Below are 55843 nucleotides of genomic sequence, written 5' to 3' on the forward strand. Positions count from 1 at the left end.
CGAGCGGTCGCGCTCAGCAGGCGGTACGTGAATTGGGGATGAGCTTGTGCACAGGACTGACAAGGCCCGGACCGGCGGGCGCCAAGCAGATGAACATTTGATGGAAGATTCCGAAGCCGTGAACCTCGCTGCCGATTGGGCGGATATCAGTCAGGGCCTGCGCAAGGATCTGGGCCATCAGTTGCACAGCCAGTGGATCAAGCCGATCCAGCTCGGCGCGCTGAGCCGTGATTGCGGGACGCTTGACCTCTATCTCCCGACGGAATTCTCGGCGAACTGGGTGCGTGATCGCTTCCATGATCGGCTGCAACTGGCCTGGAGCATCGCGCGCAGCGAAGTGCGCAAGGTCAACATCATGGTGCACCCGGGTCGCCGCCAGTTGCCCGACCTGCGGCTCGACGATGGCCGTCGCCCGGCCAATGACGGCGCGAGCGCAATTGCCATGGCGGCCGGCAGTCTGGGTGATGCGACCTTCACATCCTCGGTCGGGCTCGATCCGTCGCTGACCTTTGCCGCCTTCGTGACGGGTGAAGCCAATATCCTTGCCTGCAATGCGGCGCAGCGCATGGCGGCGCTGGAACAGCCGCAGTTTTCGCCGCTCTACCTCAAGGCCGCGACGGGTCAGGGCAAGACCCACCTGCTGCACGCCATCGGTCACGGCTATCTGCAGGCCCACCCGCGCGCCCGCATCTTCTACTGTTCGGCCGAACGCTTCATGGTCGAATTCGTGCAGGCGCTGAAAACCAGCCAGACGATCGAATTCAAGGCGCGCCTGCGCTCCTTTGACCTGCTGCTGGTGGACGACATCCAGTTCATCATCGGCAAGGCGAGCGCGCAGGAAGAACTGCTCTACACGATCGATGCGCTGCTGGCCGAGGGCAAGCGGCTGGTCTTCGCCGCCGACCGCGCGCCCCAGGCGCTCGACGGGGTGGAACCGCGCCTCCTCTCGCGCCTTTCGATGGGCCTTGTCGCCGACATCCAGCCTGCCGACATCGAGCTGCGCAAGAAGATCCTGGTGTCCAAGCTCGTGCGCTTTTCCGCGATCACTGTGCCGGAGGATGTCGTCGATTTTCTTGCCCGCACCATCACCCGCAACGTGCGCGAGCTGGTCGGCGGTCTCAACAAGCTGATCGCCTATGCCCAGCTGACCGGGCAGGACGTTTCGCTGCAACTGGCCGAGGAACAGCTCACCGATATTCTGAGCGCCAACCGCCGCCGGATCACCATCGACGAGATCCAGCGCACGGTCTGCCAGTTCTACCGTATCGACCGTGCGGAGATGAGCTCCAAGCGCCGCGCCCGCGCGGTGGTGCGCCCGCGTCAGGTGGCGATGTATCTCTCCAAGGTGCTCACCCCGCGTTCCTACCCCGAAATCGGGCGCAAGTTCGGCGGACGTGACCACTCCACGGTGATCCACGCGGTGCGCCTGATCGAGGACCTGCGTCAGCGCGACGCCGACATGGACGGCGACGTGCGCAGCCTGTTGCGTCAGCTCGAAAGCTGACCCTCAGGACGGTTAATTCGCACATAGTTTCCGCAGCGCTTTCACAAGCCTGTCGACAGGCCTATCCACAGGCGTGTCGACAGGCGCTCAACAGGCTGTAAACAGCCTTTCCATGCCTTCTGCGCCACTTTCTCCCGCCCGGCTTGACCGCTTTGCGCGCCACATCGTCCTGCCCGAAGTGGGCGGCGCGGGGCAGGTAAAGCTTGCTGCATCGAAGGTCGCGATCATCGGCCTCGGCGGGATCGGCTCGCCCGCGCTGCAATATCTTGCGGCAAGCGGCGTCGGGCGGCTGGCGCTGGTCGATGATGATGTGGTCGATGTCAGCAACCTTCAGCGCCAGACAATCTTCACCCAGCGTGACGTCGGTTACGGCAAGGCAGTGTCGGCCCGGCGCTGGCTGGCGAATTTCGATGACAGCTTGCACGTCGACGTGTCCGACGCGCGCATCACACCCGATAACGCGGCAAGCCTGATTTCAGGCGCCGACGTGGTGCTCGACGGCACCGACAATTTCGCCACCCGGCTTGCCGTGTCCGATGCCTGCGTCGCGGCGGGCATCCCGCTGCTGTCGGCTGCCGTGGGCCGGTTTCAGGGGCAAGTCGCGGCCTTTGCCGGGCACCTGCCCGATCAGGCCTGCTACCGCTGCTTTGTCGGCGATGCCTTCGACGCCGAGGACTGCGACACCTGCGCCGATGACGGGATGCTGGGCGCGATGGCGGGATGGGTCGGCAGTTTTGCCGCGATGCAGGCGATCAAGGTGCTGCTGGCGGGGGTCAGCGGGCTCGGCGATCCCGGCTGGGGCCGGCTCCACATTCTCGATGGCCTCGCCCCGGGAATGCGCACGATCCGGATTGCGAAGGATGCAGCCTGCAAGCGGTGTGGGACCAACTGATGGCGACGCCTGATGTTGATCGTCTCGGAGATGTCTTGCGAGACTATGCCGCGCTCTATCTCGGTCGCCGCTGTCTCACGCTGGAACCGCGTGTCGAACTGCGCGGGTTCTGGGAGTTCAACACCAATATCCAGAACGCGGATGAACCTGGCTGCTACTTCCTTTTTGATGCCAACGATAAGCTGCTCTATGCTGGCAAGGCCTCGATGCGCAGCAGCATAGGTGCGCGGGTTGATGCCCATTTCTCATGGGACGGAGAGGAACTTCGCCCGGTAAATTCAGCGTGGCGTTCGGCTCCCGTCTACCTGCGCACTGTTGTGGTTTCAAACCCGTGGGAGGCAGCTTCACTAGAAGAGTACATCATCCATCATCTGAACCCGCCATTCAACGTGGCCGGTCGGTCGAAGTGGTAACACCAAACAGAAAAGGCCGCTCCAACAAACTGGCTCACGCAGGGTTTAGCTAGATCAGTCCACTTCGAACCACTGCTTACGCTTGCGAGCAGCGTTGATCCTGTCGAGTTCCGAGGGGCGATCAGCTTCGGGATCGGGGCGGCAGGTGGTTGTGCTCCCCTCGGTCTCGCAGATCCGGCCCAGACTGTCGCGCCCTTCTTTGGGCGTGTCGAGGATCAGAAACAGCAACGCCGCGCCGCTTGGCAAAGCGGTGAGCAGCAGCGTCAGGCCGATCCAGAAGCGCAGGCCCCCGCCCACCCCCTGCCTGACCTTTTCAGGGAAAGGAGAGCCGGAGACAACAGCCTCACGCATGCCGCGCGCTCCGCCCATCATCACTCCGCCGCCGATCGTGGCCATCACGAAGGGGATCGCGAGCAACGCGATGAAGCTGTAGAACAGCATATGGCCGTCGAACCGGCAGCCGTTGACCAGGCAATCGCTCCAATAGAGCGCCAGATAGCCATAGGGCAGTGCCAGCAAGGCCAGCAGGATCATCATCCAGCGAGACATGGTCCAAGCCTATCGCAGCATGGTTAACGTCCCGTTTGCAGCACCTCGTTCACCCAACCCGGCACCACAATGCTCGCCGGACCGTGGCGCGATTCGTGGAAGAAGCGGCTGCCTTCGCTAGGTTCGAGGTTAAGTTCGAGCGTGCGCGCGCCGCTGCTGCGCGCTTCCTGCACAAAGCCTCCCGCCGGGTAGACCGCGCCGCTGGTGCCGATGCTCACGAACAGGTCGCAGGACTCCAGCGCCTGATAGATCCGGCCCATCTGATACGGCATCTCGCCGAACCACACCACGTCGGGGCGCAAGGTGGGCGCGCGGCAGACTGGGCACGGCGGGCGGTCGATCATGGTGCCAAGCCACGGCGATCGGGTCTCGCAGGAGGTGCAGAGCGCGCTTTTCAGCTCCCCATGCATATGCAGTACGCGGGTCGATCCGCCGCGTTCGTGCAGATCATCGACATTCTGGGTGACCAGCAGCAACTCGCCTGAAAATTCGCGTTCGAGCCGCGCCAACGCCTCATGCGCCGGGTTGGGCGCGACGTTGGTGAGCGCGGCGCGGCGCATGTCGTAAAAGTTCAGCACAAGGTCCGGGTTCCGGGCAAAGCCCTCGGGCGTGGCGACATCCTCAACCCGGTGCTGCTCCCACAGCCCTCCAGCGCTGCGAAAGGTGTCGATCCCGCTTTCGGCGGAAATCCCGGCTCCGGTAAGGATGACGATGCGTTCAATCTCTGCCATGAGACAATGAAGCATGAGGTTTAGAGGCAAGGCAATGGCACAGCTCAAATTCGGGGGCAGGTGTCGCAAGGCAATGGCACAGCTCAAATTCGGGGTGATCGGGCACAAGGGCCGCATGGGGCAGGCGCTGGAAACAGCGATCGAGGAGGCCGGACACGCCATGTGCGTCGGCGTCGATGCGGGGGGCAATATCGGGCCGCTGGCAGTGCAATGCGATGTGCTGGTGGATTTCTCCGCGCCCGATGCGCTGGCGGCGAATCTTGGTGCGGCCAAGGTCGCTGGCAAGCCGATCCTTGTCGGCACCACCGGCCTTGAAGAGCCGCATTTTGTGATGCTCGCCGAAGCCGCACGGGCCGTGCCGGTGCTGCAATCGGGCAATTTCTCGCTGGGCGTGACGCTGATGGCGCATCTGGTGCGCGAGGCGGCCGCAAGGCTTGGGCCGGACTGGGATATCGAGGTGCTGGAGATGCACCACCGCATGAAGGTCGACGCACCATCCGGCACGGCCAAACTGCTTGGCGAAGCGGCAGCGGCAGGGCGCGGCATCACACTGTCCGACAACATGGAAAGCGGCCGCCACGGCATGACCGGCGCGCGCCGTGCGGGCAATATCGGCTTTGCCACCCTGCGCGGCGGCACCGTGGCGGGCGAGCATAGCGTGATCTTCGCTGGCAGCGAGGAGCGCCTGACCCTGTCGCACTCGGCAGAGAACCGCATGATCTTTGCGCGCGGAGCGGTGCGGGCGGCGGGCTGGCTGACCGGGCAGAGCGCCGGGCGCTATACCATGAACGACATGCTCGGGCTGTAGGCGCGATGGAGGACGATTTCGACGCCCTCGCCTATTACCGCGAAACGGTCAGCGTGATGATCGCGGGCGGGTTCTTCAACGAGGACGATCTGGAAACCTACATCGCCGACATGGCTTTCGACCCCGAGGGCGCGCCCCATGCCAATGCCGTGCGCGATCATGCGCGGGCGGCGATGGAGACGAAGCGCAAGGCGGAGGCGGGCTGGCCTGCCGTCACCGACTGGGACCGCCTCGCCCGCGCCTTCGATGCGCTGGAGGCGGGCGGCATCCTGGCGCTCCACAATGCCGGCATGAGCACCAGCGATGCGCATGGCGACGCGTGGGATCTGATCAATCGCGATCCCAAGGGCGCATGGCGCGGCTTTGCCTTCTACCACGGGCAGGACGTGGAGCGGGCCGTGGCGGGAGACTCGCTGTTCATCGGCTTTGATGCGGTTGTCGAGGGGGCAGAAGCCAAGCGCGCAATCGGCGCCGCGATCGTCGCTGCCCTGACGGCAGAAGGCTTTGCCCCCAACTGGAACGGCGATCCCGAAACGCGGCTCGATGTGCCGGGGATCACGTGGCAGAAACGCACCGATTGGGTGCGCCCCTCAGGCCCTCCCGCCGCCGTCGGGAACGGCTTGTGGCGCAGGCTGCTGGGCTGAGACATGACCAAGGATCAGATCTTCGAATTCTTCCGCCGGTTGGCCGAGGACAATCCCTCGCCCCAGACCGAGCTGGAATATGGCAATGCCTATCAGCTGCTGGTCGCGGTGGCGCTGTCGGCGCAGGCGACCGATGTGGGCGTCAACAAGGCCACCCGCGCGCTGTTTCGCAAGGTGGAAACCCCGCAGCAGATGCTCGACCTCGGCGAAGAGGGGCTGAAGGATCACATCAAGACCATCGGCCTGTTCAATTCCAAGGCCAAGAATGTGATCGCGCTGTCGCAGATCCTCGTCGATGAACACGGCGGCGAAGTGCCGGACACGCGCGAGGCGCTGGTGAAGCTCCCCGGAGTTGGCCGCAAGACAGCAAACGTGGTGCTCAATTGCTGGTTCGGGCAGGAAACCTTCGCGGTCGACACCCACATCTTCCGGCTCGGCAACCGCACCGGCATGGCCAAGGGCAAGACCCCGGAGGCGGTCGAGGCCAAGCTCGAAAAGCGCGTGCCCCAGCCCTTCCGCCGCGATTCGCACCACTGGATGATCCTGCACGGCCGCTATGTGTGCAAGGCGCGCAGCCCCGAATGCTGGCGCTGCAAGGTCTCCGACCTGTGCAGCTTCCGCAAGAAAGTCACGGAGCCGCCAAAGGGGCGCATAGCCGAGGTTGCGGCAGGGGCGGATTAAGGCGAGGTTCAACCCCGTCGGCGATGATGCCTGCGCCTCAGACGGAGAAACCTGCCATGATCCTGCGCCTCCTCGCCCTTGCCGCCCTGCCTCTGATCGCGGCCGGTTGCGCCCCGGCTGACCCGGCAAAGCAGGCCGCCCGCAACGCCCGTGCGCTCGCCGCCGGGCCTGAGGCGAAGGTCAGCGGCGCGGCGCAGCGCTGCATCCCGCGCTCACAGATCCGCCAGACCATCGTGCGCAGCGAAAGAGTGATCGATTTCGAAATGCAGAGCGGCGCGGTGTTCCGGAATACCTTGCCCTCGACCTGCCCCGGCCTCGCCTTTGAACGGGCGATCACCTACGAAACCTCGATCGATCAGCTCTGCACGCCGCAGATTATCTATGTGCTGACCAATATCGGCGGCGTCCCGCAACGCGGCGCAGGCTGTTCCCTAGGAGAATTCGTGCCGGTCGAGTATGTCCGTCAGACCAAGGGCTGACGCAGACTAGATATCGTCGGCGCTGGCCAGTTCTGCCGTATCGAGCTCGCCCGTCAGGCTCGCCACTGTCACCGCCACAGCGGCATCGCCGGTGATGTTGGTGGTGGTGCGCATCATGTCCATGATCCGGTCGACCCCGGCCACAAAGGCAATGGTTTCCAGCGGCACGTTCACCGCGCTGAACACCAGCGCCATCATGATCAGCCCTGCACCCGGAATCCCTGCCGCGCCCACCGCGCCCAGCGTGCCGAGCAGCGCGATCATGCCGTAATCGCCCCATGACAGATCGACCCCGAAGATCTGCGCCCCGAACAGTGTCGCAAGGCCAAGATACATCGCGGTGCCGTTCATGTTGACAGTCGCGCCAAGGCTGATGACGAAGCTGGCGACCGAACGCGACACACCAAGGTTACGCTCGGCACAGCGCAGGGTGACGGGCAGCGTCGCGTTGGAACTGGCGGTGGAATAGCTCACCGCGATCGCATCGATCATGCCGCGGAAGAAACCGATCACCGGCACGCGGGCGACCAGCTTCAGCATCCCGCCATAAATCAGCGCGATGATCAGGAAACACCCGAGATAGTTGAGGAACACCAGCTTGCCGAGCGCCGCCAGCGCATCAAAGCCCAGCGTCCCTGCCACCCATGCCATCAGCGCAAAGACGCCGAACGGGGTCAGCTCCATCACGATCATCGTGACCTTCTGCATCACCACCGACCCGCTTTCGAAGATCTTCAGCGCAGGCTCACCTTCCTCCTTCGCCATCAGGATGCCGATCCCGATCAGGAGCGAGAACACGATCAGCGGCAGCACATTGACATCCGCCATCACCTTGACCGGGCTTTGCGGGATCATCCCCAGCAGCATCTCGCGCCAGCTGGTCTCTGTCGGCGCGGGCGGAGTACCCATCGTCAGCGCCGACGTATCGACGCCGAGGCCGGGCGCAACCAGCGTGCCGAGCGTCAGCCCCAGCCACACCGCCATCTGCCCCGTCACCACGAACAGCAGCATTGCCCGCCAGCCGACCGAACCGAGCTTGCGCAGATCGCCGATGCTGGCAACGCCGGCAACGAGGCTGAAGAAGATCAGCGGCACCACCAGCATCTTGATGAAGGCGACAAAGACATCACCGATGATCTTGATGCTTTCCGCCCCCGGCCCCCAAAGCCGCCCGACAATGATGCCGAGAACCAGTGCGGCGATGACACGCTGCCAAAGGGGGATGCGCAGCCAGACGCTCAAGTTACTGTCCTTCTTCCAGCGCCAGCGCCGCGCGCGCGATGCGGGCATAGATACGGGCAAGCGCGGCGAGATCGGGGATCGCCACCGCCTCGTCGCGCTTGTGCATCGTCGCGTTGCACAGGCCGAATTCGATGACCGGGCAAACAGCGCGCAGGAACCGCGCATCGGACGTGCCGCCAGTAGTGGAAAGCTCGGGCGTCACGCCGGTCTCAGCCTCGACCGCGGCGCTGACCAGCTTCGAAAACGCCCCCGGTTCGGTAAGGAAAGGTTCGCCCGAGACGATCGGCCGCGCCTTGCCGCCGTGCTTTTCGGCAATTGCCATAACCCGGTCTGACAGGCTCTTGCCGGTGTGCAGATCGTTGAACCGGATCGAGATGCGCGCCGCACCGCTTGCGGGAATGACGTTGTGCGCGCGGTTGCCCACATTGATGTCAGTGATTTCGAGATTGCTCGGCTGGAACCACTTTGTCCCTGTATCGAGCGTCAAGGAATCCAATTCGGATAAAATCCTGACAAGCTTGGGCAGCGGGTTATCCGCCAGATGCGGATAGGCGACATGGCCCTGCGTACCTTCGACATCGATGAAGATATTGACCGAGCCCCTGCGGCCGATCTTCACCATGTCGCCAAGGCGGTGAACGCTGGTAGGCTCGCCGACAAGGCAAAGGTCGGGCTCATGCCCTTGTGCCGCCATATAATCGATCAGCGCGCGGGTGCCGTGAAGCGCCGGGCCTTCTTCATCGCCGGTGATGATGAAGCTGATCGTGCCGGCATCGGCAGGCACGTCGGCAACGGCGGCGACCATCGCGGCAATGGCGCCCTTCATGTCCACCGCCCCGCGCCCGTGGAGCAGCTCACCGCGCTCCTGCGGTTCGAACGGATCGGACGTCCAGCCTTCTCCCGGCGGGACGACATCGAGGTGGCCCGCAAAGGCAAAGTGGCGAGAACCCGGCGGCCCGACCCGCACGGCAAACAGGTTTTCGACCGGAGCCTCGTCACTCCCTTCCGGCCCTTCCCCACGCATGAAGCGGTGGACGGCAAAGCCGAGCGGCGCGAGCATCGCCTCAAGTTCGGCGAACACCACTCCGGTCGCAGGCGTAACCGAAGGCGCTGCGATCAGGCGCTTGGCAAGGTCGAGAGGGTCGAGCATGGTCATGGCCTAGCAGGAGTTATCGCCAATGCCCAAGCGCGATTGTGACGTCATCCCCCGGCACTGGCCATGATCGATCCAGGAATCGACTGGGCCGGATTTTCGCTGGCGGTGCTGCTGGTCGAACTGACGCCGGGGCCAAACATGGCATGGATCGTCACGCTTACCCTGTCCGAGGGGCGGCGCGCGGGGCTTGGCGCGATTTCGGGCATTGCGCTGGGGCTTGCCGCCAATGCTGCGCTGAGCGTGGTTGCCGCCAGCCTCATCCTCGCACAAGGCCCGGCGCTGACGCAGGCGGTGTCGGTGCTGGCTGCTGCGATGATGGCATGGCTGGCGTGGGAAGCGTGGCGCGACACGGGGGTGAGCTCAACCGCCACCACGCCGCGCATGGGCAACCACCGTCACGCGCTGGCGGGGTTCATCATCAACCTCATCAACCCCAAGGCGGCGCTGTTCTTCATTACCGTGATGCCGCAATTCGTCCACAGCGGGCAGCCGAGCCTATCCCAGGGCCTGACGCTGGCGAGCCTCAACGTCACCATCGCCACCGCCGTCCACCTTGCGCTTGTGCTGGGGGCAGGCCGGGTGCGCGGCGTGCTGATGGCAGAGGCGCGGGCGCGGATCGTGCGGCGACTGCTCGCGCTGGCAATGCTGGGCGTGGCGGCGTGGTTCCTCGCCAAGGCCTTCGGTTAACGCCGCCGTTCCTCCACCGCGAGCGGCCCCGGCGCAAAGGCGCTTTCGAGCAGGTCAGCGATCCTGAGCCCAGCCTGCACCACCCTGCGCCGCGCGATCGGCACCCCGCGCTCGATATCCTCCTGGCTGAGCGCCGTTTCATCCGGCAGCGGCGCGGCGCAGACATCATCGGTGTCGAAGGCGGTCGGATAGACAAAGCTGCGCGCGATTTCCCAGCTTTCGCGCCCCCAGTCGTCCGGCGTTCCGCCCGCGAGTTCGGCACGCTCGGCGGCACTGTAACGCCGCGCGACCGGATCGGCCGGATCGCTGATGGCACGTTCAGCCAAGGGATTGTCCCAGATCGAATGGAGGTTCAGCCCCGGCTTGATCCCATAGGCGGCACGCCGGTCATTGCCGCCGCGATCCTCGTTGTCGCCCGAATGCAGCGGCATATGCACATCACCTGCAAAATGCACCATGAAGGCGAGCGCCTCCAGCCGTACGGCTGCGGGCAGGCGCTCATCGGCGAGCACGCGGTGCGCGCGGGTGATCTGAGCGGTCACGCAATTGCCACCCGAACAATTGGCGCGCGGGTTGAAGGGCTGGCAGACCGGAGCGGTGCGATAATGCCAGGCGGCAGTATAACCCCAGCGCCAGCCTTCACCGCGGATGCAATCGGCCCAGACTGCGGCATCCTGCAGCGTCTTGAGCGGGCAATCGGGCGTGCCGAGCTGCTTTTCATACTTCAGCAGCGCGCGGATCTTCGCCCGCACCTCAGGCGAAAGATTGGCCTCGGCAATGCTGGCGGTCTGGCGGTGGGCGTAGAAGCCCCACGCGCTTGCCGGGGTAGGCATCAGCACCAGCAGCGCCGCCAGCGCAGCGATCATGCGCCGCATCATCGCACCATCTCGAATTGTTCGATCACCCATTCCTCGTCCTCTGCTGAAGCGCTCCATTCGCGCATCCAGTCATGCTGGAGGATCGCATCCATATAGGTCTGCGCGAAACCCGGAACGCCGATCCCGTAAGTGACGAAGCGCGTCACCACCGGAGCATAGAAGATATCGGCCGCGCCAAAGGTTCCAAACAGATATGGCCCCGCGCTGCCGTGTCGCGCGCGGGCCTCGGCCCACAGGCCAAGGATGCGCACGATATCGTGCCGTGTCGCGTCGCTGATGCCGGGCAGTTCCACCCGGCGGCGGATGTTCATCGGCAATTCGCGGCGCAGGCTCTGATAGCCGGAGTGCATTTCCGCAACCATCGCCCGGGCCATACCCCGCGCCGGCTCCTCCTTGGGCCAGAAGCGCGCCCTTCCGACCTTGTCGGCCAGATATTCGAGGATCGCGAGGCTGTCCCACACCACGGTTTCGCCATCCCACAGGATCGGAACCTTGCCACTGGAGGGTTGCACTTCGCCCATGTCATGCTTCAGCCGGTCCCATTCCTCGCCCATGATCGGCACAGTCAGTTCCTCGAAATGGAGGCCCGACTGCTTGACCGCGAGCCAGCCGCGCAAGCTCCAGCTGGAATAGTTCTTGTTGCCGATGATGAGTTTCATGAGTCTGCGCTCCACCTGCGAGACGGTTTGTGGGCGCTCCCTAGGAATTCAGGCTTCCCCTGTCGAGGCTGAACGGGCTATCGCCGCGTCATCAAGGAGCCTTCGCCATGAACCTGCCCCCCTTTCACCTCGCCTTTCCTGTCGACGATCTGGCCGAAGCGCGCCGCTTTTATGGCGAGGTGATGGGCTGCGGCGAGGGGCGGTCGTCCGATGAATGGATCGATTTCGATTTCCACGGCCACCAGATCGTCGCCCACCTCGCGCCGGGGCGGGCGGGTGACCGGGCAAGCAACCATGTCGATGGCCACGGGGTGCCGGTGCCGCATTTCGGGCTGGTGCTGGCGATGGAACAGTGGGAGGCGTTGGCTGACAGGTTGCGCAACGGCGGTTGCCAGTTCGTGATCGAACCGACCATCCGCTTCAAGGGTCAACCGGGGGAGCAGGCCACGATGTTCCTGCGCGATCCATCGGGCAATGCTCTGGAATTCAAGGCCTTTGCTGACATCGGCAACCTGTTCGCCACCTGACATCATCTGCCCCATCAAACGGATACGCTGCGCAGAGCCGCGATCCGCAATCCAAAATGATGGCTAACCAAATGCTAACCATATGCCCGTATTTCCCCGGGTCATGGTCGCACATGCAAACATAAAACAGTTCCTGGTCATGGTGTTCGGATCGGCTGCATTGGCCGGTCTCGTCGCTCATGCCCCCGCCAACGCCGAGGGCGTGAGCGCCGGAACCCTGATCCGCAACACTGCCGTCGCCAGCTATGACGAAGGCGGGGTCGCGCGCAGCGTCAATTCGAACACCGTCACCGTTCGCGTGGACGAACTGCTCGACGTGACGCTGACCTCGCTCGATCCCGGCCCGGTCGCAGGGCGTCCCGGCGAAGCGGTACTGACCTTCGAACTCACCAATCAGGGCAACGGGCCGGAGGCATTCCGGCTGTTCGCCAATACTGCCGTTGCGGGCAATGATTTCGATTCGTCATTTCGCGCCATTGCAATCGATAGCAACGGCAACGGGATCTATGACGAGGGGATCGACGAGATCCTCGCCGAGCCGCAGACCACTGCCGATCTCGCGCCCGATCAACGCGTGACGCTGTTCGTGCTGGTCACCGTTCCGGACACCGCCACTGACAAGCAGACCAGCGCCGTAACGCTGACCGCCGAGGCGGTTACCGGCAGCGGCACGCCGGGCACACTCTTTGCCGGTGCCGGGGTCGATGGCGGTGATGCGATCGTCGGCACCACCGGCGCGCTGGCGATTGCGCGTGGCACGATCGTCAACGGCATCGCGAGCGTCGAACTGGTCAAGTCGGTGGTGCTGCGCGACCCGTTCGGCGGCACCAGCGCCGTGCCCGGCACGATCGCCACCTTCACCATCGAAGCGCGTGTAAGCGGCAGCGGATCGGTCGCCAACCTGCGTGTCACCGATGCCATTCCCGAAGGCACCACCTACGCTCCCGGCACTCTCGCGCTCGACGCGGTCACGCTGACCGATGCCGAGGACGGCGATGCCGGTTCGGCGTCTGGCACGGCGGGCGTCATCGTCAGCCTTGGGGACGTGGCCGCCGAAACAATCCGTCGCGTCACCTTCGATGTCGTTGTCAATTAACGCAATTTCACAAGATCAGAACAGGGGTCCAACCATGAAGTCGATCAACACTCTGATGCTCGCACTTGCTGCTGCCATCACCTTTACTGCGCCCGTCGCTGCCCAGGGCAATGCCAGCCCGATTGCGCTCAATGGCGACGTGAAGGCCGAAAAGATCGTCACCGACGCCGATGGCGCGGAACGCATCGAACTGGTCGAGCCGACCTCGATCGTGCCGGGCGACCGCCTGGTGTTCGGTACCGACTATGCCAATAACGGCGCGGATGCGGTGACCAACTTTGTCGTCACCAATCCCCTGCCCGCTGCCGTTCGCCTTGCGCCCGATGCCGATCCGGCGCTCGATGTGTCGGTCGACGGAGGCAAGACCTGGGGCGCGCTGGCCGCGCTGACCTTCACCAATTCCGACGGGACCACACGTCCCGCCGCCCATGCGGACGTGACTCATGTCCGCTGGGTGCTGGCGAGCATAGCCCCCGGCGCATCGGGGCGGCTCACCTATCCAGCCATCATCCGCTGACCAGCGGGAGATAACCGCCACGTCCTGCGGGCGGATTTGATCACGCGGGACACACGCACAGGACCAGACCAATGAAGACCACCAAGCAGTTGCTCGGTGCGGTGAGCGCGTGCGCGCTCATCGCGATGACGAGCGCCCCTGCCCTGGCCCAAGGGACCACCGCAGGCACCACCATCAGCAACACCGTGAACGTCACCTACAACGTCAACGGCATCACTCAGAACGCCGAGACCGCGACCGACGAATTCACCGTTGACCAGCGCGTCAACGTGACCGTTACCAATGTCGGCGCGGCCACCAGTGTCACGCCGGGTTCGACCGAACAGGCGATCGCGTTTGACGTCACGAACCTGTCAAACAGCAGCGTCGATCTTGAACTGACGACCGCTCTAAATGCAGGGACAGCTGCAAACATCAGCAATATCCGCATCTTCCTCGACACCAATGGCGACCGGGTGCTGGATGCGGCAGAACTGGCCGCAGGGCCGATCACCTTCCTTGATGAAGTCGGCTCGTCTGCAACCGGCGTCACCACCGCCGTGATCGTCATCGCCGACTTTGGCCTCAATGCAATCAACGACGATCAGTTCGACATTGCACTGACTGCCAATGCCCATGCCGCTGGCGGCGCGGGCTCGCTGGGTGCCGAGCTGGTCGAATCCGCCACCAACACCAGCGGTATCGACACCGTGCTGTTTGATGGTCAGGGTGCCACCGACAGCGTGCGCGACGGTGCCTTCTCGGCCATCGGCACCTACACCGTGGCCGGTGCGGTCGTGGATGTCGCCAAGTCGAGCCGCGTGGTGAGCGACCCGGTCAACGGGACGAACAACCCCAAGGCAATTCCGGGCGCGACGATCGAATATTGCATCACCGTGGCCAACGCTGCCAGTGCTTCAACCGCGACCGATGTCAACGTGACCGACGATCTGCCCTTCGAGGTGATCTATGACAGCGCATTCGGCATCTTCGTCGATGGCGATGCCAACTGTGCCAACGGCACGGCGGGCGGCAACTTTGTCGCGGGCGCGGGCGCTGGCGGCGCTGACCGGGTGACGGGCGACCTCAGCGACGTTGCTGGCGGCGAGACCCGCTCGCTCTATTTCCGGGTCGTGATCGACTAACCCGATCCGGATCCAGGTCTTGCGTGTTTCCCCCTCCTTGCGGCGCGTCGCGGCAGCACTCCTTGCGGTGCTGCTGCCTCTCGGCGTGCCGCAGGAGGGGGCATCCGCACAGACGAACAATGACGGCGCGGCGGTGCGCAGCATCACCAACATCGCCGAAGCCACATGGGATGCTGACGGCTCGCGCCGCCGGATTTCGAGCAATCCGGTGCGGTTCGACGTCAGCACCCTCCCTGCAGCCCCGCCAGTGATCCAGGTATTCCGCCGTTCGCCCGGCACCGGCGCGGAGCTGGTCTATATCGAACCGCGCTGCAGCACTGTGCCCAATCAGGCGCAGCTGCGCAGCGACCTTGTCACCGCCAGCCTAGCGCCGGCGGGTGGCCCGATTTCCACCACCGCTACGGCCCGCGTCGTCCCGACCAGCCAGCTGCGCGGGGGCGAGCCGATGTTCTTCGAAATCACCGCCGCCGGTGCCAACCGTGATCCAGGCGCAGTTGACAGCATGACCGTAGTGCTGACCACGCTCGAAGGCGACCACGAGACGATCACCGTTTTCGAAACCGCGGCCAATAGCGGCGTATTTGCCGGATCGATCGACACAATGCGCATCCCCCCGCCGTTGGTGCAGGAAGATTGCCGCATCAGCGTGGGCAGCGAAACGCGCATCACCATCGCCGCCATGCGCCCCGACGAAAGCGGTATACTCGTCCAGACCGAAGTCGCCGTGCTGGTCGATCCTTTCGGCGTCGTGTTCGACAGCGAAACCGGCGAGCCGGTCGATGGTGCGCGCGTGGCACTCGTCAATGCCGACACCGGCGCCCCTGCAACCGTCTTTGCCGAGGATGGCGTCACCGCATGGCCTTCCAGCATGATTTCCGGTCAGGCCGTGACCGACGGTAGCGGACGCAGCGTCATGATGGGGCCGGGCGAGTTCTGGTTCCCGCTCACCACACAGGGTCGCTTCCGGCTCGTCGTGACACCGCCCGATCCCTACACCGCGCCATCTGCCGCCCCGCGCGACGTGCTCGCCCGCATCACTCGGCCCGATGGCCGACCCTATGTCATTCGCGACGGATCTTTCGGCGATATCTTCGTGCTCGACGATCCCGCGCCTTTCGAAGTCGATATCCCGGTCGACCGGCCGAGCCTTGATCTCGGCCTCGCCAAGACCGCTTCGCGCACCACCGCCGCTCCCGGCGACGTGGTGTTCTATGCCGTTACTGTCCGCAATCCCGATCCGGCACGGGTCAAGCGCGCCGTGACGCTGACCGACACGCCTTCGCGCTGGCTGCGGCTGCGGCGCGACACGATCCGCATCAACGGCGCACCTGCTCCGCAGGCTGTCACGATCTCGCCCGATGGCCGGGTGCTGACCATCGCACTGGGCGATCTTGCCGCCGGCGCCTCGGCCCGCGTGACCTATGCCATGACCGTACGCCCCGATGCGCCTCCGGGCCGGGTGCTCAACGATGCGCAGGTGACCGATTCGCTCGGTCGCCTGTCACGCGCCAGCGCCGCAGTGGATCTGCGGCGCGATGGCATCGCCGACCGCATGACCATCATCGGGCGCATCACGGCCGGCGACTGCACCCTGCCCGAACGCGAACGCAGCGGGATCGCGGGCGTGCGGATCATGCTGGAAGACGGCAGCTTCGCCGTCACCGATGCCGACGGGCGTTATCACTTCGAAGGCGTCGTCCCCGGCACCCACGTCGTGCAGGTTTCGCGCATGACCCTGCCCGATGGGGCGCGGATGATCGATTGCTCGCGCTCGACCCGCAATGCCGGAAGCGCCTTCTCGCGGCTCGCGATCGGTCAGGGCGGAAGCCTGGTGGTCGCCGATTTCCACGCTGTGCTGCCCGCCGGTACGACGGCTGCGCCCGCGCCTGTGGCACCTGCCAGTCCCACAGAGAAAGCCCCGGCCACTCCCGTCGAACCCGCCGCGGCGCCGACCGATTTTCTGATGCTGGGCGATGGCGAGGACGGCTTCCTTGCCCCCGCCCCCGATGCCAACCCGCGCGCGCCTGCGGTCCGCGTGGTGATCCGCCACCGCCGCGGCCAGAGCGTTGAGCTGCTGGTTGATGGCAAGCCGGTCGATCCGCTCGCCTTCGATGGCACACAGACCCCGGAAAAAGGCAAATACGCAATCAGCCAGTGGCGCGGCGTGCCGCTGATCAACGAACGCACCATGCTCGAAGCGCGTATCATCAACAGCTATGGCGAAGTCTCGAAGACCTTCACGCGTGAGGTGTTCTTCACCCGCACACCGGCCAAGGTCGAATTCCTGCCTGCGCAATCGAACCTTGTCGCCGATGGCCGCACGCGCCCGGTGGTGACGATCCGCGTACTCGACCGCAACGGCCGTCCCCTGCGCGAAGGTATATCGGGCAATTTCACTCTCAACGCTCCCTATCAGAGCGCCGAGCAGATCGACCGCCAGCAGCTCAACCAGCTTACCGGAATGACCCCGATGGCCGCGCGCTGGGTGGTCGAGGGCGAGGACGGCATCGCCCGGATCGAACTCGCCCCCACCATGGTCAGTGGCTCGCTGCGGCTCGATTTCGCGTTCAACGATGGCGAGATCACCCGCCGTCAAGAGCTTGAGGCGTGGATCGAGCCGGGTGATATCGAATGGACGATCATCGGCCTTGTCGAAGGCACGCTGGGCGCGCGTTCGGTGGCGGACAATATGGAGCGCGCCGGGCAGTTCGACAGCGATCTGGGCGATGATGCGCGCGTTGCGCTTTATGCCAAGGGCCGGGTGCTGGGCAAATATCTGCTCACACTCGCCTATGACAGCGCCCGCCAGCGCGAAGACCAGCGCGTGCTCGGCGCGCTTGATCCGACCGCCTATTACACCGTGTTCGGCGATGCTTCCGCCCGCCAGTTCGACGCCGCCACTCGCGAAAAGCTGTATGTCCGCATCGAAACCTCGACCTTCTACGCGCTCTATGGAGATTTCCAGACCGCCTTCAACCAGACGCGGCTTGCCAATTACAACCGCACCGCAACCGGTGTGAAGGCCGAGGCACGCGTCGGACAGATCAAGGCGCAGGGCTTTGCCGCAGAGATTGCCAGCCGGTTCCAGCGTCAGGAAATCCAGGGTCAGGGCATCTCCGGCCCCTACAGCCTCGCCAGCCGCCGCATCCTGCCCAATTCGGAACGTGTGACGATCGAAGTGCGCGACCGGTTCCGCCCCGAGCTGATCATCTCGACCCGCGCGCTGACCCGCTTTGCCGATTACGACATTGATCTGCTGTCAGGCACGATCCGCTTCGCTGCGCCCGTGCTGAGCCGGGATGAAAACCTCAACCCGCAATTCATCGTCATCGAGTTCGAAACTGACGGCGCGGGCGAGGCGGAGCTCAACGCCGGGGTGCGCGCCGACTGGACCAGTGCGAATGGCAAGCTTCGCATCGGTGCCAGCGCAATCACCGATGCCGGAATCGAAGGGGCAAGCGGCCAGACGCAGCGCACCGATATCGGAGCCGTCGATCTGCTCGCCCGTATCGGTGACAGCACCGAGATTCGCGCCGAACTGGGTGTCAGCCGCCGCGAGGGCGAGGCTGCGACTGGCTGGCTGGTCGAAGCCCAGCACCAGACCGCCATCCTCGACCTGCTCGCCTATGCCCGTCAGATCGACGGTGATTATGGAATCGGTCAGCAGAACGCGGCAGAACGTGGCCGTCGCAAGATCGGGGTCGATGGCAGGGTGCTGCTCAGCCAGCAGCTCAATTTCACTGGCAGCCTGTGGCAGGATGAGGGCCTTGTCGACCAGACCCGCCGCCGCGCCGCCCAAGGCCAGTTCGTGCTGACCCGCCAGAACACCGATCTCAGGCTGGGCCTCACCCATTTCAACGATCGCCTCGCCGATGGCAGCAACGCAACCTCGACCGTGCTGGAAGCAGGCGCGACCCAGCGGCTGATGGGCAACAAGCTGGAACTGTCGGCTGGCACCGCGATCGCGCTGGGCAAGAGCGAAAGCCTGGATCTTCCCGCACGCCACCGTCTGGGACTGCGCTATGCGATCACGCAGGACGTGCGCCTTGTCGGCACCTACGAGCTGGCCGATGGCGAAAATCTGAAGGCGCGGCAGCTGCGCGCGCGGGATCGAGGTTGCCCCCTGGCAGGGCGGGCAGATCGTCACGACCCTCGGGCAGGAGACCATTGGCGAGAACGGCAACCGCAGCTTTGCCGCCTTCGGCCTGTCGCAGACCCTTCAGATCAGCCAGACGCTGACGGTCGATGCCACAGTGGATAGCAACCGCACCATTGGCGGCAATCCGGGAACAGCAGGCGTCATCAACCCGGCCCAGCCGCCTGCCAGCGGCGGCCAGCTGACCGGTGGGTTGTTGTTCGAGGATTTCACCGCTGTGACCTTCGGCGCGGCGTGGCGCAAGGATCGCTGGAGCATCACGGCGCGCGGCGAAGTGCGCGATGGCGAGATGGCCGACCGCAAGGGCGCCCAGTTTGGCGCAATCCGTCAGCTTGGCGAAGGCAGCTTGGTCGGTTCCGGGATCACCTGGACATTGTCGGAAGCCGCAGGCGGCGCCAAGGCCGAAATCCTTGATGCCAGCATCGCCTTTGCCCACCGCCCCGACGCTTCCCCGCTCGCCATGCTGGGCCGGGTGGAGTTTCGGTCAGACCGGATAACCGGCGGCGTCGCAGGCGAAATCGGCGGAGCTGGAGGCGCTGGGCGCACCGCCCTGGTGGTCGACGGCGATGCCACCGCCCGCCGTCTGGTGGCCAGCCTGTCAGCCAATTTCTCACCGCGCGGCCAGGTCGAAGGTGCCGAAGTCCGCCGTCACGAATTCGGCCTCTTCCTCGGCGCGCGGCACAATCTCGACCGCTTCGAAGGCACCGAGTTTTCCGGCACGTCGGTGCTGGTCGGGGCTGACGCGCGCATCGGGATCGGCGAGAAATTCGAACTCGGCGCGAGCGCCACGGTTCGTTCCAACGTCACCGACAAGGCCACCAGCTTTGCCTATGGCCCGACCATCGGCGTGACCCCGGTCAAGGGGATGCTGGTAACGGTGGGCTACAATATCGAAGGCTTCCGTGATGGCGATTTCGGCGCGGCGCGCAACAGCGACAAGGGGGTGTTCGCGGCGGTGCGGATGGCGTTTGATGCGGACAGCTTCAGCTTCCTCGGACTGGGGAGGTAAGCGATGCGCAACGCCTCCGCCAGCCGGTTTGCTAACCGCCTGTTTACCACGATTTCCTATGCCCGCAGCATGGTCGCTCGCATGTTTCCAATCCGCCAGGTGCTGGCCGCGCTGGTGCTGGCATGCGCAATGCTGTGGAGCCCGGCGGCTCAAGCGCAGAATTGCGGCCAGGCAGCCAGCCAGGGCAACGCTCCGGACAGCTGGGAGACCTATTGCTGGCTCAACCTTGCCAATTACAACGATGCCGCCGCGCGCACCGCAGCAGGGCAGAACCTCAGCTTCACCCTGCCGGACGGTTCGGTGCTGACCCTTAACGCGCGGGTGACAGGGACAAGCACCGCCTACAACGCCGTGACCGCGCCATCGTGGAGCGGCTCTGCAATCGGCAACACGGCCTTTATCGGCATTCCCGGTCGGCCCGTGCTCTACACCGCCAGCGCCGGCACACGCACCATCACGCTGTCGAACATCACCGTGACCCCGCCCGTAGGCGCGACTGCGACGATCTATTCCTTCGTCGTCGCCGATGCGGAGTCCAGCAACGATAATGAATCGCTGCGGATGTCGACCAATGGCGGCGCTTGGCAGCTGCTCGATTCAGTGTCGCCGATCAGCGGGTCGAACTTCCCCCAGATTGCAGGGGTCGGCACCGGCAACGTCGACATTACAGGACGCCCCGGCACGGTCGGCGCCTATATCCTGGGCAGCAACAGCCCGACGACAGTGACGGTCGAAACCCGGGCAGGCGGCCTGCAGGGCGTGATGTTCGCGATCCGCTTTGCCACGATCCGCCTGCAAGGCACCATCGCGGGTTCGCGGGTCAGCGGCGCCGATCAGTTCACCTATCAGATCGCCAGCACCCCGACCGGCGCGACGATCGCCAGCGGCAATTCCAGCGGATCGGGCAGCGGCCCGTTTTCAACCCCCGCTTTGAACATGGCCGCGGGCCTGCCACTGACGCTGCGGCTAGGCATGGCACCCGGAAGTGTCAATCCGCTGTCAGCCTATGCCGCGAGCCTGACCTGCGTGAACATCACCGGAGCTACGCGTGCTGGACTGCCGAACAATCTCGCCACGACGAGTGTGAATATCGGCCAGCTGCAATTCGGCGAGTTCCTGGTCTGCACCTTCACCACCGGGGCAGAGCCGCGGCTGAGGGTGCGCAAGGCGATGGGATCATCGCGGCGCTTTACCGGCGATCAGTTCACTGTAAGGATCATGGACGGCGAAACGGTAGTCGCATCCTCGACCACCTCGGGATCGAGCAGTTCGATCTCCAGCGGCACCGGCGACACCGGGCTGGTTCAGCTTGTCAGCGGCCAGACCTATCAGGTCGACGAAATCGCCGCTGGGACCGCCAACCTCGGCAATTACAACGCGGCGCTCGCCTGTTCCAATGCCACCAGCGGATCGAGCACCACGCTACCGACGTCCGTCGGCGGGGCAATCACCCTTCAACCGGGCGATACGATCACCTGCACCATCACCAACACCCGCCGGTCAATCGCGGTGCTGGTCGTGGAGAAATCGAGCGCCGTGATCTCCGACCCGGTCAATGGCACGGTCAATCCCAAGCTGATCCCCGGCGCGATCGTCGAATACAGCATCACGGTGCGCAATGTCGGCACCGGTCGGCCCGACACGGCCTCGATCACCATCCTCGACATCATGCCGCCCGAGATGGCCTTTGCGACCGAGACGCCGGTGACCTTCATCAACGGTTCGACGTCCAGTGGCCTTTCGACCTTCAACCCGGCAACGATGGTGCGCTTCACGGCCAGCCCGGGTGGAGCAGGCCCCTATACCTACAGTCCCGGCGGCGCGTTCGATCCCGCCGTGCGCGGCATCCGCATCATTCCGGCAGGCCGGATGAACGCCGCAAGCAGCGGCACCAGCCAGCCAAGCTTCACGATACGCTTTCGCGCACGAGTGGAATAGCGGAACGACTGCCGGGTGAGGCGAAACGGAAGGCCTAGCCCATCCAGCCTTCGCCCAGCGCATCGGCAACGACCGCGGCGCGCAGGGCGGCAATGCCCATGCCTTTTTCGCTGCTGGTGAGGTGCAGTTCGGGATAGGCGGCAACATGCTTGCGGATTTCAGCGGCGGTCGCTGCGGCGACCTTGTCGAGTTCGCTCGCCTTGATCTTGTCGGTCTTGGTAAGGACCACGCGGTAGCCGACGGCGGCTTCGTCGAGCATCTTCATCATCGCCCGGTCAACATCCTTCAACCCATGGCGGCTGTCGACCAGCACCAGCGTGCGCGCAAGCACAGCTCGGCCGCGCAGGTAGGAGTTCACCAGCGCCTTCCACTTTTCGACCACCTTCACCGGCGCCTTGGCAAAGCCGTAGCCGGGCATGTCGACCAGCCGGAACAGCGGCAGCGCGCCTTCTTCCTCGGGCCTGCCGACGTCAAAGAAGTTCAATTCCTGCGTGCGCCCCGGCGTCACCGAAGCGCGGGCAATCGCCTTGCGCCCGGTCAGTGCATTGAGCAGCGATGACTTGCCCACGTTCGACCGCCCGCAAAAGGCGATCTCCGGCACCACCGGATCAGGCAGGAATTGCAGTTGCGGCGCGGAACGCAGGAAGTCGACCGGCCCGGAAAAGAGCTTCGATGCCGCGTCCTCGCGGGCCTGCTGTTCAATCTCGTCCATCGGGGCTCAGGTCTTCGCCTGGTCCGCCGCTGCATTCGCCGCCTTCAGCTGCGGATGCCTGGAATAGAGATAGCTCTGCTGCGCCACGGTGAGGATGTTCGACGTCACCCAGTAAAGCAGCAGTCCCGCCGCAAAGGGCGCCATCACGAACATCAGGATCCACGGCATGATCGCGAACATTTGCTTCTGCACCGGGTCCATCGCGGTCGGGTTGAGGCGGAAGGTCAGCCACATGGTGATGCCGAGCAGCACAGCAAGCGGGCCAATCGCAAGGAAGCCCGGCACATCATAGGGCAGCAGGCCGAACAGGTTCAGGATATGCGCCGGATCTGGCACCGACAGATCCTTGATCCAGCCGAAGAACGGCTCGTGCCGCATCTCGATGGCAAGCACCAGCACCTTGTAAAGCGCAAAGAAGATCGGAATCTGGATCAGCAAGGGCAGGCACCCGGCCAGCGGGTTCACCTTTTCGTCCTTGTAGAGCTTCATCATCTCCTGCTGCTGACGCTGCTTGTCGTCCTTGAAGCGTTCCTGGATCTGCTTCATTTTCGGCTGGATCGCCTTCATCGCGGCCATCGAAGCGAACTGCTTCTGTGCGATCGGGAACATCAGCCCGCGGATGATGACGGTGAGCAGGATGATCGCCACGCCGAAATTGCCGGCAAGGCCGTTGAGCGTGCGCAGCAGCCACAGGATCGGCTTTTCGAAGATCTCGAACCAGCCCCAGCTGATTGCCTTGCCGAAATAGGTGATCCCGGCGTCTTCGTATTGATCAAGGATGCGGCTGTCCTTGGCCCCGGCGTAAAGGCGGGTCGCCTGATCCACACTGCCACCGACCGGAATGGTGCGCGCGGCATAGAGCAGATCGGCGCGGAACAAGGTGTCGCCGAGCGAACGGAAGCCGACGCTGTCCGTATCGCCTTTGCCCGGCACCAGCGCGCCCAGCCAGTACTGATCGGAAAAGCCCAGCCAGCTCGCCGCCCCTTCGGGTTTTTCGCCGCCGAGCTCGGCCAGTTCGGCATAGGAATGCGGGTCCCACAAGGTGCCTCCGAACACGCCCAGCGGCCCGGCATGGGCCACAAACTGATCGGGCGTGGCAAAGCGATCAGTACGCTTGATGAGGGCAAAGGGCTGGATGATCGCCGCTGCTGCGCTGCCGTTCGTGGCGCTCTGTTCCGCAGTGATCATGTAATCCTTGTCGACCGAAAAGCGCACCCGATAGGTGATGCCGCTGTCATCGGTGCGGGTCAGGGTAACGGGCGTTTCCGGCGTCAGCTTCGTACCGTCGGCCTGCCACAGCGCGTTCGAGGGCTGACGCACCCCGCCGGCAATGAAGCCGAATTCTGCAAAATACTGCCCCGGTGTGCCTTCCGGCGCGAACAGGCGCACGGGGCCGGAATCCTTTTTCAACGTCTCGCGGTAATCCTTGAGCACGATGTCGTCGATCCGCGCTCCGGCGAGGTTGATCGAGCCCGCCACCCGCGGCGTGTCGATCGCCACGCGGTTCGGGCTGGCGAGCGCCGCCTTGAGATCGACCTTGCGCGCGGCACCCTCAGCGCCGAGATCGCCCTTGGCCGCGGCAGCAGGTGCGTTGGCGGCAGACGGTGTCTCGGCATCCATCGGTGCGCTCAATGAAGCTTCGGGATAGAAATAGCGCATCCCCACGTCCCACCCGAGAATGAGCAGGCCCGAAAGCACGACAGCGAGCAGAAGATTGCGATTATCCAAGTGAAAGCCCCGAGAAATTACGACGACTGGTGTGTTATGGGGTTAAGGCGGTCCCGTTTAAACCCCTCAGGGGACGGGATCATATCCATGTCCGCCCCAGGGGTGGCAGCGCATTAGCCGCTTCGCCGCCATCCATCCACCCTTGAACGCACCATACTTGCCGATCGCCTCGATCGCGTACTGGCTGCACGAGGGCGCATAGCGGCACGTGGGCGGCAAAAGGCGTGAGGGGCCAAGCTGCCACAGCCTCGCGATGATGATGAGGATGTGCTTCACCTTTTCCTGCTCCCCTTTCTCGGGCGGCGTCCACCGGCCGGATCGCCGCGACCTTGCGCCGCCCGCGCGAGCGCTTGTTCAAGTTCGCCAGCCATGGTGTGAAAATCGCGCTCGATCCCGCCTGCGCGGCCGATCAGCACGTGATCGTGGTCAGGCAGGCCCTGCGTCGGCAGCGCCGCGCGCAGCAACTCGCGGAAGCGCCGCTTCATGCGGTTCCTGACCACGGCATTGCCGATCTTCTTGGTGACGGTGATCCCGTAGCGGATACCCTGCCCGTGATTGGGCCGGGTCAGCAGCACGAACCCGGGCCGCGCGTTGCGGATGCCGGAATTGGCGGCCACAAAATCGGCACGTTTGGTCAGGGTGCGGATCATGGGTTCGCCGATAACGCAAACGGGCTCCCGAAGGGAGCCCGCAAGGGCGACTGCCCGCCGCGGCTTATGCCGCGAAAGCCAAGCGGGCCGGATGGCCCGCGCCCGGCGCCTGAGGGCGCCAGAAAATTACGCGCAGAGCTTCTTGCGGCCGCGCGCACGGCGGGCGCGAAGCACCTTCTGGCCGCCAGGAGTGGCCTTGCGGGCGAAGAAACCGTGACGACGGGCGCGCACGAGGTTGCTGGGCTGGAAGGTACGCTTCATATCATCCTCGAAAAACTGACCGGCATGGAAAGGCCGGGGCTGCCGTATGGCAAGCCGCAAAACAGACCGGGGCCGTTATGGGAAAGCCGCCCCCGAGTCAAGCAGAGCCAAGCTGAAGGTCGCGTAGGCAAGCTGCGGAAACGACACGGGCTCGGCAGGGTCATCGTCCAACATGGGGCGCGCCGCGACGAGCGATGCATCCACGCCCTTGGACGTCGCCACTGCGATGACCGTCGCCGAACGGGCCAGCATGCGCTGAAAGCCGTCCGCCGCTTCGCCATGGTCAAGACAGCGCGCGGCTGGCGTGATCCAGCGCGCCATCTCCGCCCCCTCCAGCCACAGGGCGCCCGAATGGGGCACCGAATTGGTCATGGCATAGAACGCGCGGGCTTCCTCGGCAGTCATGCCCATTTCAGCATAGTAATCGAGATAGAGCCGGTTTTCCGGCGCATCGGGGGCGAAGTCGGCAGGCTCACGGCCCAGTGCGTCACGCCAGGAATGCACCGCGAACAGCGCGCCCGGATCGAGCGTCCGCCGGGTGCCGGCCAGAAATAGCTCGACCGCCCCCGAACGCGCCGAGCCGCCGGTGGGAACATGGGTGGCAAGGCCCGCCGCCCGGATCGCACGGCCCAGCCTGAGGTTAGCGAGATCATTGCTGGTGCCAGCCGCATCAGCGAATTCGAGCACCGCGATCCCAGGATAGGCCGCCAGCATCGCGGCAAAGGCATCAGGGCTGCCGGCATCGGTGGCACCGACCAGCGCGGCACGGGTTTCGTCAATGACACGGAACGGGCCAAAGCGCGCAATGGCTCCGGCCTCGGCTGCGCGCGCGGGCCGGGCGATGAAGCGCACCGGTTCTTCGATGACGGTCTGCGTCACCACCATCGCGCCGCTGCGCTCGACAGAGGTCGTCGTGGTGGCCGCAATGGCAGCGCGGGCAGGCGCGACAGGAGCATCCTCGATCTGCACCCACTGGCCGGTCGCCGGGTCCCATTCCTCGACCCAACTGAACGTGGCGACCACGCGTGCGCCCGATTGCGCTAGTGCCGCCGTGTGGGGCAGCAGCAGTGCAAGGGCAGCAAGAATGATGGCGATCACGCGGGACATGGCGATATCATCGCCCCGCGCCGCCTGCCAATTCGCCAAGATTTATGCTTTAAAAAAGCCTTAGGGCTCCCACCGAGGGCAGCGCGGCAATTGCTTCAGAATTGCGCCCCGGCATCCGGCGAACCGCTCGACAAGCCTCTCTGAAACCTGCACAATCAGCATTCTGGGGAAGGCAAGGGGGGTGCCAATGGTCGCGCTGGTGAGAACGGTTGCCTATCTCGGGCTGGAGGCGCGCAGCGTCGAGGTGCAATGCCAGGTTGGCCCCGGATTGCCGCGCTTCACCGTGGTCGGCCTGCCCGACAAGGCGGTGAGCGAAAGCCGCGAGCGGGTGCAGGCGGCGCTGGCGGCAATGGGCCTCGCGCTGCCGCCCAAGCGAATCACCGTCAACCTCTCGCCCGCCGATCTGCCCAAGGATGGATCGCATTACGATCTGCCGATCGCGCTGGCGCTGCTGGCGGCGATGGGCGTGACCGATGCCGAGCAACTGGGCGACTGGATCGCGGTGGGCGAACTCGCGCTGGATGGCCGGGTGGTCGCCAGCCCCGGTGTGCTGATCGCCGCGCTCCATGCCAGCGAAGCGGGCGCGGGACTGATCTGCCCCGCCGAACAGGGCCCCGAAGCGCGCTGGGCCAGCGGGGTACCGGTTCTGGCCCCGCGCGATCTGATGAGCCTGCTGGGGCATCTCAAGGGCTCGCTGGTGCTGCCCGAACCCCCGCGCGGCGCGGTGGCCGACAGCGCGGGCGGCAATGACCTGCGTCAAGTCAAGGGGCAGGAGACCACCAAGCGCGCGCTCGAAATCGCGGCGGCGGGCGGGCACAATCTGCTGATGGTCGGACCGCCGGGGTCGGGCAAGAGCCTGCTGGCCAGCTGCCTGCCCGCAATCCTACCGCCCTTGACCCCGCCCGAGGCGCTGGAGGTGTCGATGGTGCAGTCGGTCGCGGGGATGCTTGAAGCCGGGCGGATCAGCCGAACCCGGCCCTTCCGCGCCCCCCACCATTCGGCCAGCATGGCGGCATTGACCGGCGGCGGATTGAAGGTGCGCCCGGGCGAAGTCAGCCTTGCGCATCTGGGCGTGTTGTTCCTCGATGAATTGCCCGAATTCCAGCGCCCGGTGCTCGATTCGCTGCGCCAGCCGCTGGAGACCGGGCAGGTCGATGTCGCCCGCGCCAATGCCCACGTCACCTTCCCCGCGCGAGTGCAGCTGGTCGCGGCGATGAACCCATGCCGCTGCGGTTATGCCGGCGATCCGGCGCGCAACTGCAACAAATATCCGCGCTGCATCGGCGATTATCAGGCGCGGTTGTCCGGTCCCTTGCTTGATCGGATCGACCTGCACGTCCACGTCGGCGCGGTCAGCGCGCTCGACATGGCGCTCCCTCCGCCCGCCGAAGGGAGCGCCGAAGTCGCTCGCCGCGTCGCCGCCGCCCGCGCGCGGCAGGTGGCGCGCGGCGTCAGGTCGAATGCGGAACTGGAAGGCGAGAAGCTCGATCACTTCGCCGCTCCGGACGAAGACGGTCGCAAGCTGTTGCTGCAAGCCGCCGAGAAGCTGCGCCTCTCCGCGCGCGGCTACACACGGATGCTGCGGGTCTCGCGCACCATCGCCGATCTGGCGGGCGCGGAAACGGTTGGCCGCGCCCATATCGCAGAAGCCCTGTCCTATCGCCTGATGACGGGGTAAGGAGCGCGCCGAGACCGGCTTCCCCCCCACCATTGGCCGGTCAATCAAGGGCGCATTGGCGATTTCTGACGATCCTTCAGCTTTGGTGACCGATGCCCCGCGTGGCCTGCGCGCCATGCTGGCGGTGCTGCAAGACAGCGCCCGGCGGCGCAAGGCGGCAAGCCTTGCGATTGCGCTCGGCCTTGAAGCGCTGTTGCTCCTGCTGCTCCTGACCCTCGGCGCGCAGATCGCGGGCGTGGACGAAGGCAAGGAGGAGGTCAGCACCTTCGAGGCGATCGAGTTCGCCGCCCCGCCCGAACCCGAGCCGGAACCCGCCACACAGGACACGCCGCAAGACCCCGCCGATCCGCAGCAACCCCAACCGCTGCCCCAGCCCGAACAGCCGCGCCCATCGCCCCTGCTCCTCAATCCGCAACCCGCGCCGGAGCCCCCTCCGCCTGCACCGTCCCAGCAGCCGGAGACACCCCAACCAAGCCCCTCGCCCAAGATCGCGGCGAAGATCAATCCCGGGCGGACCTATGGCCCGGTCGATACCGGCAACCCGCGCATGGCGGGGGACAGTGAGCGGGTCGGGACTGCGCCCAACGGCGAGCCGCTGTTCGCTGCGCGCTGGTACCGCGAGCCGAGCGATTCGGAGCTGGCGGGCTACCTTTCGACCGCCAATGGCCCGGGCTATGCGCTGATCGCCTGCAAGACCGTGCCGGGCTATTATGTCGAGGATTGCGTGCTGCTGAGCGAAGGGCCGCCAGGCTCGATGATGGGCCGCGCCGTGCTTGCTGCGGCATGGCAGTTCCGCGTCAGGCCCGCGCGCATCGGCGGACGCGAGCAGTTTGGCAGCTGGGTGCGGATCAGGATCGATTACTCGGTGCGCAAGGCGAACCGTTAGGTCGGGGGCATGATTTCGGCCAGGGCAGGCGATTGGCGCAGTCCATCGGGCGTGACCGCAGGTTCCGTCATCAACACGGTCTGAACCCGGCGCAGCCCTGCAGGAAAATCGGCTCTGGCCGCAGCAAAGGCGCGGATGACCAGCTCGCTGCAATAAAGCTCGCCGGGATCGGAAAGCCGCAGCCCGTAATCGAACGGAGTCCCGATCGCGCCAAGGGCGACTTGCTGGACGACCTGCCCCTGATCCTCGGTGAGGGTCTGATGCCGGTAGATGGCGAAATCGGCAGCATCCCGCGGATCGAGGAACTGCGCGATGCTCTCTCTGATGACGCCGCCGTCATTGCCGTCCTGATCGGGCACGGCATGAACGATCCAGACCGTCTCCCCGTCTCTCACGACCAGGCCGACATGGGAAAAGCGGGCATCGGAATCGGCAGCAAGAACGGTCGACGCCATGAGATCGCGGCCACGCCGGAAGATCAGATCGCCATCCTTGAGTGATTGCAGCTCAACAGCGGCCAAGGCCGCTCCGGCCTCCATGCTGATGGCCGTGTTTGGCGATAGCGGCGCGAATGATGCCAGCGGACAGGTCAGAACGGCAAGCAGCAGGCCTTTCAGCGCCGCGACGCGCCTACTTGTCGGCACTGATCTTCCACTCGTCATCCATCTTGACGAGCTTGACCTTCTCGGTCTTGGGTTCGCAGCTACCGGCATAGGTGATGCTGACAGTGCCACGCTGCACTGCCTTGTCGCCATCCAGATCGGTGGTGATGTCGGCGATCCCTCCGCAAGCGGCGATCTCCTCCGTCTGCTTGGCCAGTACGGCGCGCAGCTTTTCCTCACCCAGCATCCCGGTCAGTTGCGGCGAGAGTTTGCTGATCGCCTTGTCGTGCTGCCCATCTTCAACCGCGCGGTGGAATTCCTCGATCACGCCCTCGGGCCGCTGGGCGCAACCCGCCAGCAGCGCCGCGCCGCACATCAATGCGAGGATCCTGTTCATCGAATATGCCCCCATCTGGTTTGCTTCATGAATTTCAAGAAGCTGCCCTACTGTCAACCGCATTGGGTGAGCCACGTATATGCGCACGGACAACGGCGATGAAATCCGGCCCCCAGGTTTCCAGCTTCCTTGCCCCCACACCGGGAATGGTACCGAGTTCCGCAAGGGTCTCCGGGCATTGGTGCGCCATGTCACGCAGCACTGAATCATGGAAGATGACATAGGCGGGCAGGCCATGTTCGCTGGCAAGCTCCTTGCGACGGGCGCGCAAGGCCTCGAACAGCGGATTGCCCACCGGGTTTGCGGCATCGCCCGTCCCTCCACCGCGCGTGCGGCGGTTGCGGCGCTGGCGCACGGGCGGTTCGGCAATGGTAACCCTGGCCTCGCCCTTGAGGACGGCACGCGCCTCAGGGCCGAGCGCGAGGCCGCCGTGTTCGGTCGCAGCCAGCATTCCCCTTGCCACCAGGGTCCGGGCCAGCGGGCGCAGCAGCCGCGCCTCGGCCGCATCGACGATCCCGAACACCGACAGCCGGTCATGCCCGCGGCTGGCAATGCGCTCGTCGCTCTGGCCGGTCAGCACCCTTTCGACATGGCCGATACCGAAGCTCTGCCCCGTGCGGTAGACCGCCGACAGGAGCTTCCTTGCCAACTCGCTGGCATCGAGCACCTGCGGCGGTTCAAGGCAGTTGTCGCAATTGCCGCAAGTCTCGCCCGGATGCTCGCCGAAGTGCCGGAGCAGGATCGCGCGGCGACAGGTGGGCGCTTCGACCAGAGCGGCGAGCGCGTTGAGGCGGGCGTTTTCGGCGGGCAGGCGCTCTGGCTCCACTTCGCCCAGCCATTGCTGCGCGCGGGCGAAATCGGACACGCCCCAAAACAGATGGGCTTCCGAAGGGTCGCCATCACGCCCAGCACGGCCGGTTTCCTGATAGTAAGCCTCGATCGACTTGGGCAGCCCGGCATGGATCACGAAACGCACGTCGGGCTTGTCGATACCCATGCCGAAGGCGATGGTCGCGACCATCACCATGTTTTCGGAGGCGACGAAATCGGCCTGTACGGCTGCGCGGCGTTCCGGTTCCAGCCCTGCGTGATAGAACGACGCCTCGCGCCCTGACCGTGTGATGGCGGCGGCGAGGTCCTCGGCCTGCTTGCGGCTCGGGGCGTAGACGATCCCTGCCCCTTCAAGCCTCCCGAGCAGTTCGGTGATCTGACGCGGGCCATTGTCGCGGGGCGTGATGGTGTAGCGGATATTCGGTCGGTCGAACCCGGCGACGATCAGGCCTGCGTCCGGAATGCCGAGCTGGCGCAGGATATCCACCCGTGTCGCCTGATCGGCAGTGGCAGTGAGCGCGAGGCGCGGGACATCGGGGAAACGATCGAGCACCGGGCGCAGCATCCGGTAATCGGGACGGAAATCATGCCCCCATTCGGACACGCAATGTGCCTCGTCGATCGCGAACAGGGCAATCGGCGCGCGCTCAAGCAGGCTCTGAAACCCGGCTGTGGAGGCGCGTTCGGGGGCGACGTAGAGAAGATCGAGATCGCCGTTCCTGAACGCCTCGGCGGTGGCGGCATTGTCGGCATCGGCCGATGTCATGGATGCGGCGCTGATCCCCGCTGCGCGCGCGGAGCGGATCTGGTCGTGCATCAGTGCGATCAGCGGCGATATCACCACGGCCGTGCCGGTTCGGGCGAGCGCGGGTATCTGATAGCACAGGCTCTTGCCCGCACCGGTCGGCATCAGGGCGAGGGTGTGTTCGCCTGCCATGACGCGCCCGATCACTGCCTCCTGCTGCCCGCGGAAAGCGGGATAGCCGAAGGTGCGCTGCAGGATCGCATGAATATCGGGGGTGGCAAGGCCATGCATTGCACCCCGCCTACCCCATGCCTCAGGGCAAAGGCACCCGCACGGGACGACCTATCGACGGATTATCGCGTGGCGGCCAGCTTGGCGGCCTCGATATCGACCACATCCCCCCGGCCGAGGCTGCTGCGTGCTTCTCCGCCCGGCGAGGCCAGCGAACCATCGGCACGGCGGCCAAGGTCAGCAGGCCGCGTCAACCACAGGTCTTGGGGGCCAAGAATGCGACCATCATGCGCGAGGATCGAGACCGGGCCAATCGGCAGGCGATCACGTTCATCGACCAGCACGGGATCCTCGACCACCTGTTCACTACCATATTTCTGCCCCCACTGGCGCAACGCGAGCATCGCAGGAAGCAGATCAAGACCCTTCTCGGTCAGGCGATATTCGATCTTGCGGCGATCATCGGCGCAGGGTTCGCGCTTGAGGATGCCATGCTCGACCAGCTTGGCGAGGCGGTTGGACAGGATGTTGCGGGCGATGCCGAGCTCGCTCAGGAATTCCTCGAAGTGCTTGAGGCCATTGAAGCTGGCCCGGAGAATCATGAACGACCAGCGTTCCCCCATCACTTCCAGCGCCTGCGGCAAGCCGCATTCGATGAGGTCGCGCAGCGGTTCTCTCAATTCGCCCATGATATCTGTCCCTTCCCCTTCCGGGGGCTGTGTAACCGATTTTGCGCGACCGGCAAAAAAATTTCAGTTTTCAGTTGCAACTCGCAACCTAGAAGGTTAGGTAGCGAATAGCAACTGGTTTCGAATCGAAATGTTGCATTGCAAAATACGGCGACAGAGACCATGGGGCCTGGGCCCCGATAAAGACAAAGGCAAAGGAAACCCCGATGACCAACACCTTCTCCCTTCCCCGTTCCGGCAAGCTCGCGATCTTTGCTTCGGCGCTGATCTATACCGGTCTCAGCTTCGGCGTTGCCACCAGCGGCGCGCCGCTTAACGCTGCCGGCACCCCCTATTACAGCGCCACGCTGGCTGCTCCGACCAGCGAAACCCGCGCGGTTGCCGATGGCGTGGCCTGGGCCTGCAAGGACGCGACCTGCATCGCCAACAAGACCACCGCCCGCCCGCTGCGCGTGTGCCGCGGCCTCAACCGCAAGTTCGGCGAAGTCGCCACCTTCAAGGTGAATGGCGAAGAAATGGCCGCTGAAGAACTGGCCAAGTGCAACGGCTGATTGCGGCCTGACTGACCCTCTCTCTCCGCGCGGCGCACCTCTCCAGCCCGCACGGATGTCCCGACCCCCGGCACGCTTTCCCCAGAGCGTGACCGGGGGTTTGGAGTCTTTGGTGGTGCGCTCGCCCATCCGGGCGAGCATCCTCGGCGCTGCACCTCCCCCCGGATCAAGTCCGAGGCAGGGCGCCTGCGGGCGGCCGGTCGGCCTTGCGACGCCTGCGGCGTCGTTAGAGCAGCCCCGCCCCAACCAACTGCGCCTCAAGCGTGCCTGCATTGGTGAACAGATGCGCATCCCACCCGCGCGCGCGGGCGGCGGCGATGTTGGCAGGGTTGTCATCCGTGAAGAACAGCGCGCTGCCCTCGCGCCCGCTGCGCGCCTCGACAATCTCGTAAATGCGCGGATCAGGCTTGGCGACCTTCTCAACACCCGACACGATGATGTCGGCGAAGTGATCGAAGATCGACTGGGTGGGCCGGAACACCTCCCAGAACTCGTCACCGAAATTGGTGAGGCAGTAGAGCGGCACGCCCGCATCCGCCAGCCGTTCGACCAGATCATGAGAGCCTTCGACCGGCCCCGGCACCGTCTCGTTGAACCGCGTCGCATAGGCGCGGATATGGGCTTCGTATTGCGGAAACAGCGCGATTCGTTCCGGCACCATGTCCGCCAGTGCGCGGCCGCGGTCATGTTCGAAATGCCATTCCTCGGTCACGACATTGGCGAGGAACCAGTCGAGCTCCTGCGCGTCATCGATCAGCTTTTCGAACAGCGCGCCCAGCTGCCACTGGAACAGCACCCGCCCGACATCGAACACTACGGCCTTTTGCATGCAACGCCCTCAAAAGCCTGCGGCCCGCGCTCCTGAAAGGAGGCGGGCCGCAAATTCCATCAGCCGCCCGAATCGGGCGGCCTCGTCAGCTTAGCCCTGGCGGGCCTTGAAGCGACGGTCGGTCTTGTTGATCACATAGGTGCGGCCGCGACGACGGATCACCCGGTTATCGCGGTGACGGCCCTTCAGCGACTTGAGGCTGTTGACGATCTTCATGGCGCTTTTTCCAAAAGAGAAGCGCGCCGGAATGGTCCGACGCGCGGAAATTGAAGCGTGCCGTTAGCGGCAAGCCCCGATGGCGTCAATGCGAACCTGCCCGAATCAGCCGCGCAAATCGGTCAATTTACGCTCCCACGCCAAAGCATGGGCGATAATCGTGTCGAGATCGGCGTGTTGCGGCTCCCATCCCAGCGTCGCCTTGAGCCGCACCGGGTTGGAGATCAGCGAATCGGGATCGCCGGCCCGGCGCCCTTCGATCCGGCGGTCGAGCTTGCGATTCGTCACCCGGTCGACGGCGTCGAGCACTTCGTTCACCGAAAAGCCCCGGCCATAGCCACAGTTCATCGTCAGCGAGCGCGCCGGGTCAGCGATCAGCGCCTCCAGCGTCAGCACATGGGCTGCCGCCAGATCGCTGACGTGGATGTAATCGCGCACCCCGGTGCCGTCCGGCGTCGCATAGTCGGTGCCGAACACCGCAACCGATTCGCGCTTGCCCAGCGCCGCCTCGATGGCGACCTTGATGAGATGGGTCGCGCCCGCCGTGGACTGCCCGCTGCGCGCCTGCGGGTCGGCCCCGGCCACATTGAAATAGCGCAGGATGCCGTAATTCAGCGGATGCGCTGCGGCGACATCGGCGAGCATCTGCTCGGTCATCAGCTTCGACCAGCCATAGGGGTTGATCGGACGCTGCGCCGTGTCCTCGCTCACTGCCGCAACATCGGGAATGCCATAGGTCGCGGCGGTCGAGGAAAAGATGAAGTGACCCACCCCCGCCTTCACTGCCGCTGCGATCAGCGCGCGGCTCTTGGCGGTGTTGTTGTGATAGTATTTGAGCGGGTCGGCGACGCTTTCCGGCACCACGATCGAACCGGCGAAATGCATGATCGCGCCCGTTCCTTGCTCGGCGAAAATCCGCGCCAGCAGATCAGCATCTTCGATATCGCCTTCATACAGCAGTACATCATCAGGGATCGCAAAGCGAAAACCCGTGGTCAGGTTGTCGATCACGCAGACCTGCCAGCCCGCGTCGCGCAGGGCCAGCACCGCGTGGCTGCCGATATAGCCCGCGCCGCCGGTCACCAGCACGGATGGTCTGTCACTGGACGTCATACAGCCCCCCTTAACCCTCGATCCGCTTAGAATTTCTCAACGCCATGCAGACACACACGAGCCTGTGCATCGGCTGGCTCGCGTCCTATAGTCGGCTGGCCATTAAAGGAACCCGCTCATGCTGCGTATCCATATGATTGCCCCGCTTGCCGCCGCAACCGCACTGTCGGCCTGTGCGACCACGCCCTATACCGGCCCGGTCGAAGTCACCCGCTTTGTCGCGGCCGATCCGTCGCCGCTGGGTCGCGGGACGATTGCGCTCTCTTTCCCCGACGAGGTCAGCAACCAGGCCGCGCGCCAGGCCTTCGCCGCTGCGGTCAGCGCGGAGCTGACGCGGCTTGGCTACAGCGTCGTCTCCGAAGGCATTCCCGCAGGGCAGACCGCCACAGTTCGCACCAGCCGCGCGCCGATTGCCGCTGCCCCGGTGGATCAGCGCGGGCCGGTCAATGTCGGCGTGGGCGGGCAGACCGGCAGCTTCGGCTCCGGCCTCGGCATGGGGGTGGGCATCAATCTGGGCGGCGGGCGTGAACGACCTCAGGCCATGACCGAGCTCTCGGTGCGCATCACCGCTGCCGAAGGCGCGACCCTGTGGGAAGGCCGCGCGCAACTGGCAACCGGGGTGAAATCGCCTTTCTCCCAAGTCGAAACCAGCGCCCGCACGCTGGCCGCCGGGTTGTTCCGGGACTTCCCCGGTGGCAATGGCGAGACCGTATCGATCAACGCCAAGAAGCTTCAAGGGAACTGATGACCGCTCTTTTCATCGATGCCGCTTTCGATAGCGGCAATATCGACGTGCTGGGAATTTCGGGGAACACCGCCAGCCTCGCAATCCGGCGCGACAATGCCTCGGAATTCTTCCAGTGGTTCCATTTCCGCGTCACCGCGCCCGCGGGCGAGGACGTGGTGCTCAAGATCACCGGCTTGAATGCCAGTGCCTATCCGGGCGGCTGGCCGGACTATGACGCATGCTTGTCCGAAGACCGCGCCTACTGGGCGCGCGCAGCCAGCAGCTTCGACAAGGACGAGGACGGCGGCACGCTCACGATCCGCTATCTGCCGGCGGGCGGCGTGTTCTGGTGCGCCTATTTCGCACCCTACTCGATGGAGCGCCACCACGATCTGATCGCCGAGGCCGCATCATCCGAGGGCGTCGATTACGTGCGGCTCGGCACCACGCTCGATGGTCAGCCGATCGATTGCCTGGAGATGGGCGAAGGCACCACGCAAGTGTGGCTCTATGCCCGCCAGCATCCGGGCGAGACCCAGGCGGAATGGTGGATGGAGGGCGCGCTGGAATGCCTGACCGACCCCGCCGATCCGGTTGCGCGCGCGCTGCGGGCGAAGTGCCGCCTGCACATTGTTCCCAATTGCAACCCCGATGGTTCGCGCCGCGGGCATTTGCGAACCAATGCGGTTGGCGCGAATCTCAACCGCGAATGGGCCGAACCAACCCCGGAACGCTCGCCCGAAGTCCTCGCCATCCGCAACCGTATGGACGAAACAGGGGTCGATTTCGCGATAGATGTCCACGCCGACGAGGCGATCCCGGCCGCCTTCCTCGCCGGGTTCGAAGGCATTCCTTCATGGACCGACGCGCAGGGTGAAGGCTTCTACCGATATCAGGCGATCCTCGACCGGCGCACGCCTGACTTCCAGACGAAGCTCGGCTACCCCAAGGCCCCGGCGGGCCGCGCGAACTTGTCCATGAGCACCAACCAGCTCGCCGAACGTTTCGGCGCGGTCGCGATGACGCTGGAGATGCCTTACAAGGATCTCGCCGACTTCCCCGAACCTGAACAAGGCTGGTCGCCGGAACGCTGCAAGCTGCTGGGCCGCGAATGCCTTGCCGCGCTGGTGGAGTGGCTGGAAAGCAACGAGGCCTAGTCCCCGCAATTTCCCTCTCCTCCGCCGCCGTGGTATCGTGGCTGCGCAACAAGGAGGGGGAGCAGTATGGCCGGATACGACAATTTCCTGAACCGCCGCAACGCGCTGGCAGGGCTCGGCGCGGCATCACTGGCAGGCCTGTGGGCCAGTCAGGCGGGCGCACAGGGGCTTGGCGGCCTGCTTGGTGGCAAGGGCAGGGGCAAGGGCGGCGGCCTGTCGGCATTGCTCGGCAAGGCGACCGACAGCGCGCTCGACAAGCTGGCCCAGCCCGGTGCCTTCTTCAATGACGAGGACATTCGCATCGGCCTGCCGATCCCCGGCCTGACCGGCGGGCGTGGGGGCGGAGGCGTTGGCGGCCTGCTCGGCTCGGTGATGGGGGCGGGCAATCGCCTCGGCCTGCTTGATGGGCTGACGCGCGGCATAAATGATGCCGCTGGCGTTGCCGCTGGCGAGGCCAAGCCGATCTTCCGCGAGGCAATCGACGGCCTGTCTTTCAACGATGCGCCGGGAATCATCCGCGAGGACGACGGCGGCACGCAATATCTGCGCCGCTCGGCCAATGACCGGCTGCATTCGCGGCTCGAACCGCTGATCGACAGCGCGCTGGAGCGAGCCGGGATCCACCGTGAATTCGACAAGCTCGCCCAGCAGCATGGCTTCATCCGCCAGGCGGGGCTGACCCGCGACAGCATCAACCGCTCCGTCACCGATCAGGGGCTGGACGGCATTTTCACTTATATCGGACGCGAGGAACGCGATTTCCGCAAGAACCCGCTGGGCGGATTGGGCAACCTGCTCGGGAATTAGTGGCCGAGATTGGCCGGCCCGAAGGCGTGGGGCAGCAGCGCCGAAAGGGTCACACGGCGCACATCGCCCCCCTCGCCCTTGCGCGCTACACACAGCACCAGCGGATCGGTGCCGCCCAGCGCCGCGACCTCGTTCAGCACCTGGCGGCAGCGCCCGCAGGGGGTGATCGGTGCGCTGTCTGCCTTGAGGCCGACCACCGCCACCGCCACAAGGCCGCCGCGCCGCCCCTCGGCGAAGGCCTTGCCGACCGCCACCGTCTCGGCACAAAGGGCAAGGCCGTAGCTCGCGTTTTCGACATTGCAGCCGGTGATCACCGCACCGTCATCGAACAGCAGCGCCGCGCCGACCGGGTAATCGGAATAGGGCGCATAGGCGTTCGCGGCCGCCGCAAAGGCAGCGGCGATCAGAGCCTGTTCCTGCGTTTCATCGAGGTTCATTTCTGCACCACCATCCATTCCACCGGATCCGCGCTCGCCTCGGTAAAGCGCGCGGAATTGGCGCTCCATAGCAGCCAGGGGCGTCCGGCATAGTCCGGCCGCGCCCGGTCACGCACCAGCCAAAGGTCGCGCGCCAGTGCTGTCGCGGTGCGGTGCCGTTCTTCGAAGGCAGGCAGCAGCTTGAGGATCACCGGCTTGCCCGCGTGCATCTCGATCTGGTTGATCAGCGTCATCAGCTCACTTTCGACCGCTGCATCGCTGACCTTGGGGGTGCAGCTATCGGCCAGCCGGGCAAGGCCGATCGCGGGCGGCAGCAGATCAGCATCGCGCGGCACCATCTGGACAAAGCTGCCGCTCTGGATGTCAGCGCGCACGCAGGGATCGAAATTCAGCAGCACGCCCACCTGCAAGCCCGCCGCCCGCGCCCGCGCCACGCGCTGAGGAAAGGTCAGGCCGCCATTGAACTGCGGTTCGGGGGTGAGCGGCAGATAGACGAACTGCACGCCGATCGCCTTGAGCGTCTCGAATCGGACCTCTGCGTTACTGGCTGGGAGCAAGGCGCCCTGTTCGGGATAAAGCGCGGGGTCAGGTCGCCATGATCGCATATCCCACCACAGCCACACCGCAAAGGCGATGGCGAACAGCACCGCCAGCGCCAGCAGCCGCAACAGCCAGCGACGGGGCGACTTGCGCCCAGCGTTCCTGCGCCCCTTGGCCATGTCCCTTTGCCCTGCCCTCAGCCCTTGATGTGCAGCACGCAGATCAGCGTGAACAGCCGCCGCGCGGTGGCGAAATCGGTTTCGACCTTGCCTTCGAGGCGCTCCAGCAGCAGCTCCGCAGCGTTATTGTGAATGCCCCGGCGCGCCATGTCGATCGTCTCGATCTCGGCCGGGGTGGCCTTGCGGATCGCCTGATAATAGCTGTCGCAGATGGCGAAATATTCGCGGATCGGACGGCGGAAACGGGCCATGCCGATCAGAAGCGTCTCCAGCAACTGGCCGCCGGTGTCGGCAATGTCCATCACCAGCCGCCCGTCGGTCACCGACAGATGCAGGTGATAGGGGCCTGGCGCCCCGCGCTCGGCCGACCGCAGCGGCCTGAAGGTGTTCTCCTCGATCAGATCATAGATCGCCACGCGCCGTTCCTGCTCGACATCGGCATTGCGCCACAGGATCGTCGCTTCATCGAGTGTCACCTGGGCAATGCGTTGCGCGCCCCCCGCGCCGGGGGCGGAAGACACAGGCAGGGAATCGGGCGGCGGTTCAGCCATGGCCCTGCCTTCGCAGATCGAGGGGCGACACTTCAAGCACTTCGACACAATCTCCCCACTATCCACAGCGTGGCGGAGAAATATTGGCCCCCACCACCCTTGCGCGCATCCGGCTGGCGGCGCATCAGGCGGGCATATCCAGACCCGCAAAAGTCGCGAGAATCAACATCACACCCGAAGACAACGACGGCTTGCTGCGCAAGCTGCCCTACAATCTCGAAGCCGAAGCCGCCTTTCTGGGCGCGGTGCTGATCGACAACCGCGTGCTGGAAGAATTGCAGGTGCCGATCCGGGCCGAACACTTCTTCGAGCCGCTGCATCAGCGCATCTACACCCGCATCCTTGCCCTGCTCGAACGCAACGCCACCGCTTCGCCTGTCACCCTGCGCCCGTTCTTCGAGGCGGATGAGGCGCTGAAAGAACTGGGCGGCACGTCATACCTTGCGCAGTTGACCGCGAGCGGCGCGGGCCTGCTCGCCCCGCGCGAACTGGCCCAGCAGATCTACGATCTTGCCCTGCTGCGCGAGCTGGTAAGCGTCGGGCGCGGGCTGGTCGAAGGGGCGCTCGATACATCGGAAGACACCTCGCCGATGGATCGCATCGCCCAGGCCGAGGCGGATCTGTTCCGTGTCGCCGAAGGTGCGGCGACAGGGCGCGAGGCATCGACCTTCCGCGAAGCCGCGATGCAAGCGATCAGGCTGGCCGAGGCGGCGATGAATTCGGGCGGCGGCCTGTCGGGCAAGACCACCGGCCTTGCCACGATCGACCAGCGCACGTCAGGGCTGCACAATTCCGACCTCATCATCCTTGCGGGCCGCCCCGGCATGGGCAAGACCTCGCTGGCCACCAACATCGCGTTCAACTGCGCCGAGGCCCATCTCACCTGGCAGAGCGAAGGCGGCGAGTTCAACTATGGCGCGCCGGTTGCCTTCTTCAGCCTGGAAATGAGCGCCGATCAGCTGGCGACCCGCATTCTCGCCGAGCAGGCGGAGATATCGTCGGAGGCGCTGCGCAGCGGCAAGCTGACGCGCGAGGATTTCCAGAAGCTGTCCTATGCCAGCCAGCGGCTTGCCGAACTGCCGCTCTATATCGACGATACGCCCGCGCTCACCATCGCCGCGCTGCGCACCCGCGCGCGGCGGATGAAGCGACGGCACGATATCGGCCTGATCATCGTCGACTACCTGCAGCTGCTGCAGGGATCGGGCCGCGCCAACGACAACCGCGTCAACGAAATCTCGGAAATCAGCCGCGGCCTCAAGACACTGGCGAAGGAATTGCAGGTCCCGGTGATCGCGCTCTCGCAGCTCTCCCGCGCGGTCGAACAGCGAGAAGACAAGCGCCCGCAGCTGTCCGACCTCAGGGAATCCGGCTCGATCGAGCAGGACGCGGACATGGTGTGGTTCATCTTCCGCGGCGATTACTATCACCTGCTGGTCAAGCCCGACACGCCCGATGCTTCCTCGCCGCCAGATGTGCAGGAGAAATACCGGCAGTGGGAGGAGAAGTTCGAAGGCCTGGTCGGCAAGGCCACGCTGATCGTGGCGAAGCAGCGCCACGGTTCGACCGGCAATGTCCCGCTCCACTTCCAGAGCGACATTACCAAATTCACCTCCCCGAATTTCAAGGACTATTCGGATTACGGCTTCGAATAGCGAGGCTTCGAGCCGGCCCGCTCGCGACCGCGCCCGGCCCTATCCCGCACCCAGCTTGCTGACGCGGTAATCGGCAAGGTTCATCCAATAGGCCAGCCGCCAGCGCAGCCGCGTCAGAGGGCTGCTGTGCCGCGCATACCACGCCGGGGTGATCGGCTCGCTCGCGGCCTCCATGTGGTCGATCAGCTTGCGCAAGGCGGCCGCCAACCCCGCATCCTCGATGCGTACCATCAGCTCGACATTGATGCGGAAGCTCCGCTTGTCGAGATTGGCGCTGCCGACATAGCTCACATCGTCCACCACCAGCAGCTTCATGTGTAGCTTGCACTGAGCGAATTCGAAGATCCGCGCGCCCGCCGCCAGCAGCTTGCGATAGAGCAGCCGCGCCATGTCGATCGCGGCGCCGATATCGGACTTGCCCGGCGTGATCAGCCGCACTTTGCCGCGCCGCGCGACCCGGGCGATCTGACCGCGAAAGCTGCGCGGAGGCGAGAAATAGGCCGAGACCGCATCGAACCGCCGCGCCGACACCAGATCGCGGCGCAGCATCCACGCCCAGTGGCCGCGCCGAACCAGCGGCCCACCGACCAGCAGTTGCACCGGCCCTTCCCCGCCCTCCCATTGCTTGACGATGTCGCGCAGCGCCTTGAGCTGGAGCGCGCGCCCGTCAGCCTCGTTCGCCACCCATGCACCCAGCAGGCCGAACCAGCGGACGAACTGCGCCACCACCGGGCCTTCGATCACCACCGCAAGATCGCACCAGCCATTTTCTGCCGGAGTGGCGAAGTAATGGTCCGAGACATTTGCGCCGCCGGTCATGACGCGCGTATCGTCGGCAATTGCCATCTTCTGATGATTGCGCACCAGATAGCGCGTTCCCCACCGAGGGCTGAACACCGCAAAGGTGCCACCCGCCTTAACCAGCGGCGCGAAGAAGGCGGAACCCGCATCATTGCCGAAATCATCGACGATCAGGCTCACCGCCACCCCGCGCTTTGCCGCCGCCACCAGCGCATCGCGCACCTGCTGGCCTGAGGCATCGCTGTCGAACAGGTAGTAGAACAGCTTGAGGCTCGCCCTTGCGCCTTCAATCAGTTCGATCAGCGCCTTCAGGCGATCGCGTCCATGGGGATAGAAGGTGAAATCATGCCCCGCAGCCGAGACGCGGAACGGTTCTGGATCGCGGTAAACAGGCGCGCCGGATTCGGATGAGGCAGAGGCGGGATCGGTGGCCATGGGCGCATCTTAGCCCAAAGCGGCGACAGAGCCACAGGGGTTCGCGCCTGGCAGGCGTCAGGCCGGCTCCACAGGCGCATGCGGCAAGGCAATGCCCACGCTCGCGGCAAAGGCTTCGAGCAGCGGGCCGTCAAAATGCCCGTCCCAGCCTGCCATCGCCGCCAGCGCCTTGGCCGGGGTCCATGCCTGCTTGTAGGCGCGGTTCGAAGTCAGCGCATCATAGACATCGCAGATCGCCCCCATGCGCGCGACCAGAGGGATCGCCTCGCCCGACAATTGCAGCGGATAGCCCGTCCCGTCGATCTTCTCGTGATGGAGCCGGGCCACCGTCATCGCTGCCTCGGGCAGATCCGGCACCATGCTGAGCATCGCAAAGCCTTCTTCGGCATGGGCCTGAACCTGCAGGTATTCGGCATCGGTCAGCGCCCCGCGCTTGTGCAGCACATCGGCAGGAACGCGCATCTTGCCGACATCGTGGAGCAAGCCGGCCAGGCCGCATTCGCGCGCCTCGCTCTCGGCCATTCCGAGCTGCCGCGCCAGCTTCAGCATCAGCGCGCACACGGCGACCGAATGGAGATAGGTATATTCATCGGCGGTCTTCATCCGGATCACATCGAGCAGCTTGTGCTCCCCGCGCGCGAACAGATCGTCCATTTCCGCAACCAGCGACATCGCCTCGGCGACCGGCACAGCCTGCCCCAGCCGCGCCGAATCGAACAGGGCCTGCACCACCACCTTACCGCGCGTGACTGTGCGTTCGGCGCGGGCCTGTTCTGGGGAAACCGGTGCCTCGGGCGGCCGGGTGCGCACCCGCCGGACAGCTGTCCGGCGCGCAACGGCGGGGGCAGGTGGTGGCGGGGCTGCGGGCGAGATGATGGCCGGAGACGGGGCCTCGTCATGCTCGATCAGGCCGCAGCCCAGCGCTTCATCGATTTCGATATAGGGCACGGCGCAGTTGCGCAGGATGTCGACATCGGTCTGAGACGTCAGCTTGAAGCGCGTGCGCCAGAAGGGGTGGCTGAAGAACGACCCCCCGAAACCCCGCACATACATGCCCAGCCGGACCTGCCCCGGCTCAATCCGCCTGATCACGCGCCTGCAACCTTTTGCCGGGGGTCTGACATCAATACCTCCATGGGGCCGGGCTAGCCGATCGGGACGAAAGCAGGTCTTGGCGCGCACCCTGAGGAAACTACGTAGACCACTCCCATGTTGCGCGCGTGCAATGGGCGTTTTCCTTGACTCTCGGCGCCCTCGTGCCTAGCTGCGCTCTTCCCTTTCCCCAGCATTTGCGAAAAGGCCGCCAATGGCACGCGTTACCGTTGAAGATTGCGTCGACAAGGTTCCCAACCGTTTTGACCTCGTTCTGCTCGCCGCTCAGCGGGCGCGCGAGATTTCGGGCGGCAGCGAACTCACCATCGACCGTGATCGCGACAAGAACCCGGTCGTGGCGCTGCGCGAAATCGCCGAACAGACGATCACCCCGGCAGGCCTGCATGAATCGCTGGTGACCGGCCTGCAGAAGATCCTCCCCGATGATGAGGATGAAGCGGACGAAATCGGCTCGCTCAGCCAGTCGGCTGAAGCCCTGCGGATCACCGCTTCGGCTCCGGCGCGCACTTCGTCGCTGGGTGGCGATTACGACGGCTGATCGGCGTTAGAAGACGGATAATCGCCTTCTTTCAATAATTTGCTGTAATTTCAGGGGTCATCTAGGCTCGGTTTGACCCATGCCTGACCCCCGTTAGGCACCCTTTAGCCGCTGCTTGACCGCTTCTTGACCCGGCTTGTCTCGGCCTTGCCATGCCGCCGCGCGGCGCTATCCCTTGTGGCTGTAATCAAACCGTAACATCACGGGGCAGCGCAGGCGCATGGCATCGATCGCGGTTTACAGTGTCAAGGGCGGGGTCGGCAAAACCACGCTGGCGGTCAATCTGGCGTGGTGCGCCAGCGCCATCTCGCGTCGAAAGACGCTGCTGTGGGATCTGGACGCCGCCAATGGGTCGGGCTTTCTGCTGGGTGTCGATCCCCGGAAAAAACGTAGCGCAGACAGCGTCTTTGCCGATGGTGGCGATCCGGCGAAGCTGATCCAGACCACTGCCTTTTCCGGGCTCGACCTGCTGCCCGCCGACGAAAGCATCCGCGCGATCGACCGCCAGCTTGACCGGCTCGGAAAGAAGAAACGGCTCGCCAAGATGACAGCGGCGCTGGGCAAGACCTATGACCGGATCATCTTCGATTGTCCCCCGGTTCTCAACGAATTGAGCGCCCAGATCATCCGCGCCGCCGATCTGGTGATCGTGCCGCTGCCGCCCTCGCCGCTGTCGGCCCGCGCCTTCGATGTGGTGGTCGAAGAAGTGCGCGGGTCGGGCAAGGGCCACCCCCCGATCCTGCCCGTATTGTCGATGGTCGACATGCGCCGCACCCTCCACCGCGAGGCGCGTGAGGCGAACCCGAAATGGCCTGTGATCCCGCTGGCAAGCGCGGTGGAGCAATGCGCCGTCACGCGCCAGCCCGTCGGCGCCTTCGCCCCGAAATCGCCCGCCGCCCGCGCCTTTGCCCAGCTATGGACGGCGATCGAGCGCAAACTCGCTGAAAGATAAGCGCTTCCGCAATTCCCGGTGATGCGCCTATAACCGAACGCAGCCGGAACCAAGGGGGCGCGGGCGATGAACGGTATAGGCGAAGGGATAGGCGCGGTTGTCGAAGGTGGCCTGCTCGCCCGCGCGGTCGAGCCATCGCGGGGCGAGGCGAGCGAACACGCTCATGCGCCGACCGAATGCCTCAATTGCGGCGCTATAGTCACCGGCCATTACTGCGGACAATGCGGCCAGAAGGCCCATGTCCACCGCAGCCTTGCCGCGATTGGCCATGATATCATGCACGGCGTGCTGCATCTGGATGGCAAGCTGTGGGAGACGCTCCCGCTGCTCGCCTTCAAGCCGGGCAAGCTGACCCGTCGCTATGTTGACGGGGAGCGCGCCAAGTTCGTCAGCCCGATGGCGATGTTCCTGTTCAGCGTCTTCGCGATGTTCGCGGTGTTCCAGATTGTGGGCTTCAGCGCGCCGGTTGATTTCGGTGAGGGCTTCATCGACGGAGCGAGCAGCGATTCCGGGGCCGTGTTCAAGACCAACATCGAGGAACAGATCACGACGCTTGAAAAGGAACGTGACAGCCTGTCAAAGGCGGATCCCCGACGCGAAACCATTGATGCCGAGTTGAAGATCATCCGCAAGATGATCGCTCCCGAGACCGGCGTCGAGGGCAGCGAAGCGAACATCACCGGGATAGACTTTCTCGACAAGGGCATCATCGCCAAGTGGAAGGCGAACCCCAGCCTGATGTTCTACAAGCTGCAGGCCAACAGCTATAAATTCAGCTGGTTGCTGATTCCGCTGTCGCTCCCCTTCGTATGGGTGCTGTTCGCGTGGCGACGGCAGTTCAAGGCCTATGACCACGCGGTGTTCGTCACCTATTCGCTGGCCTTCATGTCACTGTTGTTCATCACCATGTCGATCATGAGCACGATCCCTGGTGGCGAGGAATGGGCGGCCTTGCTGTTCGTCATTGCTGCGCCGCTGCATCTCTACAAGCAGCTGCGCCATGCCTATGGCCTTAGCCGCTTTTCCACGCTCTGGCGGTTTGGGGTGCTGCTGGTGTTCATCAACATCGTGATTGCGCTGTTCCTGCAATCACTGCTGGTGCTGGGCGCGTTCTAGGCCCGTCGAATGAGCGAAAGGCTCCCGCCGCCGGAGGAGCGACAGGAGCCTTCGACCAACACTTACTTGGGTGCCGGCACCATCACGCAACCACGCGGCAGCTGTGTGCGCTTTTCGACCACCGCGATGCTGTCGAAGAACTGGATGCTCTCGATCTGCGGGATATTCTCCGAAGTGTTGACGCCCTGGGTGTAGTAATGCTGGTGCATGGCATCGACCTGATCCTTGAGGATCTCGATCCCCGTGCCCGGTCGGCCCAGCCCGCCTTCGTAGGACGGCCAATAGGCGGTGTGGAGGTCCTCGATGACATAGAGCCCCCCGTCGCTGACAAGCGGGAACAACGCCTCGAAGCTGGCCCGCTGGTGGCTGGAGACGTGCGAGCCATCGTCGAGCACCACGTCAACCCCGCCCATCTCCTCGACCACGCGGCGTAGGAATTCCGGATCGTCCTGCGAACCGATGCGCACCTGCCCGGAAATCCCGTCGAATGCGGCGCAGGCCGGATCGATATCGACCCCGTAGATCGTCGCCGCCGGGCCGAAAAACTCGCGCCAAAGGTTGAGCGAGCCACCGCGGAACACTCCGATCTCGAGAAAGCGTATCGGCTGGTCGACATACTTGCCGAAGATGCGGTCATAGATCGGCAGATAATGCAGCCACTTGAACACGCCTTCCTTGTCGTTTCCAAAGAAGATATCGGCGCAGCGACCGGGATACTTCGTCTTGTCGATCTGTTCGAGGCTCAGCGTGAAGTCGCTGAACGGAGTGGGAGTACCGCCCTTGATCCGCCACAACTTGTTGTTCAATTTGGTGATAGTGTCGGTCATGATAATCTCCAGGTAACGCCGACCCGAATTTCATCGCACCGAGGCAATCCGTCACAACAGGACGTGCCTGATATCCACCATGCCTGCGGGCGAATCATCCAGCCCCCGAGAGGAAAGAGGCCGCTTCTGCTTAGCCCAGAAGGCACCGCTTGCCAGTGCTTTTATGGAATTGGCAAAAGCCGGGCCGGATCAGGTGCAGGCAAAAAACGCCTGACAGAACCTTGCCGGGCAGAAAGCAAGAGGCGCCGGAACGAGTCCCGGCGCCTCTGCATGTCGTAAGGTGATGGGAAGCGATCAGGCGCCCTGTGGTGCTTCGTCGCTCTTGCCGCCGAACCGCTTGCCCGCCTTGGGAATCGCAGATCCGCGCACGGGCGCTGCGACCGTCGGCCCGCGCGGGGCGTCCGGTCGGTCGATCTTACCGTTTTCGAGCAGCGCCTTGATCTCGTCACCGGTCAGCGTCTCGTATTCAAGCAGCGCCTGGGCGAGCAGGTGAAGCTGATCTTCATGAGTGGTCAGCAACTCGGTCGCCCGCTTGTGTGCGCCTTCGACCAGCCCCTTGATCTCGTTGTCGATCAGCTCGTTGGTCGAACCCGAACGGAACGTGCGCTGCGCCTGTCCATAACCGAGATAGCCTTCCGACTGCTCCTCATACTGAAGCGGGCCGAGCTTGTCCGACATGCCCCACTGAGTGACCATGTTGCGGGCAAGGTTGGTAGCGTACTGGATGTCGGACGAGGCGCCAGAGCTGACCTTGTCGTGGCCGAAAATGATCTCCTCCGCCACGCGCCCGCCCATCGCCACCGAGAGGTTCGCGTGCATCTTGTCGCGGTGGTAGGAGTAGCTGTCGCGTTCCGGCAGGCGCATCACCATGCCCAGCGCGCGACCGCGCGGGATGATGGTGGCCTTGTGAATCGGATCGGACGCGGCCTCGTGCACCGAGACGATCGCATGGCCGGCCTCGTGATAGGCGGTCATCTTCTTTTCGTCGTCGGTCATCACCATGGAGCGGCGTTCCGCGCCCATCATGACCTTGTCCTTGGCGTCCTCGAACTCCTGCATCGCCACCAACCGCTTGTTGCGGCGCGCGGCCAGCAGCGCGGCTTCGTTGACGAGGTTGGCAAGGTCCGCGCCGGAGAAGCCCGGCGTGCCGCGCGCGATCACGCGCGGGTTCACGTCAGGCGCCAGCGGCACCTTCTTCATGTGCACACCGAGGATCTTCTCGCGGCCGTCGATATCGGGCACCGGCACCACGACCTGACGGTCGAAACGACCGGGGCGCAGCAACGCGGGATCAAGCACGTCGGGGCGGTTGGTGGCGGCGATGATGATGATGCCTTCGTTCGCTTCGAAGCCGTCCATTTCGACCAGCAGCTGGTTCAGCGTCTGTTCGCGCTCGTCATTGGAATTGCCGAGCCCGTGACCGCGCGAACGACCGACCGCGTCGATTTCGTCGATGAAGACGATGCACGGCGCGTTCTTCTTGGCCTGTTCGAACATGTCGCGCACGCGGCTGGCGCCGACGCCGACGAACATCTCGACAAAGTCCGAGCCCGAGATGGTGAAGAACGGAACGCCCGCCTCACCCGCGATGGCGCGGGCCAGCAGGGTCTTGCCGGTGCCGGGCGAGCCGACCAGCAGCGCGCCCTTGGGGATCTGCCCGCCAAGCTTGGAGAAACGCTGCGGATCGCGCAGGAACTCGACGATTTCCTGCAATTCCTCGCGCGCCTCGTCGATGCCCGCCACGTCGTCAAACGTCACGCGGCCCGAACGTTCCGTCAGCAGCTTGGCCTTGGACTTGCCGAAGCCCATCGCACCGCCACCACCGCCCTTCTGCATCTGCCTGAGGGCGAAGAAGGCAATCCCCAAGATCAGCAGGAAGGGCAGCGAATTGAGCAGGATGAACAGCAGCATGCTCTGCTGTTCGCGCTGCTTGCCGGTGAAGCGAACGCCGTTGTCTTCCATCAGCTTGGTCAGGGTGACATCGTTTGGCACGGGGACGGTGCTGAAGGCTTCGCCGTTCTTGAGCGTGCCGGTGATCAGTTCATCGCCCATCTGCACGTTCTGCACTTCCCCTTCCGCAACTGCAGCGCGGAAATCGGAATAGTTGATCGCCGTGCCATTGTTCTGGCCGGCATTGCTGAACATGGTCACGACCAGCAGCAGGGCAAGAAATATCCCGCCCCAGATCATCAGCTGCTTGACCCAAGGGTTGGGACCTTCGCCCTGCGGCTGGGGATCGTTTTGCTGACTCATCGCGGCAGATTCCTTTCGTCAGTCTGCAATGTAGGATGATGATGCTGAATGGCAAGATAATGCGCGGCTTGGCACATCATCCCAATTTTCGAACAGGGTGATGCGATTTATCGATCAACCGAGCCGCAATCGGCCATGCCGTAGGCCGCCAGAAACAGGTCGACTGCGCCCCTGATACGCTGATCGCGCGCCTCGGGGCTGACCGGCGCGCCGAAGCGGCGTTCAAGATCGCCCATGCCCTTGCACAGCGACACGAACTGCTCTGCGGCCAGCAACGGATCGGAAACGACTAGCTCGCCAGCGGCAGCGGCATGATCGAGCCAGTCGGCAAAATTGCGCTTCATGCGCCACGGGCCAGCTTCGAGGAAGGCGGCACCGATCGCCGGATCAGCCTCGGTCTCGGCAGCGATCCGGCGTTCGAACTGGATCATCTCCGGGCGGAACAGGAAGGCAAAGATTGCCTGCCCGATTGCCGTCAAACGTTCTCGGATGCTGCCCTGCGGCATGGCATCGAGCGAGAAATGCCCGCGCATCTTCTCACATTCGCGCGTCACCGCCGCGCCGAACAGCGCACGCTTGTCGCCGAACTGGTTGTAGATCGTGACTTTCGACACGCCAGCGTCGGCGGCGACCTGCTCGATCGCGGTGGCAGCATAGCCGTGAAGGAAAAAGTGCTGTGCCGCCGTTTCGACGATTGCGGCGCGCTTGGCAGCATCAAGCGGACGGCCCGCCTTGCGGCGGCCGGAATTTTTTTCCGGGCCGGATGGACACCCGATTGACAAAGTGAACGACTCCGTTCAATTAAACGATGCCGTTCAATAATGCGCAGATTTCTCTCCTCTGCGCAACCCTGCCTCTCGATAAAGGTTCCTGCCGACGTGCTCTGGATCGCCATCAGGATGCTGACCGGAGATGCCCAGAAGTTCTATGGGCTATTGTTCGGCATCGCTTTTTCGACGCTCCTCATCACCCAGCAGATGACGATCTTTGTAAACCTCGTCGAACGCGGGGCGAGCGGGGTCTACAACGCGCCCGAGGCCGAGGTGTGGGTGATGGATCCGGTCAGCCGAACAACCGACGTCAGTTATGCCATGCCCTCGACCGCGCTTGACAAGGTGCGCTCGGTCGAAGGGGTGGAATGGGCTGTCCCGCATTTGCGCGCAGTTGCCAATGTCCGCACGGCGGAAGGCGACCTTGAGGGCGTGGCCGTGATCGGGGTGGACGATTCGACGCTGATCGGCCTGCCCGCGCGCATGGCCGAGGGCGATAAATCGGTGCTGTTCGCGCCTGACAGCGTGGTGGTTGACGATGTTGGCGCGCTGCGGTTTTTCCCCGCTGGCGTAAGCCCGGTCGGCGCCCGGCTGGAGCTCAATGATCAGCGTGCAGTCATCCGCGGCATTGCGGATTCGATTCCCAGCTTCACCAGCACCGTGGTGCTTTACACCCGTTATTCGAGCGCGCTGAACTTCGTCCCGGGCACCCGCAACCGCCTGTCCTTCGTGCTGGTCGGCGTGAGCGAGGGCGAGACGCCGGAAGGCGTCGCCGCGCGGATCGAGGCAGAGACCGGACTCAAGGCTGAAACCCGCAGGGAATTCGCCGGGGCCGGGATCAACTTCATCATCGAAAATACCGGCATTCCGGTCAACTTCGGGATCACCGTGTTTCTCGGCTTCGTTGTCGGGGTGGCGATCGTGGGCCTCACATTCAGCCTGTTCATCCGCGACAATATCAAGCAGTTCGGCGCTCTGAAGGCGATCGGTGTGACCAATGCCAAGATCGTGCGCATGGTTGGCGCACAGGCCGGGCTGGTCGGCAGCATCGGATATGCGCTGGGCGTGATCGGGACGGTGGCCTTCATCAAGGGCTTTGGCGCCAACCCGTTCTTCAAGGGCTTCTACATCCCCTGGCAGATCCCGCTCATCAGCCTTGTGGCGGTGGTTGTGATCCTGGCTCTGACCGGCCTCGTGGCAATCCGATCGGTGCTCAGGACAGAGCCTGCGGCGGTGTTCCGGTGAGTTCGTCGGCCATGACCACCCCGCCCCTGAAGCCGCCATCAGCGCGCGCGGCATTACCCGCGATTTCGAAGCCGGGCAGACCACGATCCGCGTCCTGCACGGAATCGATGCCGATATTCGTCCGGGTGAGATGACCTATGTCGTCGGCGAGAGCGGTTCGGGCAAGACCACGCTGATCTCGATCATGTGCGGCATCCTCTACCCGACCGAAGGCGAGGTGAAAGTGTTCGGCACCGACATCTACAAGCTGTCGGACACCGAGCTGGTCAATTTCCGCCTCAACAACATCGGATTCATCTTCCAGCAGTACAACCTCATCCCGTCGATCGACGCTGCCGCCAACGCCGCCGTGCCACTGATCGCGCAAGGTGTGCCGCTGCAAGAGGCGCGCGAGCGGGCCAAGGTGCTGCTCGACAAGCTCAATATCGGCAATCAGGCCGACAAGCTCCCGCGCCAGCTTTCGGGCGGGCAGCAGCAGCGCGTCGCCATCGCCCGCGCGCTGGTACACGAGCCGCGGCTGGTGGTGTGCGACGAGCCGACCGCCGCGCTCGATGCCTCGTCCGGGCGCCGGGTGATGGACCTCCTGCGCGAAGTCGCGGTTGCGCCGGATCGCGCCTGCATCATCGTCACCCACGACAACCGCATCTTCGATCTCGCTGATCGGATCATCGTGCTGGAAGACGGCCGCATAACCCATGACGGCAAGGATATGCCGGATGGCCACTGACACCCTTTCCCTCCTGAACCCGCCCCTGAACCCGCCGAGGACTTCATGTTCCGCAATCTAAGCTTTGCCCGCCAGATCCTCCCGGTTGTTGCCCTGATCGGGCTGGCCATCGCCGCTTGGCTGATTCTCGTCGGCCTGCCCGACCGTTCGGTCACCGATCCGGTCGAACAGCCGCCCAAGGCGGTGGGCGATCTGGCCAATGCGCCGCGCGTGGCCGGGGCAGGCATCGTGGAGCCCGCGAGCGAGGTGATCGACATCGGCTCCGCACTGTCGGGTCTTGTCACCGATGTCCGGGTGCGCCCCGGCGACCGCGTAGCCAAGGGCGATATATTGTTCACCGTCGATGCCCGCGCCGCCCACGCGAGCCTTGATCAGGCCAATGCTGCCATCGCCGAAGCCCGCGCCGCCATCGCTGAAGCCAGCGCCGCGCAGAAGACCGCGCGCCAGCAACTCGATCTCTATCTCAGTCTGGCCGATCCCGCCGCCGTCAGCCGCGCCGAAGTGATCCGGGCCGAAGGTGAGGAAGCCGCAGCCACCAGTCGCCTCGGCCTTGCCCGTGCGCGACTTTCCGGCGCGCAATCCGCCGCCGCTGCCGCCCGCACCGAGATCGAGCGGCTGATCGTGCGCGCGCCGATTGCGGGCGAAATCCTCGCCGTGAACGTCCGTCCGGGCGAATTCGTCGCCACACAGGGCGGCAGCGGCAAGGCCTTCGTCCAGATGGGCGAGACCAACCCGCTCCACGTGCGCGTCGATATTGACGAGAACGAAGTCGCGCGCGTGGCGCTGGGCGAACCGGCGGTCATCTCGCCCCGCGGTGCGGCAGAACTGCACGTCAAGGCCACCTTCGTGCGCGCCGAGCCGCTGATCGTGCCGAAGCGTTCTCTGACCAATTCCGCTGCCGAGCGCGTGGATGTTCGGGTGTTGCAACTGATCTACGCCCTGCCGCCATCGGACGCCTTCCGCGTCGGCCAGCAGATCGACGCCTTCATCCCCGCAAAGACCGGTGCGGCGAAGTCCGGCAAGAAGGGGAGTTGAGGCAATGCGTCGCCCACCCCTAGCGACCGCGTTGCTCCCGCTGGCGCTGCCCGCGCTGCTTGGGGCCTGCGTGATGCAGCCCGCGCCGGAAATCGCAACGCCGGCACCCGAATTGCCGACCGCCTTTTTCTTCCAGCCGCAAGCCGGGACAGGTGCGGCAGTGGCTGCGCTGATGCCCGCCAATGATCCGGCTTACCGCGCCTTGTCCCAAGCGGCGCTGGCTGAGGCTCCCAGCCTTGCCGAAGCCGCCGCCCGGATCGAAGCGGCCCGTGCAGGCGCCAGGCGGGCCGGAGCAGAGCGTCTGCCCAACATCACCGCCGATGGCAGCATCCGACAGAACCGCATCAATCCCGCCCAGTTCGGCCCGGCAGGCGAACAAGGCCTGATCCCGTCGGAACAGACTTTTTACGGCGCCAATATCACCGCCAGCTGGGACCCCGACATCTTTGGACGGCTGAAAGCGCAGGAACGCGCTGCGCTGGCCCGGATCGACGCGGCCAGCGCGCAGGCGCAAGGTGTGCGGCTTGCCCTGCTCGCCGAAATCGCTGCGAGTGTGATCGACTGGCGCGTGCTCGATGCCCGCGCCGCCGCGATACGGGACGATGTGGCCGCAGCGCAATCGCTCGCTGCGCTGGCCAAGGTTCGTGAGGACGCCGGGATCGCTCCCGGTTTTGACCGCGTCCGCGCCGAAGCGACTGCCAGTTCGTCCAAGGTGCGGCTGGCCGCGCTTGATAGCGAGCGCGCGCGCCTGATCGGCAGGCTGATCACGCTGACCGGGCAGGACGGTGCCAGCGTGCGCGCTGCGCTGGCGGCACCGGTGCCGTCGCTGACCATGGCAGAGGCGCCCGCCGCCTTGCCGTCGGATCTGCTCGCCAACCGGCCCGATGTCGTCGCGGCCGCCGCCAATCTTGCCGCCAGCGATGCCGATCTGGCCGCTGCCGCCCGCGCCCGCTTTCCCCGCATAACCTTGTCGGGGGTGATCGGATTGCTGGCGTTCGATCCTGAAGACTTCCTCGACACCGATTCGCTGGTCGGAACGCTGACCGCCGCGGTGGCGGGGCCACTGCTCGATTTCGGACGGGTGGGGGCGGGGATCGACGCCGCCGCCGCCGACAAGCGCGCTGCCTTTGCCGCCTATCGCGGGGCCGTGTTTCAGGCACTGGGCGATGCCGAGGCGGCTTACGGCGTAGTCGCCGCCGCCGATGCCGAAAGCCGGCTGGCGGTGGATGAACATGGCCAGCTCACCCGCGCGGCCAACCTTGCCGAGACACGCTATAAGGCTGGTCTCGCCAGCTTCCTCGAAGTGCTCGAAGCGCGCCGTGCGGCCGATGCCAGCGGCGAACGCGCGGCGGCGGCGATGGGCCGCGCAGCACGTGCAAGGGTGGTCTTGTGGCAGGCCCTGGGCGGCGAAGTGATACCGTCAGCCGCGCCGCCGGATCAGGGCTGACCGCTCACAGCGGCACACCACCTCATCGCGTTGGTTCCACATTTCGTGAACCCAGGTAACGACCCCGGCATCAGGGCGCGATTTGCTTTCCCGCAATTCCTTCACCTCCGAAGTCGCGCGCAGGGTGTCGCCGATGAACACCGGCTTGGGCGTCACGACATTGTTGAAGCCGAGATTGGCGACCAGCGTGCCCAGCGTCGTGTCCCCCACGGACAGCCCGACCAGCAGGCTGAAGGTGAAGGTCGAATTCACGAGGATCTGTCCGAACCCGCTCGCTTTGGCCGCCTCGACATCGAGGTGCAGCGGCTGCGGGTTGTGGGTCATGGTCGAGAACAGCAGGTTGTCGGTCTCGGTCACGGTGCGGCGGATCTCGTGTTCGATCCGGTCACCCACCTGCCATTCGTCGAAGAACCGCCCCGCCATTACGAAGCCGCCTTCCAGCTTGCGACGACGTCTGCGCCGTCATCCGCGCTGGAACGCACAGCGCCCGGCGTGCGGCTGAAGCGCGGGGCGGGCGCGGTGTGCCAGATCCCGTCATGCTCGACGTAGGCGCCGCGCGCCTTCATGTGCGGATGCTCGCGCGCCTCCTCGATCCCCAGCACCGGGGCAAAGCACGCGTCCGTACCTTCGAGCAGCTCGCACCACTCGGCCTGCGTTTTGGTGAGAAACAAGGCCGCCAGCTTTTCAGCGTAGTCATCCCAGTTGGCGGGGTTCATCTGCCCCTGCGCCAGTTCCTCCGGCGCACCGGCACGGGCCAGCATCTCAGCGTAGAACTGTGGCTCGATCGACCCCAACGAAATTTCCTTCCCGTCAGCGCACTTGAAGCAGCGATAGAAATGTGCCGCCCCGCCGAGCATCCCCTTGCCGCGCTCGGTGGAAAGATGCGGCATCTGGCGCACCCCGAAGAAGAAGCTCATCAGGCTGGTGGCCCCATCGACGATCGCGGCGTCGACCACCTGACCCTTGCCGGAACGCTCACGCTCATAGAGCGCCGCCATGATCCCGAAGGCGCAATACATCGAACCGCCGCCGAAATCGCCGACAAGGTTCTGCGGCGGGGTGGCGGGCTCATGCGGTTTGCCCACAGCGGCGAGCGCGCCGGTAATGGCGATGTAGTTGATGTCATGGCCGGCAGCCTGAGCGAGCGGCCCTTCCTGCCCCCAGCCGGTCATGCGGGCATAGACAAGGCGCGGGTTGGCTTCGAGCAGCACCTCCGGCCCAAGCCCCAGCCGTTCCATCACGCCGGGACGGAAGCCCTCGATCAGCACATCGGCACGGGCGGCGGCGGCACGGACGGCGACGCGGCCCTCCTCGCTCTTGAGGTCTACCGCCATGCGGTGCCGTGCCCGTTCGACCACCGGATTGCTCACCCCCGCGCCCGGCCGGTCGATCCGGACCACCTCGGCGCCGAGGTCCGCCAGCAGCATCGCCACATGCGGACCCGGCCCGATGCCGCTGAATTCAAGAACCCGGAGGCCGGAAAGCGGCCCGCTTGCATTGCTCATGTGTCTCTCCCTTTGGCCCGGCATTAAGCGCGCCCGCGGCAAGCTGGCAAGGGGCGGCGGGCTGTCGATTCTGCGGGTCGCTTGGGGCCACAGGCGGCATGGCCGGAAAG

General features: G+C 64.9%; 58 protein-coding genes. 29 read left to right on the top strand and 29 right to left on the bottom strand.

The window, feature by feature from the left end; translation table 11 throughout:
• The first annotated feature begins 100 nt into the window (after positions 1-100).
• The 3 genes from dnaA (at position 101) to CHX26_RS00015 (ending at position 2809) form a co-directional block, all read left to right on the top strand.
• A complete protein-coding gene (gene dnaA, locus CHX26_RS00005; protein ID WP_104943490.1) occupies positions 101-1504 on the top strand; it encodes a chromosomal replication initiator protein DnaA in 1404 nt (467 codons plus the stop codon).
• Positions 1505-1616: 112 nt separating this feature from the next.
• Positions 1617-2396 (top strand): HesA/MoeB/ThiF family protein, encoded by a 780-nt coding sequence (locus CHX26_RS00010; RefSeq protein WP_104940600.1) that lies wholly within the window; start codon positions 1617-1619, stop codon positions 2394-2396.
• Positions 2396-2809, top strand: coding sequence for a GIY-YIG nuclease family protein (locus tag CHX26_RS00015; RefSeq protein ID WP_146107596.1), 414 nt, complete (start codon positions 2396-2398; stop codon positions 2807-2809). The genes CHX26_RS00010 and CHX26_RS00015 overlap by 1 nt, the downstream gene beginning before the upstream one ends.
• A 54-nt stretch (positions 2810-2863) precedes the next feature.
• Here CHX26_RS00015 and CHX26_RS00020 read toward each other — a convergent pair whose 3' ends face one another.
• Together CHX26_RS00020 and CHX26_RS00025 are read right to left on the bottom strand one after the other, a co-directional pair.
• Positions 2864-3358 carry a hypothetical protein gene (locus CHX26_RS00020; protein ID WP_146107597.1) on the bottom strand — a complete coding sequence of 165 codons (495 nt, stop codon included), beginning with the start codon at positions 3356-3358 and terminating at the stop codon, positions 2864-2866.
• Positions 3359-3381: 23 nt separating this feature from the next.
• Positions 3382-4089: an NAD-dependent deacylase gene (locus CHX26_RS00025; RefSeq protein WP_104940603.1), complete on the bottom strand. Its 708-nt coding sequence runs from the start codon at positions 4087-4089 to the stop codon at positions 3382-3384.
• 73 nt (positions 4090-4162) lie between these two features.
• Here CHX26_RS00025 and dapB point away from each other — a divergent pair, with 73 nt between their 5' ends.
• From dapB to CHX26_RS00045, 4 genes are read left to right on the top strand one after another with little or no spacing between them, the layout of a single operon-like run.
• On the top strand, positions 4163-4897 hold the full coding sequence (dapB, locus tag CHX26_RS00030; RefSeq protein WP_104940604.1) for a 4-hydroxy-tetrahydrodipicolinate reductase: 735 nt from the start codon (positions 4163-4165) through the stop codon (positions 4895-4897).
• 5 nt (positions 4898-4902) lie between these two features.
• Positions 4903-5541 (top strand): DUF6891 domain-containing protein, encoded by a 639-nt coding sequence (locus CHX26_RS00035; RefSeq protein WP_104940605.1) that lies wholly within the window; start codon positions 4903-4905, stop codon positions 5539-5541.
• Between the two features lie 3 nt (positions 5542-5544).
• Positions 5545-6222 carry an endonuclease III gene (nth, locus tag CHX26_RS00040; protein WP_104940606.1) on the top strand — a complete coding sequence of 226 codons (678 nt, stop codon included), beginning with the start codon at positions 5545-5547 and terminating at the stop codon, positions 6220-6222.
• 56 nt (positions 6223-6278) lie between these two features.
• On the top strand, positions 6279-6701 hold the full coding sequence (locus CHX26_RS00045; RefSeq protein ID WP_233997202.1) for a hypothetical protein: 423 nt from the start codon (positions 6279-6281) through the stop codon (positions 6699-6701).
• A gap of 6 nt (positions 6702-6707) precedes the next feature.
• Here the strand turns inward: CHX26_RS00045 and CHX26_RS00050 are convergent, their stop codons facing one another.
• Together CHX26_RS00050 and dapE are read right to left on the bottom strand one after the other, a co-directional pair.
• On the bottom strand, positions 6708-7991 hold the full coding sequence (locus CHX26_RS00050) for a dicarboxylate/amino acid:cation symporter (protein ID WP_104940608.1): 1284 nt from the start codon (positions 7989-7991) through the stop codon (positions 6708-6710).
• Positions 7945-9093, bottom strand: coding sequence for a succinyl-diaminopimelate desuccinylase (gene dapE, locus CHX26_RS00055; protein WP_104943149.1), 1149 nt, complete (start codon positions 9091-9093; stop codon positions 7945-7947). Before dapE ends, CHX26_RS00050 begins: the two co-directional genes overlap by 47 nt.
• A gap of 69 nt (positions 9094-9162) precedes the next feature.
• Here dapE and CHX26_RS00060 point away from each other — a divergent pair, with 69 nt between their 5' ends.
• On the top strand, positions 9163-9786 hold the full coding sequence (locus CHX26_RS00060) for a LysE family translocator (protein WP_104940609.1): 624 nt from the start codon (positions 9163-9165) through the stop codon (positions 9784-9786).
• On the opposite strand, the gene CHX26_RS00065 is transcribed toward CHX26_RS00060, so the two are convergent.
• Together CHX26_RS00065 and CHX26_RS00070 are read right to left on the bottom strand one after the other, a co-directional pair.
• Entirely contained in the window at positions 9783-10694 is a 912-nt protein-coding gene (locus CHX26_RS00065) for a S1/P1 nuclease (protein ID WP_233997204.1), read from the bottom strand. The genes CHX26_RS00060 and CHX26_RS00065 overlap by 4 nt on opposite strands.
• Positions 10661-11323: a glutathione S-transferase family protein gene (locus tag CHX26_RS00070; protein ID WP_104940610.1), complete on the bottom strand. Its 663-nt coding sequence runs from the start codon at positions 11321-11323 to the stop codon at positions 10661-10663. The genes CHX26_RS00065 and CHX26_RS00070 overlap by 34 nt, the downstream gene beginning before the upstream one ends.
• 107 nt (positions 11324-11430) lie before the next feature.
• On the opposite strand from CHX26_RS00070, the gene CHX26_RS00075 reads away from it, so the two are divergent.
• From CHX26_RS00075 to CHX26_RS00100, 7 genes are all read left to right on the top strand, one after another.
• Positions 11431-11850 carry a VOC family protein gene (locus CHX26_RS00075; protein WP_104940611.1) on the top strand — a complete coding sequence of 140 codons (420 nt, stop codon included), beginning with the start codon at positions 11431-11433 and terminating at the stop codon, positions 11848-11850.
• A 139-nt stretch (positions 11851-11989) separates the two neighbouring features.
• Complete coding sequence (locus tag CHX26_RS00080; RefSeq protein ID WP_172449615.1) at positions 11990-12946, top strand: hypothetical protein; 957 nt, start codon at positions 11990-11992, stop codon at positions 12944-12946.
• Between the two features lie 34 nt (positions 12947-12980).
• Positions 12981-13463 carry a hypothetical protein gene (locus CHX26_RS00085; RefSeq protein ID WP_104940613.1) on the top strand — a complete coding sequence of 161 codons (483 nt, stop codon included), beginning with the start codon at positions 12981-12983 and terminating at the stop codon, positions 13461-13463.
• A 71-nt stretch (positions 13464-13534) separates the two neighbouring features.
• Positions 13535-14587 (top strand): DUF11 domain-containing protein, encoded by a 1053-nt coding sequence (locus CHX26_RS00090; RefSeq protein ID WP_104940614.1) that lies wholly within the window; start codon positions 13535-13537, stop codon positions 14585-14587.
• A gap of 67 nt (positions 14588-14654) precedes the next feature.
• Positions 14655-18848: a hypothetical protein gene (locus tag CHX26_RS00095; RefSeq protein WP_233997205.1), complete on the top strand. Its 4194-nt coding sequence runs from the start codon at positions 14655-14657 to the stop codon at positions 18846-18848.
• Entirely contained in the window at positions 18841-19752 is a 912-nt protein-coding gene (locus CHX26_RS16000; protein WP_233997206.1) for a hypothetical protein, read from the top strand. Before CHX26_RS00095 ends, CHX26_RS16000 begins: the two co-directional genes overlap by 8 nt.
• A 3-nt stretch (positions 19753-19755) precedes the next feature.
• Positions 19756-21690, top strand: a complete 1935-nt coding sequence (locus CHX26_RS00100; protein ID WP_146107598.1) for a CshA/CshB family fibrillar adhesin-related protein — start codon at positions 19756-19758, stop codon at positions 21688-21690.
• Between the two features lie 34 nt (positions 21691-21724).
• Here CHX26_RS00100 and yihA read toward each other — a convergent pair whose 3' ends face one another.
• The 6 genes from yihA to CHX26_RS16175 form a co-directional block, all read right to left on the bottom strand.
• Positions 21725-22402, bottom strand: coding sequence for a ribosome biogenesis GTP-binding protein YihA/YsxC (gene yihA / locus CHX26_RS00105; protein ID WP_104940616.1), 678 nt, complete (start codon positions 22400-22402; stop codon positions 21725-21727).
• 6 nt (positions 22403-22408) lie between these two features.
• Positions 22409-24130 carry a membrane protein insertase YidC gene (gene yidC, locus CHX26_RS00110; RefSeq protein WP_104940617.1) on the bottom strand — a complete coding sequence of 574 codons (1722 nt, stop codon included), beginning with the start codon at positions 24128-24130 and terminating at the stop codon, positions 22409-22411.
• Between the two features lie 66 nt (positions 24131-24196).
• The gene (gene yidD / locus CHX26_RS00115) at positions 24197-24406 is read right to left on the bottom strand and encodes a membrane protein insertion efficiency factor YidD (RefSeq protein WP_104940618.1); all 210 of its coding nucleotides are present in this window, start codon (positions 24404-24406) and stop codon (positions 24197-24199) included.
• Positions 24403-24780: a ribonuclease P protein component gene (gene rnpA, locus CHX26_RS00120; protein WP_104940619.1), complete on the bottom strand. Its 378-nt coding sequence runs from the start codon at positions 24778-24780 to the stop codon at positions 24403-24405. The genes yidD and rnpA overlap by 4 nt, the downstream gene beginning before the upstream one ends.
• A gap of 126 nt (positions 24781-24906) precedes the next feature.
• Positions 24907-25041 (bottom strand): 50S ribosomal protein L34, encoded by a 135-nt coding sequence (rpmH, locus tag CHX26_RS00125; protein ID WP_026092078.1) that lies wholly within the window; start codon positions 25039-25041, stop codon positions 24907-24909.
• 75 nt (positions 25042-25116) lie between these two features.
• On the bottom strand, positions 25117-26187 hold the full coding sequence (locus CHX26_RS16175) for a hypothetical protein (RefSeq protein ID WP_104940620.1): 1071 nt from the start codon (positions 26185-26187) through the stop codon (positions 25117-25119).
• A gap of 148 nt (positions 26188-26335) precedes the next feature.
• Here CHX26_RS16175 and CHX26_RS00135 point away from each other — a divergent pair, with 148 nt between their 5' ends.
• On the top strand, positions 26336-27826 hold the full coding sequence (locus CHX26_RS00135; RefSeq protein WP_104940621.1) for a YifB family Mg chelatase-like AAA ATPase: 1491 nt from the start codon (positions 26336-26338) through the stop codon (positions 27824-27826).
• A gap of 85 nt (positions 27827-27911) precedes the next feature.
• Positions 27912-28712 (top strand): hypothetical protein, encoded by an 801-nt coding sequence (locus tag CHX26_RS00140; RefSeq protein ID WP_146107599.1) that lies wholly within the window; start codon positions 27912-27914, stop codon positions 28710-28712.
• Here CHX26_RS00140 and CHX26_RS00145 read toward each other — a convergent pair.
• The 4 genes from CHX26_RS00145 to CHX26_RS00160 form a co-directional block, all read right to left on the bottom strand.
• The gene (locus tag CHX26_RS00145; RefSeq protein WP_172449617.1) at positions 28709-29356 is read right to left on the bottom strand and encodes a YiiX/YebB-like N1pC/P60 family cysteine hydrolase; all 648 of its coding nucleotides are present in this window, start codon (positions 29354-29356) and stop codon (positions 28709-28711) included. The genes CHX26_RS00140 and CHX26_RS00145 overlap by 4 nt on opposite strands.
• Positions 29343-29711, bottom strand: a complete 369-nt coding sequence (locus tag CHX26_RS00150) for a DUF4878 domain-containing protein (protein WP_172449619.1) — start codon at positions 29709-29711, stop codon at positions 29343-29345. The genes CHX26_RS00145 and CHX26_RS00150 overlap by 14 nt, the downstream gene beginning before the upstream one ends.
• A 34-nt stretch (positions 29712-29745) precedes the next feature.
• Positions 29746-31578 (bottom strand): DNA helicase RecQ, encoded by a 1833-nt coding sequence (recQ, locus tag CHX26_RS00155; RefSeq protein ID WP_104940625.1) that lies wholly within the window; start codon positions 31576-31578, stop codon positions 29746-29748.
• 62 nt (positions 31579-31640) lie between these two features.
• On the bottom strand, positions 31641-32207 hold the full coding sequence (locus CHX26_RS00160) for a winged helix-turn-helix transcriptional regulator (protein WP_104940626.1): 567 nt from the start codon (positions 32205-32207) through the stop codon (positions 31641-31643).
• A 206-nt stretch (positions 32208-32413) separates the two neighbouring features.
• Between CHX26_RS00160 and CHX26_RS00165 the strand changes: the two genes are divergently transcribed.
• Positions 32414-32758, top strand: coding sequence for a CC_3452 family protein (locus CHX26_RS00165; RefSeq protein ID WP_104940627.1), 345 nt, complete (start codon positions 32414-32416; stop codon positions 32756-32758).
• A 226-nt stretch (positions 32759-32984) separates the two neighbouring features.
• On the opposite strand, the gene CHX26_RS00170 is transcribed toward CHX26_RS00165, so the two are convergent.
• The 3 genes from CHX26_RS00170 to galE form a co-directional block, all read right to left on the bottom strand.
• On the bottom strand, positions 32985-33587 hold the full coding sequence (locus CHX26_RS00170) for an HAD-IA family hydrolase (RefSeq protein ID WP_104940628.1): 603 nt from the start codon (positions 33585-33587) through the stop codon (positions 32985-32987).
• 90 nt (positions 33588-33677) lie between these two features.
• Entirely contained in the window at positions 33678-33803 is a 126-nt protein-coding gene (ykgO, locus tag CHX26_RS00175; protein ID WP_017666014.1) for a type B 50S ribosomal protein L36, read from the bottom strand.
• A 105-nt stretch (positions 33804-33908) separates the two neighbouring features.
• Positions 33909-34916, bottom strand: a complete 1008-nt coding sequence (gene galE, locus CHX26_RS00180; protein ID WP_104940629.1) for a UDP-glucose 4-epimerase GalE — start codon at positions 34914-34916, stop codon at positions 33909-33911.
• Positions 34917-35034: 118 nt separating this feature from the next.
• On the opposite strand from galE, the gene CHX26_RS00185 reads away from it, so the two are divergent.
• The 3 genes from CHX26_RS00185 to CHX26_RS00195 all read left to right on the top strand — a co-directional run bounded on the left by CHX26_RS00185 (position 35035) and on the right by CHX26_RS00195 (position 37607).
• Positions 35035-35661 (top strand): hypothetical protein, encoded by a 627-nt coding sequence (locus tag CHX26_RS00185; RefSeq protein WP_104940630.1) that lies wholly within the window; start codon positions 35035-35037, stop codon positions 35659-35661.
• The gene (locus CHX26_RS00190) at positions 35661-36800 is read left to right on the top strand and encodes a M14 family metallopeptidase (RefSeq protein WP_104940631.1); all 1140 of its coding nucleotides are present in this window, start codon (positions 35661-35663) and stop codon (positions 36798-36800) included. Before CHX26_RS00185 ends, CHX26_RS00190 begins: the two co-directional genes overlap by 1 nt.
• Before the next feature lie 66 nt (positions 36801-36866).
• Complete coding sequence (locus CHX26_RS00195) at positions 36867-37607, top strand: DUF4197 domain-containing protein (RefSeq protein ID WP_104940632.1); 741 nt, start codon at positions 36867-36869, stop codon at positions 37605-37607.
• Here the strand turns inward: CHX26_RS00195 and CHX26_RS00200 are convergent.
• From CHX26_RS00200 to CHX26_RS00210, 3 genes are read right to left on the bottom strand one after another with little or no spacing between them, the layout of a single operon-like run.
• The gene (locus tag CHX26_RS00200; RefSeq protein WP_104943151.1) at positions 37604-38044 is read right to left on the bottom strand and encodes a cytidine deaminase; all 441 of its coding nucleotides are present in this window, start codon (positions 38042-38044) and stop codon (positions 37604-37606) included. The genes CHX26_RS00195 and CHX26_RS00200 overlap by 4 nt on opposite strands.
• Positions 38041-38763 carry a glycoside hydrolase family 25 protein gene (locus CHX26_RS00205; protein ID WP_104940633.1) on the bottom strand — a complete coding sequence of 241 codons (723 nt, stop codon included), beginning with the start codon at positions 38761-38763 and terminating at the stop codon, positions 38041-38043. Before CHX26_RS00205 ends, CHX26_RS00200 begins: the two co-directional genes overlap by 4 nt.
• A 17-nt stretch (positions 38764-38780) precedes the next feature.
• Positions 38781-39314 carry a UPF0262 family protein gene (locus CHX26_RS00210; RefSeq protein ID WP_233997207.1) on the bottom strand — a complete coding sequence of 178 codons (534 nt, stop codon included), beginning with the start codon at positions 39312-39314 and terminating at the stop codon, positions 38781-38783.
• A gap of 161 nt (positions 39315-39475) precedes the next feature.
• Here CHX26_RS00210 and CHX26_RS00215 point away from each other — a divergent pair, with 161 nt between their 5' ends.
• The gene (locus tag CHX26_RS00215; protein ID WP_233997365.1) at positions 39476-40969 is read left to right on the top strand and encodes a replicative DNA helicase; all 1494 of its coding nucleotides are present in this window, start codon (positions 39476-39478) and stop codon (positions 40967-40969) included.
• A 39-nt stretch (positions 40970-41008) separates the two neighbouring features.
• On the opposite strand, the gene CHX26_RS00220 is transcribed toward CHX26_RS00215, so the two are convergent.
• Positions 41009-42205: a phospholipase D-like domain-containing protein gene (locus tag CHX26_RS00220; RefSeq protein ID WP_104940634.1), complete on the bottom strand. Its 1197-nt coding sequence runs from the start codon at positions 42203-42205 to the stop codon at positions 41009-41011.
• Positions 42206-42262: 57 nt separating this feature from the next.
• Positions 42263-43297 carry an HD-GYP domain-containing protein gene (locus CHX26_RS00225; RefSeq protein WP_146107600.1) on the bottom strand — a complete coding sequence of 345 codons (1035 nt, stop codon included), beginning with the start codon at positions 43295-43297 and terminating at the stop codon, positions 42263-42265.
• Between the two features lie 214 nt (positions 43298-43511).
• Between CHX26_RS00225 and rpoZ the strand changes: the two genes are divergently transcribed.
• From rpoZ to CHX26_RS00240, 3 genes are all read left to right on the top strand, one after another.
• Entirely contained in the window at positions 43512-43856 is a 345-nt protein-coding gene (gene rpoZ / locus CHX26_RS00230; RefSeq protein WP_086738144.1) for a DNA-directed RNA polymerase subunit omega, read from the top strand.
• 220 nt (positions 43857-44076) lie between these two features.
• Entirely contained in the window at positions 44077-44808 is a 732-nt protein-coding gene (locus CHX26_RS00235; RefSeq protein WP_104940636.1) for a ParA family protein, read from the top strand.
• 66 nt (positions 44809-44874) lie between these two features.
• Positions 44875-45924 carry a DUF3667 domain-containing protein gene (locus CHX26_RS00240; RefSeq protein ID WP_104940637.1) on the top strand — a complete coding sequence of 350 codons (1050 nt, stop codon included), beginning with the start codon at positions 44875-44877 and terminating at the stop codon, positions 45922-45924.
• A 62-nt stretch (positions 45925-45986) separates the two neighbouring features.
• On the opposite strand, the gene CHX26_RS00245 is transcribed toward CHX26_RS00240, so the two are convergent.
• From CHX26_RS00245 to CHX26_RS00255, 3 genes are all read right to left on the bottom strand, one after another.
• A complete protein-coding gene (locus CHX26_RS00245; protein WP_104940638.1) occupies positions 45987-46751 on the bottom strand; it encodes a class I SAM-dependent methyltransferase in 765 nt (254 codons plus the stop codon).
• Between the two features lie 294 nt (positions 46752-47045).
• A complete protein-coding gene (ftsH, locus tag CHX26_RS00250; protein WP_104940639.1) occupies positions 47046-49004 on the bottom strand; it encodes an ATP-dependent zinc metalloprotease FtsH in 1959 nt (652 codons plus the stop codon).
• A gap of 107 nt (positions 49005-49111) precedes the next feature.
• Entirely contained in the window at positions 49112-49786 is a 675-nt protein-coding gene (locus CHX26_RS00255; protein WP_104940640.1) for a TetR/AcrR family transcriptional regulator, read from the bottom strand.
• A 96-nt stretch (positions 49787-49882) separates the two neighbouring features.
• Here CHX26_RS00255 and CHX26_RS00260 point away from each other — a divergent pair, with 96 nt between their 5' ends.
• From CHX26_RS00260 to CHX26_RS00275, 4 genes are read left to right on the top strand one after another with little or no spacing between them, the layout of a single operon-like run.
• The gene (locus CHX26_RS00260) at positions 49883-51019 is read left to right on the top strand and encodes an ABC transporter permease (RefSeq protein WP_104940641.1); all 1137 of its coding nucleotides are present in this window, start codon (positions 49883-49885) and stop codon (positions 51017-51019) included.
• A 52-nt stretch (positions 51020-51071) separates the two neighbouring features.
• Positions 51072-51746: an ABC transporter ATP-binding protein gene (locus CHX26_RS00265; protein ID WP_257790855.1), complete on the top strand. Its 675-nt coding sequence runs from the start codon at positions 51072-51074 to the stop codon at positions 51744-51746.
• A 45-nt stretch (positions 51747-51791) separates the two neighbouring features.
• Positions 51792-52781, top strand: a complete 990-nt coding sequence (locus CHX26_RS00270) for an efflux RND transporter periplasmic adaptor subunit (RefSeq protein ID WP_104940643.1) — start codon at positions 51792-51794, stop codon at positions 52779-52781.
• 4 nt (positions 52782-52785) lie between these two features.
• Positions 52786-54228: an efflux transporter outer membrane subunit gene (locus tag CHX26_RS00275; protein ID WP_104940644.1), complete on the top strand. Its 1443-nt coding sequence runs from the start codon at positions 52786-52788 to the stop codon at positions 54226-54228.
• On the opposite strand, the gene CHX26_RS00280 is transcribed toward CHX26_RS00275, so the two are convergent.
• Together CHX26_RS00280 and CHX26_RS00285 are read right to left on the bottom strand one after the other, a co-directional pair.
• Positions 54202-54651, bottom strand: a complete 450-nt coding sequence (locus CHX26_RS00280) for a MaoC family dehydratase (protein WP_104940645.1) — start codon at positions 54649-54651, stop codon at positions 54202-54204. The two genes, CHX26_RS00275 and CHX26_RS00280, sit on opposite strands and share 27 nt — an antisense overlap.
• Positions 54651-55733: a CaiB/BaiF CoA transferase family protein gene (locus CHX26_RS00285; RefSeq protein WP_104940646.1), complete on the bottom strand. Its 1083-nt coding sequence runs from the start codon at positions 55731-55733 to the stop codon at positions 54651-54653. Before CHX26_RS00285 ends, CHX26_RS00280 begins: the two co-directional genes overlap by 1 nt.
• Between the last annotated feature and the right edge of the window lie 110 nt (positions 55734-55843).

Origin of the sequence: Porphyrobacter sp. HT-58-2 (genome assembly GCF_002952215.1) — a bacterium.
Classification (GTDB): domain Bacteria; phylum Pseudomonadota; class Alphaproteobacteria; order Sphingomonadales; family Sphingomonadaceae; genus Erythrobacter.

Coding starts and splice junctions, on each gene's coding strand:
- CHX26_RS00085 (WP_104940613.1), top strand. CDS start 12,981: ATGAAGTCGATCAACACTCTGATGCTCGCACTTGCTGCTGCCATCACC.
- CHX26_RS00025 (WP_104940603.1), bottom strand. CDS start 4,089: ATGGCAGAGATTGAACGCATCGTCATCCTTACCGGAGCCGGGATTTCC.
- CHX26_RS00200 (WP_104943151.1), bottom strand. CDS start 38,044: ATGAACCTCGATGAAACGCAGGAACAGGCTCTGATCGCCGCTGCCTTT.
- CHX26_RS00015 (WP_146107596.1), top strand. CDS start 2,396: ATGGCGACGCCTGATGTTGATCGTCTCGGAGATGTCTTGCGAGACTAT.
- CHX26_RS00050 (WP_104940608.1), bottom strand. CDS start 7,991: ATGCCCGCATCGCGCGCGCGGCGCTGGCGCTGGAAGAAGGACAGTAAC.
- CHX26_RS00035 (WP_104940605.1), top strand. CDS start 4,903: ATGGAGGACGATTTCGACGCCCTCGCCTATTACCGCGAAACGGTCAGC.
- CHX26_RS00190 (WP_104940631.1), top strand. CDS start 35,661: ATGACCGCTCTTTTCATCGATGCCGCTTTCGATAGCGGCAATATCGAC.
- CHX26_RS00240 (WP_104940637.1), top strand. CDS start 44,875: ATGAACGGTATAGGCGAAGGGATAGGCGCGGTTGTCGAAGGTGGCCTG.
- CHX26_RS00185 (WP_104940630.1), top strand. CDS start 35,035: ATGCTGCGTATCCATATGATTGCCCCGCTTGCCGCCGCAACCGCACTG.
- ykgO (WP_017666014.1), bottom strand. CDS start 33,803: ATGAAGATCGTCAACAGCCTCAAGTCGCTGAAGGGCCGTCACCGCGAT.
- CHX26_RS00195 (WP_104940632.1), top strand. CDS start 36,867: ATGGCCGGATACGACAATTTCCTGAACCGCCGCAACGCGCTGGCAGGG.
- rpoZ (WP_086738144.1), top strand. CDS start 43,512: ATGGCACGCGTTACCGTTGAAGATTGCGTCGACAAGGTTCCCAACCGT.
- CHX26_RS00235 (WP_104940636.1), top strand. CDS start 44,077: ATGGCATCGATCGCGGTTTACAGTGTCAAGGGCGGGGTCGGCAAAACC.
- ftsH (WP_104940639.1), bottom strand. CDS start 49,004: ATGAGTCAGCAAAACGATCCCCAGCCGCAGGGCGAAGGTCCCAACCCT.
- dapE (WP_104943149.1), bottom strand. CDS start 9,093: ATGCTCGACCCTCTCGACCTTGCCAAGCGCCTGATCGCAGCGCCTTCG.
- rnpA (WP_104940619.1), bottom strand. CDS start 24,780: ATGATCCGCACCCTGACCAAACGTGCCGATTTTGTGGCCGCCAATTCC.
- CHX26_RS00020 (WP_146107597.1), bottom strand. CDS start 3,358: ATGTCTCGCTGGATGATGATCCTGCTGGCCTTGCTGGCACTGCCCTAT.
- CHX26_RS00285 (WP_104940646.1), bottom strand. CDS start 55,733: ATGAGCAATGCAAGCGGGCCGCTTTCCGGCCTCCGGGTTCTTGAATTC.
- CHX26_RS00165 (WP_104940627.1), top strand. CDS start 32,414: ATGACCAACACCTTCTCCCTTCCCCGTTCCGGCAAGCTCGCGATCTTT.
- CHX26_RS00210 (WP_233997207.1), bottom strand. CDS start 39,314: ATGGCTGAACCGCCGCCCGATTCCCTGCCTGTGTCTTCCGCCCCCGGC.
- dapB (WP_104940604.1), top strand. CDS start 4,163: ATGGCACAGCTCAAATTCGGGGTGATCGGGCACAAGGGCCGCATGGGG.
- rpmH (WP_026092078.1), bottom strand. CDS start 25,041: ATGAAGCGTACCTTCCAGCCCAGCAACCTCGTGCGCGCCCGTCGTCAC.
- CHX26_RS00070 (WP_104940610.1), bottom strand. CDS start 11,323: ATGAAACTCATCATCGGCAACAAGAACTATTCCAGCTGGAGCTTGCGC.
- galE (WP_104940629.1), bottom strand. CDS start 34,916: ATGACGTCCAGTGACAGACCATCCGTGCTGGTGACCGGCGGCGCGGGC.
- CHX26_RS00170 (WP_104940628.1), bottom strand. CDS start 33,587: ATGCAAAAGGCCGTAGTGTTCGATGTCGGGCGGGTGCTGTTCCAGTGG.
- CHX26_RS00270 (WP_104940643.1), top strand. CDS start 51,792: ATGTTCCGCAATCTAAGCTTTGCCCGCCAGATCCTCCCGGTTGTTGCC.
- CHX26_RS00045 (WP_233997202.1), top strand. CDS start 6,279: ATGATCCTGCGCCTCCTCGCCCTTGCCGCCCTGCCTCTGATCGCGGCC.
- CHX26_RS00065 (WP_233997204.1), bottom strand. CDS start 10,694: ATGGGTGATCGAACAATTCGAGATGGTGCGATGATGCGGCGCATGATC.
- CHX26_RS00010 (WP_104940600.1), top strand. CDS start 1,617: ATGCCTTCTGCGCCACTTTCTCCCGCCCGGCTTGACCGCTTTGCGCGC.
- CHX26_RS00275 (WP_104940644.1), top strand. CDS start 52,786: ATGCGTCGCCCACCCCTAGCGACCGCGTTGCTCCCGCTGGCGCTGCCC.
- CHX26_RS00080 (WP_172449615.1), top strand. CDS start 11,990: ATGGTGTTCGGATCGGCTGCATTGGCCGGTCTCGTCGCTCATGCCCCC.
- CHX26_RS00100 (WP_146107598.1), top strand. CDS start 19,756: ATGCGCAACGCCTCCGCCAGCCGGTTTGCTAACCGCCTGTTTACCACG.
- CHX26_RS00135 (WP_104940621.1), top strand. CDS start 26,336: ATGGTCGCGCTGGTGAGAACGGTTGCCTATCTCGGGCTGGAGGCGCGC.
- recQ (WP_104940625.1), bottom strand. CDS start 31,578: ATGCATGGCCTTGCCACCCCCGATATTCATGCGATCCTGCAGCGCACC.
- CHX26_RS00075 (WP_104940611.1), top strand. CDS start 11,431: ATGAACCTGCCCCCCTTTCACCTCGCCTTTCCTGTCGACGATCTGGCC.
- CHX26_RS00205 (WP_104940633.1), bottom strand. CDS start 38,763: ATGGCCAAGGGGCGCAGGAACGCTGGGCGCAAGTCGCCCCGTCGCTGG.
- dnaA (WP_104943490.1), top strand. CDS start 101: ATGGAAGATTCCGAAGCCGTGAACCTCGCTGCCGATTGGGCGGATATC.
- yihA (WP_104940616.1), bottom strand. CDS start 22,402: ATGGACGAGATTGAACAGCAGGCCCGCGAGGACGCGGCATCGAAGCTC.
- CHX26_RS00280 (WP_104940645.1), bottom strand. CDS start 54,651: ATGGCGGGGCGGTTCTTCGACGAATGGCAGGTGGGTGACCGGATCGAA.
- CHX26_RS00090 (WP_104940614.1), top strand. CDS start 13,535: ATGAAGACCACCAAGCAGTTGCTCGGTGCGGTGAGCGCGTGCGCGCTC.
- CHX26_RS00060 (WP_104940609.1), top strand. CDS start 9,163: ATGATCGATCCAGGAATCGACTGGGCCGGATTTTCGCTGGCGGTGCTG.
- nth (WP_104940606.1), top strand. CDS start 5,545: ATGACCAAGGATCAGATCTTCGAATTCTTCCGCCGGTTGGCCGAGGAC.
- CHX26_RS00150 (WP_172449619.1), bottom strand. CDS start 29,711: ATGAACAGGATCCTCGCATTGATGTGCGGCGCGGCGCTGCTGGCGGGT.
- CHX26_RS00220 (WP_104940634.1), bottom strand. CDS start 42,205: ATGGCCACCGATCCCGCCTCTGCCTCATCCGAATCCGGCGCGCCTGTT.
- CHX26_RS00160 (WP_104940626.1), bottom strand. CDS start 32,207: ATGGGCGAATTGAGAGAACCGCTGCGCGACCTCATCGAATGCGGCTTG.
- CHX26_RS00245 (WP_104940638.1), bottom strand. CDS start 46,751: ATGACCGACACTATCACCAAATTGAACAACAAGTTGTGGCGGATCAAG.